Source organism: Nonomuraea sp. NPDC050383 (assembly GCF_044459125.1).
In the GTDB taxonomy this organism is placed as follows: Bacteria; Actinomycetota; Actinomycetes; order Streptosporangiales; family Streptosporangiaceae; genus Nonomuraea.
Window position 1 is genome coordinate 55,510 of the sequence record NZ_JBITIP010000008.1, and the last position, 56,058, is coordinate 111,567.

Genomic DNA, 56,058 nt, shown 5'->3' on the forward strand with positions numbered 1-56,058 from the left:
GGGCCGTGCGCGGCTCCGGACGGGCGGCCCGCGGAATGTCCGGACTGCTCAGGCTCGCCCAGAACGGCAACGTCCAGCTCTACGTGAGCGGCCTGCTCGCCGGACTGCTGCTGATCGCGGTGGGGGCGGTGGTGTTCACATGATGGGCTGGCTTCCGGTCACGCTGCTCGCGGTGCCGCTGCTCGGCGCGCTGCTTCTGGTGGCCGCCCCGGCCGCGCTCCGACCGGCGCTGCCGCTGTACGGGCAGGCGGTGTCGGGGCTCGCGCTGGCTCTGGCCGTGGTCATGGTGGCGGTGTTCGACTACGGGCGGTCGGCCACGCCGCAGTTCACCGTCGACCTGCCGTGGATCCCCGGGCTCGGCCTGCGTTTCCACCTCGGCGTCGACGGGATCTCGCTGCCGCTGGTCGCGCTGACCACACTGCTGACGTTTCTCTGCTTCGCGTACCTCGGCTGGGGCCGGGCGCGCGGCCCGGGGCGGCTCATGGCGGCGCGGCCGAGGGCGCTGGTGTTCACGCTGCTGGTGCTCGAAGTCGGCATGGTGGGCACGTTCCTCGCGCTGGACCTGCTGCTGTTCTTCGTGTTCTTCGAGATCGTGCTGATCCCCATGTACTTCCTGATCGCCGTCTGGGGCGGCAAGGGACGACGGGGCGCGGCGACCAAGTTCATCCTCTACACGCTGCTCGGCTCCGTGGTGATGCTGCTCGGCCTGCTGCTCGTCTGGGCGCAGACCGGCACGCTCGACATCGTCGCCCTCGCCCGGGCCCACGGCGCGGGCATGTCGAGGAGCGTGCAGATCCTCGCGTTCGTGGCGGTCGGGCTCGGTCTCGCGGTCAAGACGCCGATGTGGCCGCTGCACACCTGGCTTCCCGACGCGCACACCGAGGCGCCGACTGTCGGCTCGGTCCTGCTGGCCGGCGTGCTGCTCAAGATGGGCACGTACGGCTTCGCCCGCATCGCCGTCCCGGTCCTGCCGGAGGGTGCGGTGGCCGCGGCGCCGTGGCTGGGGGCGCTGGCCGTGGTCGGCATCGTGTACGGGGCCCTCGCCTGCCTGGCCCAACGCGACCTGAAACGCATGATCGCCTACTCCTCGGTGGGCCACATGGGGTTCGTGCTGCTGGGGTTCGCCACGCTCACGACCGTGGGCGTCAACGGGGCCCTGTTCGCCAACATCGCCCACGGGCTGATCACCGGGCTGTTGTTCTTCGTGGCCGGGGCCGTCAAGGACCGGTACGGCACGGCCGACATGCCGTCGCTGGGCGGTGGCATGCTCGCCACGCTGCCGCGCCTCGGGTCGGTCCTGACGTTCGCGGCGGTCGCGTCGCTGGGACTGCCGGGGCTGGCCGGGTTCTGGGGGGAGATGCTGGCGCTGCTGGGGGCCTTCCAGCCGGGTGCCGGGCTGCCCCGGGGGCTGTTCCTGACGTTCATGGTGATCGGCGGGCTGGGAGCGGTGCTGACGGCGGCGTACTTCCTGGTCATGCTGTCGCGCGTCACCCACGGCCTCCCACCCCGCCCCCGCCCCAGCCTCGCCGGAGCCGGAGCCGGAGCCGGAGCCGGAGCCGGAGCCGCAGCCGGAGTGGGAGTCGGGGGCGGGGCCGGCGACGGGCTCGCGGCTGGGGTGGACGCGGTGCCGGTCGGGGGGCCTCGGGGGGACATGGAGGAGGCGAGCGCGACTGCGGAGTGGCCGAGCCCTTCGGAGAGTCACGCGGAAGGACCCGACAGCGTGGCTACCCTCGGCGAGCCCGATCCCAGTGGCGAACCGCCGCGCGACATCCGGCGGTACGAGTGGGTCGCCTGGGTGCCACTGATCGTCCTGATTCTCCTGTTCGGCCTCTGGCCGGGGCTGCTGCTGTCCCTCACCACGCCTGCCGTGCAGACCCTGCTGGGAGCCCTGTCATGATCCAGCAGATCGACTACTTCGTGATCGCCCCACCGCTGGCGCTCGCGCTCGCGGCCGGGCTGGTCCTGCTCCTCGACGCGTTCCTCCCCTCCGGTCCGAGGATCAGGACGGCGCTGGGCCTGGTGACGATCGGCGGCGTCCTGGTGGCCCTCGGCTTCATCGTCGCCCAGGCCACTCGGGCGGGAGCGGGCGTACGGGCCGGAGGCGGTGGCCAAGGGGGAGGCGCAGGCGGAGGCCAGGGTGGCGGCAGCATGGCGACGTTCTGCGTGCCCGACGCTCTCGCGCCGGCCGCCGCCGGCCGTGGGTCCGCCGGGGGAACGGCGTCCGTCCCGGCCCTGTGCTCGTTCGTCGCCGACCGATTCACGTTGGTCTTCGCCGGGCTGGTCCTGGTCGCGGCCCTGGTCGTCGTGCTGATGTCCATGACCGAGCTGGCCGCCGGAGGCATCCCCGCCGGAGAGTGGTACTTCCTCCTGCTCTGCACCATCACCGGCGCCGTGACCCTCCCCGCCTCACGCGACCTGATCATGCTGGTGGTCGCGCTTGAGCTGGTGTCGCTCCCGGTGTTCGCGCTCACGGCACTGAAACGGTACGACGGCCGGGCCTCGGAGGCCGCGGTCAAGCTGTTCGTCGTCTCGGTCGTGTCCACGGCGGTCATGTTGTTCGGGGTGTCGCTGCTGTACGGCATCGGCGGCACGGTGTACCTGTCCCGGCTGGCCGAGGTCTTCAGCGGCGCCGTCCCCGCTCCGGGAGCGGTCGGCACGGGGGCCCTGGGGGCGGACGCGGTCACGTCCTCCGCGGCGGGCATGGTGACCGCCCAGGGGATGACGTCCCCCACGGCGGGCGTGATCACGGTGGGCGTCGTCCTGGTGCTGGCCGGGTTCGCGTTCAAGATCGCCGCGGTGCCGTTCCACTCGTGGGCGCCGGACGTCTACCAGGGCGCCCCCGTGCCGGTCGCCGCGCTGCTGTCCGTCATCTCGAAGGCCGCCGGGTTCGCGGGCCTCATCCTGCTGCTCGTCACCGCGCTGTCCGGCCAGGCCGCCACGTGGACGCCCATCGTCGCGATCATCGCCGCGCTCACCATGACCGTGGGCAACCTGCTGGCCCTGCGCCAACGCTCCGCCGTACGGCTGCTGGCCTGGTCCTCGGTCGCCCAGTCGGGATACATCCTCGCCCCGCTCGCGGTCGCCCACCACGCCGCCGAGCGCATGTCACCGGCCGGACCCACATCCGCGTCAGGCCCGGCACAGACCACGTCTCCCGGGGGGACGACGCTGACGGGCGTGCCAGGAGGCGAGGCGCTCCTGAGCGGCGCCGTCGGGGCGTCCCTGACCTATCTCATCATCTACGCCGCCATGAACCTCGGTGCGTTCGCCGTCGTCATGCTCGTCTCCCGAGCGGCCGCGGGCAACGAGCTGAACGACTATCGGGGGCTGGCCTACCGCAGCCCGGTGGCCGGCCTCGCGCTGGGGTTCAGCCTGATCTGCCTCGCCGGCCTGCCGCCCGGCCTGGCGGGGCTGTTCGCCAAGGTGGTGGTCTTCCGCGAGCTCGTGAACGGCGGGGCGGGGTGGCTGGCGGTGATCATGGCCGTCAACACGGTGCTCGGCCTGTACTACTACGTCTCGTGGACGGCCCAGATCTTCACCCCGGCCCCAGGGGCCGCCGTGGCACCGCAACTCACCGCAGCACCAAGACCCGGCGCATCGACGCTCACCTCCACATCTGAGCTCGCCCCCGCCTCCGGGGGCAGCTCGGCACCGGGGCCCGGCTCGGCACCGGGGCCCGCGCCCGGCTCGGCACCGGGGCCCGCGCCCGGCTCGGCACCACATCTCAGCCTCGGACGCGCGTTCCCGGCTGCCTGGGTGGCCGTGGGACTGGCGGTGGCGGTGGCGGTCGTGTTCTCGGTCGCTCCTCAGGTGGCCATGGACCTGGCGTTGCTCCCGCCCTTCAGCTGACTGGCGGTTCTTCGTCCCCTCGGCCGGCTGTTGCCCTGCTCGCGTGTCCGGGCTGACTGGTCGCTGTACGGCCGTCGGCCGACTGCGCCGTGTTCCGCCGCCTTCCGGTGTCACCGCGCCTGCTGAGGGCGGCGTGACATCTGGGGTTGGGTAGCGCTGCGCCCCCGAGTGTGCACACCGGGGAACGATGGACCCCGGCACAGTCGTTGGAGCAGGTGAACCCGCACCACGAAGGGAGGGACCCTTGCACCACAACGGCCTGCGTACCGCTGTCCTGCTCGGTGGGATGTCGGCGCTGATCCTCACCGCGGGTGCGTGGCTGGGCGGTGGCACCGGCCTGCGGATGGCGCTCATGCTGGCTGTGGCGACCAACGGTTTCGCCTACCTCTTCTCCGACCGCATCGCCCTGTCCGCCATGCGGGCGCGGCCGGTGAGCGAGGTGGAGCATCCCACCCTGTACCGCATCGTCCGTGAGCTCTCCACCGAGGCCCGCCAGCCGATGCCGCGCCTGTACGTGTCTCCAACGGTGCAGCCGAACGCGTTCGCCACCGGCCGGAGCCCGCGCCGCGCGGCGGTCTGTGTGACGTACGGGCTGACGCGGCTGCTGGACGAGCGGGAGCTGCGGGGTGTGATCGGGCATGAGCTGTCGCATGTCTACAACCGCGACATCCTGGTGTCGTCCGTGGCGGGGGCGCTGGCCACGATGATCACGTGGCTGAGTTACGTGGCCGTGTTCTTCGGCGGCTCGGACGACGACGAGGGGCCGGGGTTCGTGGGTGCGCTGCTGATGATGGTGCTGGGGCCGGTGGCGGCGGGCATGGTGCAGATGGCGATCTCCCGTACGCGGGAGTTCCAGGCGGACGAGGCGGGGGCCCGGCTCACGGGCGACCCGCTGGCCTTGGCCTCGGCCCTCCGCAAGATAGAGATGGGCGCCCGGCGCCTTCCTCTGCCCGAGAACAGCCGCCTCACCTCGGCCTCCCACATGATGATCGCCAATCCGTTCAGCGGCTCCGGCTTCGGGAGGCTGTTCTCCACCCACCCGCCCACGTCGGAGCGCGTCGCCCGGCTGGAGCGCATGGCGGGCTACCGGCGTTAGGGCCCACGCTGCCGCGCCTCACCGCCTCACCGCCTCACCGCCTCACCGCCTCACCGCCTCACCGCCTCAACAGGGACTCCGTGCTTCTCGGTGACGCCGTCAACTCCCGCCTGCGGCAGACATAATCATCCCTATGGGCCGATCTCCGCGCCTCAGCGAGGCTGAGCGCAAGCTGTGGAACGCCTTCCCCACCGGGGAGACCGTGGAGCTCGCCCAGGTCGTCACCGGCCACGGCACCGTGGCCGGGCAGAACGCCCCCAAGGACGGCGACACCTGGGGACCCGAGCGGACGGTCCGCGCCAGCGTGATCACGTCCCTGCTGCTCGGTGCCCGCGAGGCCGCCCCTGGCTCGGTGCCGGCCGTGCGCTTACGCGGGGCGAGGATCACCGGCTCCCTGTCCATCCTCGGCGGCCGCGTCGAGCACGAACTGGTGCTCAGCGGCTGCCACCTGGACGAACCCGTCCTCCTCACCGCCACTACCACCCGCTCCGTACGGCTGACGGACTGCACGCTGCCGGGCTTCAGCGGCGGCGGCATGCGCGTCGCCGGCCACCTGAGCCTGTCCGGCTCGAACATCACCGGGACCGTCCGCCTCGCCCGTGCCGTGTTCGAGAGCGGGCTGTGGCTGGGCGGCATCCGCCTGACCGCCGACGACGTGTGGGCTCTGTCCGCCGGGTCCATGGTCGTGGACAGCGGCGCCACCTTCCGCGGCGCCGACATCACCGGCGGTGTCCGCCTGGCGGGCAGCCGGATGAACGGCGACGTCAACTTCGAGGGCGCGACGGTCCGCAACCCCGGCGGCTACGCGATCAGGGCCGACGACATGGTGGTCGAGGGCACCGTGCACTGCACGAAAGGCTTCACGGCCCAGGGCTGCATCCGGGTGCGCGGGGCGCGGATCAGCGGCACGTTCTGCTTCGCCGGGGCCGTCCACAGCCCCGACACCCCGTACGCACTGCACGCCAGCCACATGGAGGTCCGCGAGTTCTATCTCGACCCCGCCGAGCCCGTGGACGGGGTCGTCACCCTCGCCCACTCGCGCGTCGGCACCCTCCAGGACGACCCCCACACCTGGCCCGAGAAGCTGCGGCTCAACGGCCTCACCTACGACCGGCTGCGCAGCGGCAAGGTGGAACGGCGCATCGACTGGGCCGGCCGCGACCCGGAGGGCTTCCGGCCTCAGCCGTACGAGCAGCTCGCCGCCTGGTACCTGCGCGACGGCAACGACGGGCTCGCCCGCCGCACCCAGCTCGCCAAGCTCCGCGCCCGGCGCCGCACCCAGGGCCCGGGACTGCGCGTGTGGGGCCGGCTGCTGGACGTCACGGTCGGCTACGGCTACCGCCCCTGGCTGGCCGGCGTGTGGTTCGCGCTGCTGCTCCTGGTCGGAACGGTCGCCTTCGGCCTCAACCCGCCCCGCCCCCTCAAACCGGACGAGGCCCCGGTCTTCGACTCCTTCGCCTACAGCTTCGACCTGCTGCTGCCGCTGCCGGCGTTCGGACAGAGGGAGATGTTCGACCCGGCGGGGTGGACGCAGGGGCTGGCGTACGGGCTGGTCGTCGCGGGCTGGATCCTGGCCACCGCCCTCATCGCGGGCGCTACGCGGGTGCTCCGCCCGCAGTGACGCGCCGCAGGATGCCCGGCAGGTCCGCGGGATGGACGATTTCGTCCGTGGCGTCCAACTCCTCGGCGCTCCACCACCGGTGCCCGACCGTGGTGGCCTTCTCGATCTCCTCCATGTTGTCGAACGACACCTCGGCCTGACCGTCGCCGCCCTGACCGTCGCCGCCCCGTCCTTTGCCGATCCGTACCGCGAAGAACGTCTCGTCCTGCGTGATGGCGTACTCGGCGAAGCTGAACTCGACCGTGCCGGCGCCGTACGGACCGGTGAACTCGTCCGCCTCGGCCCGGATGCCGACCTCCTCGTACAGCTCCCGCGCGGCGGCCTGCTGGAGCGTCTCCCCGCCCTCCACCGCGCCGCCGATCGTGAACCAGAACCGCTCGCCGGGTCGCGCGGGATCGAACCCGTACAACAGCAGAACCCGATCCTGATCATCGATGGGCAGGACGCGGGCGGTGAACCGCCGCAGGGGAATCATCGTCACGCCGCCCGAGCCTATTCGCAGGAGAAGACGAGGTCATGTCGAGGAACACGCAGACCGCCCGCTCTTCGTCTGCCGTCGCCTTCGGCCGCTTCTCGCTGCGGTGTGCCCCGGTTGCGCCCTGGGGCTGCTCGGCCGGGCTGGACACGTCCGGCTTCTGTTGTTGCTGCCATCACGGTGAGTGAGCAAAAGGCGAGGTGATGCACATCACACAGGATCCTCCTTGGCGCGACGCCACAGCTGGAAAGGGCTTCCGGCAATGGTGAAGCGGAGCCGTCTGATCGCCTGCTTCGTTCCAACCGGAAACCGGTACAGGGATGGGCCTCTCCAGGACATGGTGGTGATCTTGTCTGGCCGGAACGCACGGATATGGTGATCCACAACTTTCCGGATGCACAGGAGGTTCACCTTGTCGATCCCGCGACGGCCGTTGCTGGCCGTCACTGCCACCGTGGCGTACGTGGCGGCCACCGGCTTATCGCCGGCGGCCGCCACGGCGCCGGTGAGCGCTGTGATTCAGGCATCCGATGACGTGTTCATCAGCCAGGCTGCCCCAGAAACCGTGTACGGCAGCGCCGAGTGGATGTCGGTCTGCGTCAAGACATGCAACGACGCCACCAATGCCGAGCGCCGGGCGCTGATGAGCTTCAAGGTGTCCGGGGTCCCGGCCAACGCCCAGAACGTCACCATGACGCTGCAGGTGAGCGCCGCCCGGACGAGCGCTACCACCGTCTCCGCGCACAAGGTCAGCGGCACGTGGTCGGAGAGCGCCACGAACTGGAAGACGCGGCCCACGTTCGGGACGACGGCGCTGGCGACGCGTACCGGGTTCACCGCCGGTGCGGTGGCCGCCCTGGACGTGTCCAAGGCCTACACCGGCAACGGCGCCTACTCCTTCGGCCTGACCGCCTCCGCGGGCCCGGTCGCCGTGCTGCACTCCTCGCGCACCAGCGGCAAGGGGCCCAGCCTCAAGATCACCTACACGGTGGGCACGAGCACCGCGACCCCGACCCCGACCCCGACACCGAGCGGATCCGCCACTCCCACGCGGACACCGACCACGTCGCCGTCCACCACACCGACCGCGTCCCCGTCGCCGACCGCCGAGCCCACGGCCAGCGCCACCTGTCTGCCTTTCGACAAGCCTTCGGCCGCCGCGCTGCGCGAGTACGACAAGAAGGTCTTCGCCTTCTACTTCCCGCCCTATCCGCTGTCCGTCGACAACAAGGACCCGGCCAAGGACCAGTACGCCTCGTGGCTCGACCCAGCCGGCTCGAGCGGCATGTACGCCGCGCAGGGCGGCCACTCACGTGACCGGCCGCTACCGCGCCCGGTGCGCAGCGGCGACTGGCGGCAGGCCGACTTCGAGGTGGAGATCCGGCAGGCGATCGCGGCGGGGATCGACGGCTTCATCTACGAGCACCACACCTCCGCCTCCGACCAGCGTTTCAACCAGTTCCCCAAGCTGCTGGCCGCAGCCAAGGCAGTGGACCCGGGTTTCCAGATCATGCTGAGCCCCGACTTCCCGACCGCCAAGGGCGCCGCGCAGGACAAGGTGATCAGCGACATCCTCATGGCCAAGGGCCACCCCTCGCTGTACCACCTGTCGGACGGCACCATCCCGCTCGCGCCGTTCTACCCGGAGCGCCAGACGCCCGCCTGGTGGGACGAGCTGCGCACGAAGCTGTCCGCGCAGGGCATGAAGACGGTGCTGGTGCCGATCTTCCTGGACTGGTCCGGGTCGGGCAAGACCGAGTGGAACAACTCCGTCGCCGGCTACTCCTCCTGGGGTGTGCGCTGGCAGAGCTCCACCGACGGCTACCGCAAGGCCGGCTTGGAGGCCGCCAAGCGCGGTCGCTTCTACATGGCCCCGGCGGCGCTGGAGGACGTACGTCCGCGTGACAAGCGCTATTGGGAGCCCTCCAACAGCGGCACCCTGCGCCAGTCGTTCATCAAGGCGCAGGAGGGTGGCGCGGACATCATCTCTCTGCTCACCTGGAACGACTACGCGGAGTCGTGGCTGGCCCCGTCCGTCGAACGCGGCTACGCGCCGCTCGACGTGGTCGCCTACCACACGATGTGGTTCAAGACCGGCAAGTGGCCCACGATCAAGCGCGACGCGCTGTACTACTTCCACCGCAGCCACCGCACCGACGCGCCGTTCGACGCCGCCAAGCAGACGATCGGCCCCATCGCCATCCCCTACGGCGACAAGGCCGCCGACGAGGTCGAACTGCTCGCCTTCCTCAAGGAGCCCGGCACCCTGACGATCACGCAGGGCGGCGATGTGCAGACCAAGGAGGTCACCGCCGCCGGCATGGTGTCCTTCAAGGCGGCGCTGAAGCCCGGGACCACGCCGGTCTTCGAGCTCAAGCGGGACGGCAAGGTGATCCAGACCGTCAAGAGCCACACGCCCATCAAGCAGAGCGTCGTCTACCAGGATCTGATCAACCACGCGGGCGGCGGCCCGAACTGCCGGCGCCCCCTGTAACCACCACAGCCTTCCGGCCCTTGAGCCGGAAGGCTGTCCTATGCCGCAGCGCGGTGCGAGGCCCGTAGCGGGCCGGGTCGCCACGGCGCCGATCGCCTTGCCAGGATCGGGTCGATAACTTCGTGGCCGAGCGTGCCCTTCCTGCTCCCTCGACGTCTGGTCGAGCACGTGCTTTCGGTCACTGGGTCTTCAGCGGTGCCGCCGCCCACCGGGAAACAGGCCCGCATTGCGATCGCCGCCGGAGAGCCAGGCGAGTACAGTCTCGCCAGGCCATCGGCGTGGTTCGGCCGCGGAGCGAGCACGGCATCGGCTTCCTCAGGGAGGAAGCCGCTGATCACTGCAACCCGAAGTCAGGGTGCTCCCCGCGCCGCGGGGATGGTCGCGAACTGCGCCACATCCCAAGAGCTCTTTTCATCAGCAACGGCCTGACGGCTGTCTTCGACGAGTTGGCGGACCAAGATCGGGCCGCACGGAAGCGTGTGAAAGTACACGCATGGGACGAACGACCACCAGCGGCCCGGTCTTACGCTGGGCAGCGATGCTCCTGGCCGGCGCACTTCTCCTCGTGGGGCTCTTCTGGCTCAAGCCCGGCGAGGACGATCGGTTCGCTGACTCGGCTCCCCAGATGGAGGCCGTTGCCCGCACGTTGGGTAAGGACGAGGTGCTGGGGCGTCGGACAATCGGCGTCCTGACGTTCAATACGGTCTACCGGGACGGCGACGCGGTCGTCTTCTCCCTCAGTGGCAGCCACCGCGCGTACATATGGAGTCCCGACAGGAGGCCGGGGATACCTTGCGCACCCTCGTCGGCCCAGCCGTCGCGTCGCCAAACTGCTGATCACCACGAACATGCTGCTTTCCGGGCTGATCCACAAGGGCGCCTCCGTGAAGACCGTGCAGCTTGCCCTCGGCCACTCCTCACCGATGGTCACGCTGAACACGTACGTGGGGGAGTGGCCCGAGGCACAGGAGAGGACGCGTGCCCTGGTGGACAGCGCGCTCGGCCGTGTGCCCCGGATGTGCCCTCCGAGGTCCCCGTAGGGCTGAAACGCCAGTTCAGAGTCCCGAAGCAGGCCCTTGTTACCGGTAGTTGACGAACTGCAGCGCGATGTCGAGGTCCTTGCCCTTGAGCAGGGAGATGACGTCCTGCAGGTCATCCTTCTTCTTCGAGCTGACCCGCAACTCCTCGCCCTGGATCTGCGCCTTGATCCCCTTGGGCCCCTCGTCGCGGATCAACTTGGAGATCTTCTTCGCGTTCTCCTGGTCGATGCCCTCCTTGAGGCTGACCAGCATGCGGTACTCCTTGCCCGACAGCTTGGGCTCACCCGCGTCCAGGATCTTCAACGACAGACCCCGCTTGACCACCTTCTCCTTGAACACGTCGAGGGCGGCGTTCGCCCGCTCCTCGCTGTTGGCCTTGATCTCGATGTTGTCTTGCCCGGACCAGCTGATGCTCGCCCCTGTGCCCTTGAAGTCGAAGCGGTGCCCGATCTCCTTGACCGTCTGGTTCAGCGCGTTGTCGACCTCCTGGCGGTCGATCTTGCTGACGATGTCGAAAGACGAATCGGCCAAAACGCACATCCTCTCAGCTGCGTACGCATGTCTGCGGTATCCGGCCCCGGTCTCAGGGCTCGCCGACCACGCATCGCGCCCCCGTGAACACGGACCCAGCGCACGAGCCTAGCCAGCATCGGCCCGCAGTGCAGTCCACCAGGCCCGTACCCCTCCACCCTGCCACCACCCACAGCCCCCGCGACGGCGATCCCCGACGGTACAAACCGGTGTCACGTGCACCCCGGAAGTCCGCTATTCTTCTGTCTGTCGCCGCGAGAGCGGAAGACACGGCAGGTTGCCCGAGTGGCCAAAGGGAGCGGTCTGTAAAACCGTCGGCTCAGCCTACGCAAGTTCGAACCTTGCACCTGCCACACCAGCAGAAAGAGGCCCTTCACCAGCGGAAACGCGGTGGGGGGCCTCTCTCGTTGTGTCCGGCTGTCCATGGTCATCGACGGCGGGCTACGGCCATCCGCGGCTAAGTTTTGAGATCGCTGTGGCGTCTCAGGCCTTGGGATGTGTCAGAGCGCGAAACCATCCCCGCGTGCGCGGGGAGCACCGCAATGGCGACGACCGCCTGGGCTTCGTCCTGGGACCATCCCGCGTGCGCGGGGAGCACTCTTCCTGCCCGCACAGGGCCTCACGGAGCCCAAGGAGATCTTCGGGGATGCCGCGGAAGCGGATCTCGGTGGGCCAGGTGCCGGCTCGTGTGCCGGTGCCCGGAGAAGAAGGACCAGCAGGCCAACCGGAAGAAGCAGGGCTCGGCCGGTGGGCGGCCCGTTGCCTTCGATCCGTACCGCTATCGGCAGCGCAACACCGTCGAACGACGGGCACGCTCGCCGTCCCGAACCGGCCGGCCGACGCGGTGGCGTGCGTGATCGGCTGGTCGAGCCGTAGCGTCACCGAGCGCGTGCCCTTCCCTGCGGTCACGCGCAGTTTCAGGGTGTCCCCGCGGTAGGCGAGGACGTCGGCTCGCGGGCCCTCGGCGGCGATCGCCGGCGCCCGCCCTGTCCACAGCGTGCCGCGCGCGTACCCGGGGGGCAGCGCGGAGGTGTCATGGCCGGACACGTACCGCCTGGTCCACGGGGCGGGATCCGCGTCGGCGCTGACCCAGTGGGCGGTACGGGTGTCGGCGTCCATGACGTACGCCAGATGCGTGCGCCGCGGCCGGTCCGCGTCGAAACCGTCCCCCACGAGCCCGGCCGCGACCAGCCCCGCCGCGAGGAGAAGAGCCGTCAGGGGTGTCGCGAGGACGGCGCCCCGCTTCGGCCGGACGGCGGGATCGGGCAGGAACAGCTCCGCGATCGGCACGACGACCAACCCGAACAAGGCCAGCACCAGCGCACCCACCCCGCCGAGCGCCAGCCCCATCCCGTCGAAGACGTCCCCGGCCAGGGACGGCAGCAGCATCGCGGCCGTGACCGGCCCCAGCATCGCCACGACCGTCCGCGCCCAGGCAGGCGCGCGGAGCAGGACGGCAGCCAGCCACCCGAGCGCGCCCATCAGCGCCGGCAGGGCGAACAGAAAGGACGCCCCCGGAGCGACCTGGGCGCACAGCACGCCCAGCCCGGCGAGCCAGATCAGCGCCCCGACCGCCAGAGCCGCCGGACCCAGCCTGCGGCGCAGCACCAGGTACCAGCCGAGGACGGCCAGCGCGCACAGCACCGCGATCGCCGCCTGGTACGGCCGCGGCCGGTGCAGCAGCCCGCCCATCGCGTCGTAGGCGGGCCGCCAGGACACCAGCAGTTCCCACAGCCCTCGCGCCAACGCGGCCGACACCACCAACGGCACCACGGCCGAGACCGTCGCCGCGATCAACCGGGGCAGGCTCAGCCACCGCTGACGCGGGCCACCACCACCAGGCCCGCCACCGCGACGACGGCCAGCGCCGCCAGCGGCCGGACGAACCGACCCGGGTACGTGATCATGGTGTCGAGCGCACGGAAGTAGGTGACGTCGTGATCGGAGGTCAGCGTCCGCAGGTCCGTGTCTCCGAGGGTGCGGGCCAGCGCCAGCATGTTGCTGCCGTGGTGTTGCAGGCTCCCCGGGTCGAGGTTGGCGATGGAGTCGCCCGCGGTGTGATAGAGCGACGAACGCTGGATGTAGGCGAAGTTCATGCCGGTGAAGCCGGCCTTGGCCAGCGGCGTGAAGTCGGTGTTGTTCGGCAGCAGCCGATACAGCTCCACCATGGCCGAGTGGCCGCGTGGGGCCGGGACGGCGCCCGCGAAGGTCTCCACCAGGCGGGCGTTGTTCGCGGAGGTCTCGAACATCATCGAAGGGCCGCTGACCCCGCGGGCCTCCCAGTTCAGCAGCACGCCGCCGGCCTTGCCCAGGGGGTATTCGCGGACGAAGGCCTCGGCGCCGAGCACGCCGTCCTCCTCGCCGTCCGACATGAGCAGCACGATGTCGTTACGCGGGCCGGGACCGCCGCGCGACGCCCGGACGGTCGCCAGCATCGCGGCCACCGCCGTGCCGTCGTCGGAGGTGCCCGGCCCCATGGCCGCGGAGTCGTAGTGCGCGGCGATGAGCACGGTACCGGTCGGGTTCGTTCCCCGCAGGCGGGCTACGACGTTGTCGACCTGGCCGAACGTCGCCAGCCCCGCCGCGGAACGGGCACCGACCGAGCGCTGGATCTCGACCCGGAGCCCTGCCGCGCGCAGCTGCCCGGCCAGGTAGTCCCGGGCCTGGTCGCTGGCCGGGCTGCCGATGGGCCGTGGCACGGCGGCGAACTCCTTCAGGTGAGCCAGCGCGCGCCCGGCGCTGAACCGGTCGTCCGGGGCTGTGGCCGGCAGGGGTTGCATCGTGCTGTCCGCCATGGCCGTGAACATGATCACCGCGGCCAGGGCGAGCAGGGCTACTGAACCGGCCAGCAGTCGGCGTGGCGCATCGAACAACTTTCCGATCATGACCAGGCACGGTAGGCCGGGCCGCTACCCCGGCGGAATGAGGCGCCCGCCCGTCCGGGCCTGGGGATTTCCGCACCTCTGAGCGGCCGTGCGCCTCATTCCCGCCCCCTCCGGATCCATGTAAGGGTTATAGTTCCATTTATTCGGTTACCGGAACGAGGTGAAGCGTGCGGATCTCCATCACCGACTACGCGGTCGGGGCGACTCTGGCCGGCGATCTGGCCAACACCTCGCCGACTGTGCAGGGCGAGGCTCTGCCGACCCCGGACGCGTTGACGGAGTTCCTCGCGGGGCACGGGCTGCGGCTCGACGCCGTGGCGGACGGGCGCCTGCCGAGCGACGACGATGTCCGCGAGGTTCACCTGCTGCGTCGGGAGGCCCGTGGCGTCGTGGAGACCGAGACGGAGGACCAGGCCGTCGCGGGCGGCGCCGTACTGGCCGGGCGGGCGGGGCTCCGGCCGGTGCTGGAGCGCGATCCGAGCGGGCGGTGGCAGTGGTACGTACCGACCAGGCCGGGCGCGCCGCTGGCCGAGGAGCTGGCCACGCTCATCGGCATCGGGCTGCTCGGCGCCGTCCGGGCGCTCGGGCACGACCGGTTCCGCGCCTGCGCCGCCCCCGGCTGCCGCGGGGTGTTCGTCGACATCAGCCGCGGGGGGCGACGCATCTACTGCACGCCCGACGCGTGCGGCAACCGGATCAATGTCGCGAACCACCGCGAACGGCGGCGACTTGGCAGCGCCGCCGGCTGAAGGGCACCGCCCCACATTACGCAAGACACGAGGAGAACCCCCATGAACGACCCCATGGACAGTACGGCCGCCCGTCCGCTGGGCGGGCCGCTGCTCGTAGGTGCCTTCCGGCTCCCCGACGGCATCTGGATCCGCGGCCGTGGCCTACGCCATCCGCTGCCGGATGGGCCCAGGCCCGATTTCGGCCTTTACCTGGGCTCCGACGGGCTCCGCCGCCGCCACGAGGATGAGCTGCAGTGGCCGCACTCCTGGATCCAGTGGCCCGACTTCCGGCTGCCCCGCGACCGCGACGCGGCCGTGCGACAGATCCGCGCGCTGTACGAGCGAGCGCGGACGGGAGCCGCGGTGGAGGTCGCCTGCGGGGGCGGCGTCGGCCGCACCGGCACCGTCGTGGCCTGTCTGGCCATCCTGGCCGGTCTCGACCCGGCCGATGCCGTCGCCTGGACCCGCGAGCACCACCACCGCCGGGCCGTCGAAACCCCATGGCAGCGCCGCTGGGTGCTTCGCTTCCCACTGCCCCTCGGCTCGGACTCCCGCGACTAGATCGCTGATGTGAATTTGGGTCAGTTAGTTGTGCCAGATAGGGGCGTCGAGGGCGAGGATGCGTTGGCCGATGCGTGCCTAGAGGCCGTCTGGGTGGCGGGCGTTGTGGCGTTCGAGGCCGAGCTGGTTCTTCAGTGTCCAGATGATCGCCTCGATGCGCTGGCGCAGCCAGCCGGGAAATGGCAGGGCAGGTGCGGGCTCGTCTTCGCGGGTCGGCCGGATCAGGAGATGGCCCAGATCGGCGGCGGCCTTCTCGATGCCGGCTCCGGCGAATCCCTTGTCGCACACGATCGGGCATGGCCCGTCGGCTATCTGGTGGATGTGCAGCAGGTGCAGGGCCTGCTTGCGTTCATCGAGCTCTTTGGGGTGGGCCAGGCTGAAGCCGGTCACCGCGCCGTCGGCGGTGGTGATCAGCATCAGCTTGGCGCCCCAGTAGAAGGCGTGGTGGGACTTGTCCATGCCGTATCCGGCGATCTCACCCAGGTGTGATCTGTTGACCGTCACCCACGAGGCGCCGCAGCGGATCGGGGTGCCGTCCATCAGTCGTAACGGCTCGTGCCAGGTCGGGATCTGGCGGGCCAGCCACAGCGCCGCCGCCGACATGGCCGGCCCCAGATCCCGCGGTTGCCGGTTGTACTGCGACTGGGACGGCAGTCTGGGGAACAGGTGCCCGATCCGGCCGGCCGCCATCCGCATCCAGCGGCGTTCGTCATCACAGCGCAGCAGCACCTGCGCCACCGCCACGACCACCGCCTCGGCCGGGGTCAGCACCGGCGGCCGGCCCCGCCCTCGAGGTCGGCCCCGCGAAGTCATCATGTGATCGTCCAGATGCACATAGAGTGCGGTCAGAAGGGCGTCCAAGTCAGTCTTCACACACCGACCATGGACGCCCTTCGTCACGTCTGCAGCCGATCACCGAATTTCACATCAGCGATCTAGCCCCAACGCTCTGACCAGGGACTCAGTGCCTTACTGCCCCCTTCGCTCGTACTTGGTCTGCCCCCGACTCTCTGCCTGTCACGCCGTCCGTGACACCCCCGCCCCTGTCACACCTACGCGCCGCTCCACGATCGCCCGCGCATCCGTCCGCACGAAGACGATCTGATGTCGGAATTACGTCGCCCGCCGGCGGCCGCCGCGGTGCTCGACGCAAGTGCCGGCCGAGGTTGACACCGGTGGACTTCAGCACCGGACAGTCCCGGTGCCACGGGACCACGAGCGCCCCATGGTCCTGTGGACCGTGTCGCTCGCGCTGATCTGCGTGAACGCGTGCCTCGACCGGGCGGCCGTGATCGTAGGAGGACGTAAGGGCGCCTGTCGTGCAGCAATCCGCGGCGTGATGCGACCCCAGACCACGCAGACCCACACCGGCCCACAGCAGACCCCGTCCTTCCCCATCCCCGGCAGCGCCGAGCCCGGCCCGCTGCAGCGGCCCACCATGACCGTGCGCGAGGCGGCCGCCGTGCTCGGCATCGACCGCGGCGCCGCCTACGACGCGGTGCGCCGTGGCGAGCTGTCCGCGCTGCGCATCGGCCGCAAAATCCTCATCCCACCGCTCCGGTCCGCGTCATGCTCGGCCTGGCCCCTCTCGACGGCGGGCAGTGACATGAGCATCCACCTCATCGTCGAGGTCCTCGACCACGCCCCCGCCACACTGACCTACCGCGAGCTGTTCCTGCTGATCGTCTTCGCCGAGCAGGCGCGCGATGCGACCCGAGAATGCTGGCCCGGCGTGGAAGACGACCCCCGCTTCCTGCACCGCGCCCGGCTCAGCCGCTCCCAGCGCTACGCCGCCATCAACAGCCTGATCAGCAAGGGCGTGCTGAAGCGCGTCACCGGCGGCCGCAAGTACCGGCGCGCCACCTTCCGCAACCGGGAGATGGCCCCGCCCGACGCCTCGACCAGCGCCGCCGAGCACGCCGGCGACATCGACCAAGGCGAGCGGCCCGGCGACGGCCTCGACCAGGCCCCGGCCGAGCGCCGCCGCGACGTCCAGGCCCTGCTACGCCAGGCCGGGGGCGCCCTCACCGACCAGGCCGCCCACCCGCCGCACGTTCAGCGTCCCGAAAACCGGGACCCTGACCCTGACCAGGCGGCGGCTGCCCAGCGTCCCGCGAACCGGGACCCTGAGCCGCCACCTCAGCGTCCCGGTTCCCGGGCCTCAGCGTCCGGGAACGTCGGCCTCAGCGTCCCGGACGGCCGGGACCCCTATCCCTGAACCCGTCAACTCTCCTCATCACGGCGCCGGCCGGCCGACATCGTCCGCAGCGAGCTCGGCGTCGACGCCGGCGAAGCCGAGCTGATCGCGGCCGCCATTGAGCAAGCCGTGAAGCCGCACAACCTGGCCGGCTACATCACCACCCTGGCCCGCAGCGGCGACCTGGCCGACTGGCAGAGCCACGTCCGCGAACAGCCTCCTGCCGCCAGGCCGGGCAGGCCACCGACAACCGCCGCATCGCCCCGCTCTGCCCGCACGGCGAACCCGGCGGCGACCAGATCCACCCGCACTCCGGCCAGCCCTGATGCGCGTTGTGCCGCCGCGGCGTGCCACCCGACCCCCTCGACCTGGCCGCCACCGGCACCGCAGCGTCATGACCGCCCGCCTCATCTCCGGTCGGAAAACAGGAACCACCGCAGGTCGGCGACTTTCGCGAGGCATCACGTGCGCACGCGCGAGCACCAGGCCCTTGCCGAGGAGCCTGGACAGCCAGAGTTTTCGGACTTTCCGGGCAGGTCTACGCGCGCGCGTGAAGGCGTCCCGTGGGCTGCGTTGTCCACGGGACCACGGGAGGCCCGTGGTCCTGTGGAGCCCGGCGTGTGCGTGCACGGCTCGCGCGCCTGCACGCGTAAGGCGGGGCACGTGCACGGATGCACATGCACGTTGCGGGAGTTTCGGGAGCCCGGCCGCGCGTACGCGCGAGTGGGAGCCGCATGGCGGCAGCGCCGTGTGGGTTCACCGGCGGCGGGCCGGCTGATCTGGCACGGTGGCCAGCACCATCACCTTCGTAGACGAAAGCGACCGATCCCCCATGGCCGCGACACCCCGCCGCTTGCCGGCCGCGTGGCCGACCCCGCCGAGCTGCTGGCCCGCTTCGGCATGATGATGCAGTTCAGACGGAGCTCCTCGCCAGCCTGGTCTGGCGGACCGGAGTGAGTCGCTGCGTGCCTGTCTGAGAATTGCTGCGGTTTGCGCGCTGCAGGGAGCCTGGACCCGGTTCTCAGCGGAAGTCGGAGAGAATGACTTTCGTGCTTTCTCCCCGTGCGTCCGTGCTTCGCCGAATGAAGACTCTGGCACTTCTGGAGTTGGTCAACATTCCGCTGATCGCCGGGGTGCTGACCGGCATGCTGGGCATGCCCCTGACCCTAGCCAACTCGGCAGGGCTTGTGCTGGTCCTGCTCGTCTTGGCTGAGGGCGGCGTGTACTGGTGGTTGAAGTTCGCCCAGCTCTCTTCGCGAGCACCCATTCCGGCAGGGATGGCGGTGTATCGCATGATCTCGCCGATCAATGTCGGCCTGTTTGTGGCGGGGGCCGTCGTGGTGGGTGCCAGCCTGGTCATGGGCGGATCCGGCGCGCAGGTCTGGCCGGGGGCGGCGCTGTGGGTGTTCGCGCTGTTGGAGCACGTTAACTACTTCCATCTGCAGCTCATGCATGACACTCGCGCCGACCTGGGCCACTTGGTGAGGACTGGCCGTCTGCGCCGCTCACACCTGGCGCTCGATATGGCCCGCGTTTCCAGAGGGCCAGGGGTGGGAGCCTTCGATGATGAGGGGCATCCTAGCCCTCGGCTGGAGGCTTGAGTAGTGATGCCCTTAGGCCAAAAGACCCAGGGTTTCCGGCGCTTCCCAGGCCGTCAGCTGCCGCTCAGGGTCGGTTTCCTCCTGCGCGAACTGGTTGATCAGGTTGGCGAGGGCTTGCCCTTCCTGCGCGGGGAATCAAGTCGCCGGGAATGGTCCCCTGTCAAGGGTTCCTTGCGCGGTCATCGTGGGCTTGGGCCCACACGGCAGACTTCTTCGGCCCCGACCACAGCCTCACCGCTGACGTCGGCGGCCAGAGCATCGCCTTCCCCGACTTCACCGTCCTTCGTGACTCCACCCGCACCGTGACAACCGAGTGGGCCGACCCGCCGCTGATCTGTATCTGCCACATCAAGGCCGCCATCGCCGCCGACGGCCGGCCGATCAGCGCCGCGCAGGCGACCGTGATGCGCTTTCCCGTCTATCCCGCAGGCGGGCTGGCCGCAGCGATCGCCGTGATCTTGCTCATGTGGGGCGTCATCGCCTCGCGGTTCACCCTGCAGCGCAGGCAACCAAGCTGAATCGCCCCGGGGTTCGGTGGAGACTTGATCTCTTGAGAGGATCGAGTCCGTGCCAGGTAAGTCTCCCTATTCCGCCGAGCTGCGCCATCGAGCGGTGCGGATGGCCGCCGAGGTGCGGCCGGATTACCCGACCGAGTGGACCACGATCAACGCGGTCGGGACCAAGGGTGGAGGCCGTCAGACGTAGGAGACGGCGACCAGGGCGATGGTGGATCCGAGGAAGACCACCGTGTTGCGGATGTAGGTCTGGGCGCGCACCCAGCGGGGGAAGGCGTCCTCGGCGGCCTTGAGGAAGGGGGCGACCTCGACGCGGGCCAGTTCTGGGTCGCCCTTGCGGCGAAAAGCGGTCTCGACCGACTTGACCGCGGTGAGGTTGCTGTAGACGATCCCGGCGTTCATCACGAGGACCAGTGAGGAGAAGATCCAGGTCATCAGCGCGGCCAGGCCGGCGTCGGCGAGGTTCAGGCCGGCGGTGACGGCCATGACTGCGGCGACTGTGGCCGGTGCAGCGGTCTCGTGGCCTCCGGCGTCGAAGCGAAGTTTGTTCTCCTCCAGTACCTCCGGGCGGACGTTCTGGCGGCGCAGTTCGGCCACAGCGGCGGCCTTCGCGACGTGGCCGTAGCGGTGGCGGACGACCGGGATGCTGACGAAGGCGACGGCGACCAGCAGCTGCATGATGGCGGCGAGGGTGTTCACAGGGACTCCATTCGACTTGCACAGTGTTCAAGTGGCTGACGGGAAGAACGCTAACCCATGACTTGAACACTGTGCAAGTTCTTATTTGAACAGTGTGCAAATTGCCGTACGGTAAGGACATGCCACGCGACACCCTCACCCGGGAACAGATCGTCCACGCCGCCGTCGAGCTCCTGGACGCCGAGGGCCTCGAAGGTCTGAGCATGCGCACCTTGGGTCGGCGACTCGACTCCGCCGCGACCGCCGTGTACTGGCACGTCAAGAACAAGGACAACCTCGTCCTGCTTGCCGCCGACCACGTGTGGGGCGAACTCGCCCTGCCCGATCCGGACTCCACCGACTGGCGCACCGCCGCCGCCACGATGGCCACCGACCTGTACGGCATGTTCACCCGGCATCCCTGGCTGGTGCAGGCGTTCACCGCACACGTCCTCTATGGCGAGGGCAAGTCCCGCCACGACGACCACACCCTCACCGTCTATGAGGCCGCCGGGTTCACCTGTGACCAGGCCGACCAGGCCGCGGCCGCCGTCTTCACCTACGTCCTTGGCAACGCGGCCGGCGCCGCCGCGACCGTCTCACTCACCCGCAGGCTCACCGCTGACGGCACCACCGCCCAACAGCAACTCCAGGACGCCATGGCCCAGGCCCAGGAGATCGCCATGCGCTACCCGCGCCTACGCACCCGCCTGGAAACCCCGGCGGCGACCGACTACGCCGCCTCCCCCGACCATGCCTTCGAGTTCGGCCTCCAAGCCCTTCTCAATGGCCTGGAGCAGCAACTCTCCAACCTTGATCCAGCTCCGCCAGGCCATCGGCGGTAGGGCGGGTTTCCCAAATCCACCGCCTCCGCCGTCCCCGGCACGCACGACGGCCAGTCCGAGTGCTTCACCTACGACGGACTGCTCCGCCTCAAGACCGCCTACACCACCACCGCCAGTTCGTGCACCGGGTCCGGTGACGGCAAGGGCGTCGACCCGTACGACCAGGCATACGGCTACGACAGGGTCGGCAACATCACCACGCTGACCGACAACGGCCAGACCGCCACCTACGGTTACACCACTCCCGGCGCGACCGCGGTGCGGCCCAACGCCGTCACCTCCATCGCCCGTCCCGGCGGCACTGACACCTATGCCTACGACAACGCGGGGCAACTCGCCGCTCGCACGGTCGGCGGCAAGCAGGCCACCTTCGACTTCGACCCCCTCGGCCAGCTCACCCAGGCGACCGTGGACGGCAGGCAGACCAGCATGGTCTACGACGCCGAAGGGCAACGCCTGATCCGCCGCGACCCCGACGGCAGCACCACCCTCTACCTCGGCCGCCCTGGAACTCCGCCTCGCCGGCGGCCAGGCCACGGCCAAGCGCTACTACACCGCCTCAGACGGCACTCTCATCGCCCTGCGCGAGACCAGTGGCCTCACCTGGCTGCTCGCCGGCCAGCACGACAGCACCCAACTCGCCATCAACGACGCCACCGGCGCCGTCAGCCGCGAACGCTACACCCCGTTCGGCAGGCGCCGCGGCGGCGACGACCTGCCCTTCACCGACCGAGGCTTCCTCGGCAAGATCGAAGAAGCCTCCACCGAGCTCACCTACTTAGGCGCCCGGTACTACGACCCGCCATCGCCAAGCTCATCTCCACCGACCCCGAACTCGACCTGCGTACCCCCGAATGGGCCAACGCCTACAGCTACGCGGCCAACAACCCCATCGACCTGTCCGACCCGGACGGCCGCCGCGTCGACACCGGCAACGCCAAATCCGACAAGACGTTCTCCAAGACTCACAAGCCCAGCGGCGCGAAGAAGCAGAAGTACGAGATCAAACTCAAAAAGAAGCACGAGAAAGCCGTTGCCGTCCAGGCCCGGAAGGACGCCGAGAAGCGCAGACAGGACGCCAATAGAAGACGTTATCGCGAAGACGCCGTCCGGAAGCAAGCGGACATGGATTACTTGCAGGCAATATCGGGACTTAGAGCCGGTGATGACCAAGCTATAGTTGGCATCAATGTTCCGATCCGTAACATTCGATCGCTAAAAATTCGAGTTCCCAGTGGGAATATCAAGCCATTCGTGTCTAAGGTTGAGCTCCCTGTAATAGCTTCGTTTCCGGCACCAAAGTCCTCATGGCTGACGGCTCCTACAGACCAATTGAAGACGTTAAGGCCGGCGACAAGGTTATGGCCGCAGACCCCAAGTCGGGGAAGGGCGGAAGCAAGACGGTCATCACGCCGATTACAAGCACGGGTGCAAAAAATCTCGTCCAAATTAGCGTTGACCACGCCGGTAACAAGGATCACAAACAGGGCATGGTCGTCGCAACCGCTACCCATCCGTTCTGGGTGCCGGCGCTACGCGACTGGATAGACGCATAAAGCCTTCAGCCGGGTATGTGGCTGCAGACGTCTTCCGGCACATACGCTCAGATCAGCGCTATCGCGAAGAGGACGGCCGCCGACCAGCGCGTCCATAACCTGACTGTGGCTGACCTGCACACGTACTATGTGCTAGCGGGCGAGACGTCAGTTCTTGTACATAACACGCCGCCTGGAACCTGCTCCATAACCACGCCGGCGGAGGCTCCCGTGATCAACAGCAAAACAGTGTATACGGCCAACAACCGCTCGTTCCGTGTGGACATCGAGAATCAAAACCCAGGACAGCCGGGTGCAGGTATTCACCTGCAGTTTATGGGACGTAGTGCAGACGCGAAGAAGTACTACTTCGATCCTGCAGATAAACAGTGGCGGACGGAGGCCGGCGACATTCTTCCGTCGCAGATAGCCAAAAAAGTTCCGCAAAGCGCGATCAGGAAGGCGTGCCAGTATTTCGGAATGGAGGCACCTTGAGAACGAACGCCGTGATGCTGCCGTTGTGGCAAGCCACTGAGGGAGGGGGCCTTGAAGTTCTGCCAGATGAACTGCGGGATCTGGTCGACTTTGGGTGGCGAATCGGGCCAGCCGGTGCCCTGGTGCTCGTCGGCTGCTACGGCGATGGATCCGGATGGCGTGGCGACTGGCAGGCGGAGGATATTGCCCGGCATGAGCTTGAAGTGAATGATGTGGGAATCCCCTGCGACGACTTGCCGAAGGCGCGCGATCAGTTTCTTCACGGTGCCGTTGCGCGCTCGCGTGCGTTCGCGGACGCTGCGTTCAGAGCTGCCCACGGCTTGACGGCATCTGACCTACTCGTGGCGGTTGTCTCGGTTGGTGTTGATGACGACTATCTCATGCACGGAGCCACCGTTAAGTTTGCCACCAGACGCGGCAGATTTCCAAGTACCTACGCGGATCTGGAGCGGTTCCAGTATGAAGCCATAGCCATACTCGATGCATGTGAGGGACATGAGTAAGGGTGGAAGCTTTCCCAATATCTACGGTCCACTGAATGTGCGCAGAGGACTCCATCTCCCATAGATGCCTAGCTTCATAAACCTTAGGCCAGGATGCCTGAATTGCCCGAATTCTTAAACGGGTAGCTCGGCCTGCACATGTCCGAGATGGATTTTCGTGGGATTTCGACCGAGGACTTAAGATTGCCTTCACGGCGCAATAAGTCGTCCATTGAGATTTGTCTGGAATTCAATTTACAAAGATTTCGCATAAGTGCCTGAGGCTCGGTCGAGGTTCAGATCTTATCGATTGATTATGAGACGGATTCTAGCCCCCGTGAGGAAAGTAGAAAAATTGCTCAGGGAGCGATTTAGCTGCGTTGGTCCGGTGTCAGCGCCGACAAGGTCCGGGCGACGGCGGTGCAGGGTGTAAGTGTTCTCGCGGAGCTGGTGGCGCGTCGTATGTGCGTTGTCGCGCGCTGCTCGGTACCAAGCGATGCGCTGTTGTCGCAAGTAAGCGCCATGACTGCTTAATTTGAGACAGGGTCCTGTGAAACCGTCGGCTCAGCCTACGCAAGTTCGAACCTTGCACCTGCCACCAGCAGTAAGTGCAGCTCAGAGGCCCTTCGGGGCCTCTTCTGCGTTTCAGGGGTGTGCGGCCGGATGCCGCCGTGAGCGGGCTGTTGTCGCTGGTCCACCAATATGCGTTCAATGATCTTGACCGCGTTCTTGCAGGTCGGCGGCCCGATTCGGCCAATACGCGGCCAAGAGAAAGAGCCCTGGTGGTGGGCCGGGGCTCTGGGGGCGGTGGGTGCTTGGTCACGCGGTGAGGGTTCTGGGAGAGGTCGGCGACATCGCCCGCTTCCGCAGCTCCGCTGCCTTCGCCCGCCACAACGGCACTACCCCGATTCCCGTCTGGAGCGGAAACGACGACCGCCACCGGCTCAACCGGGGCGGCAACCGGCAACTCAACACCACCTTGCACCGCATCGCCATCACCCAAGCTCGCTGCCACTAAGGCGCCCGCGCGCTGCTCAAACGACGTCAGGAAGCCACTCGGGACACCGCCAAGGGCAGCTTCCGCGTTCTGAAACGGCACCTGTCAGACGTGATCTTCCGCGCCCTCACCGCCGACGACCACGCCCACGACGACGTGACATAGACAGGTCCTGAGTAGCTTGGCGCCCGTGGAGGAAGAACATCCGGGCAAACAGCGGGTGCAGTGGCCCGATAAACGCAAGGACGTGCTCGAGGCACTACGAGCCTTAGGTGACCGCGACTACCAGGACCAACACTGGCGGTCCGGGAAGGGATGGCCGGACCTCACCGCTGCCGTGCACTGGCTCATCGACGACACCTTCATCGACCAACGCGGCGCACGAGCACTGATCCCGCACCTTTTCCTCGATCAACGAGAAGCCGACCTCGTGCAGACGGTCGTTGATGCCCTCTTGCACGTCCTTGATGACTTTGGCCCTGCCGCTCCAGACAACGCCTACCTCGACCATCCTGGATGGATCAACATCCTGCATGCGGCCGGCGCTGCTCACGCAGCTTTATCGTCCGACTGACAGCACATGTGACGACGGCTCCAAGACGCCCAGAGCCACGATAGATACCAACCCAGCCAACCCCCTTGCACATAGGAGCGTCAGGTGGAAGGTGTGTGCGTCCGCACGGGAATGTGGCCGCGGATGTTGTCGCAGCAGACGGTAAATCCGCTGTGGCGCGGGCACTCGACCTCGTCGGACGTTGGGCAAAAGTAGATGTCCGGGCAGCCGCAGTCGGAGAAGTGTGGCAGCGGGGCGGGGAGTTGCGGCGTAGTCACACGCTCCAGGCTGCATGATCAGGAAGGCTGCTGTAGTCCCGGCCCTTACTGATCATCGAAGTTCAGCAGAGCAGCTGCCCGGATATCGACCTGGCCGCCCCTGATCCTCGACAATCACGCCGTGCGTCTCTTATTGAAGTCTGCCTTGGCAGGGTCCGTGGTGGCGTTCTTACTGCTGCTCCTCCTCCACTGGCCGACCCGTGATTCGGATTCCGAGCTCAATCTGGCGATGGCGTTCGCGCTGGCGCCGTTCCCTCTCAGCATGGTGGCCGCGCTGCTGGCCCGCCTGCCTGCCTGGCCGGTCGTTGGGCTGGTGGCGCCCTTCGCCATGCTGGCGGTCGTCTTCATCCAGCCGGATTATGACTCCTGGGTGTCTGATGGGAATCTCTCGCTCTACCTCTCCATAGCGGTCCCTGCGGCGACCGGCTTCGTGCTCACGGCCTTGCTCTGTGCTCTTCTCTTCGGGAAGACCGCAGGCTCGCCGGCAGTAGACGCAGCGAAGGGGGACACCGTCGTCTGACGGTCTGTCTCAGCGGTCTTCGTGCAATATGCGTGCAATGATCATGGACTTTGCGGCGGTGAAACATCGTCATGCCGCAGGTAGAGTGCGGTCTCTTGTCCGGAACGGTCACGAGCTGTAAATCAGCCTACGCAAGTTCGAACCTTGCACCTGCCACACCAGCAGAAAGAGGCCCTTCACCAGCGGAAACGCGGCGAGGGGCCTCTCTCGTTGTGTCCGGCTGTCCATGGTCATCGACGGCGGGCTACGGCCATCCGCGGCTAATACGCGGCCAAGTTTTCAGGGTGCTGTGGCGTCCCGGATGTTTCGTGCCGGCAGGGGTTCTCTGAAGTGGAGGCCGGTTGGGATGGAGGGGCGGTGCCGCATCGGGGACCAGCCCCGCGTGCGCGAGGAGCGTAGACGTGCAACAGGCGAGCGGGCGTCACTGCTGCGGCACGGCGATTTCGCCGGAGCCGTCACCTGGTACCGAGCCAGCCAGAGCGCCCGCTGGTATCGCAAGCGAGAAGACCCCAACGGCTCGACGTACATCAGCGCCCGCAATGAGCCGCTAGACGAGCGTGCGAACGCCAAGGCGGCGTTGTTCAGGCTGCGGTTACTCAACAACCCGCACGCCGAGCTGAGTCGGCTCGCGTCGGAGGCGCTGGAGGCCACCACGGCCATCTGCCGCGCCTCAGATGAGGCCGCGCGAGCCGAGCAGGCAGAGCGCTCACAGCTGCGCTCCTGGCCTTTGTCGAGACTGCCTCGGGCCAGATCCGCGCCCGGAGTACGAGGCACCGACTATCCAAGTCGTTATCCCCTCCACCCTGACCATCCTGTGCCCCGCAGTGAGGGGTGGCCACCTGTCAGCGGCGCATTCCAGACGGATTCCGGCTGCCCATGAAGCGCGCTGGAGCAGGCTGCGACCCCACGTAGATCTGACTCCCAGCAGCGCGCCGCACACATCGTCCGCCGCTGTTCCTGGATCAGCACCTCATGCAGCGGCGTGTCGTGAGGCAACGAAAGGCTGATCAGCTGCGATGTTGCTGCTGACAGGCATTCGGCCCTTCGACGGTGCAAGAGCGCAGTGATGGTGGATCTCGGATTCGTCGGCCCCAGCCGCCCCCGCTCAGGACTACCGATTCCTCAAGGTGACCGATGGCGACACCCCGGCGATCGAGATGTCGATCCGGATGGTGTCCATCGACACCCCGGAAAGCGAGTACGGCGGCAGCCCGCCCACCGCCCAGGCCACCCTGGAGCGGGCCAAGGTCCGGCTGCAGGACGGCACCTACGACGCCCTCCTCCAAGACCTGCGCGATTACCTCATCGCCCGCATCACGCCCGACGCCGCCCAGCGGCACCTGACCGCCGGCAAGCTGGCCGCCGAAGCCCACAAAACCATGGTCACCACCCGGCCAGCGCGACCGGACGGTTCACAACGCAAGATGGCCGTCATCGCCATCGGCGAGCTGGTGGAGAAGAATGGCCGGCTGCTCGCTTACATCGCCCCCTGGTTCTCCGACACGCCGTCTGATCCGCTCCCAGCCCCGCGAGCACCCGGACCCCAGGACCGATCAGCGAGGGCAATCCCTGGAACCATTTGTATGGCGGCCCAGCCAAATGATGGGTTCGTTGGATCTTCCGCGATTGCTACCGGGACCCAGTAGCTCGGCAGGGTGGTGACGAGCCTCTGCTTGAACCGGCCGGAACCTGCCCGGGCGCGCCGCGAGAGCTACGTGGGCCCCTTGGATGAACCGGGTGCTCGCCGTGGTCCCGGGCGGGCGAGCCGTGGGTCCCGACGACGCCGCCAGGGCATCGGGCCCGGCGACCCGTGGCAGGTCGCCGGGCCGGTAACCGGTGGTCAGCTCGGGATTGCGCTGCCCTCGCAACCTCTGCCGATCTGGCCCGTCTCGAAGTACCGCACCACGTCGGCGGCGCACTTGGGCACCCGGGTGGTCGACACGTGCACGTCGTCGGCGACCGTGTAGACGATGCCGCCGATGGCGCGCCGTGTCTGCAGCGTCCAGTCGTAGACGGACATGAACTCGTGCAGGTGTCCCGCCAGCACCAGTGACCCGCTGCTCGGCTTCAACGTGGCCTGCTGCACCGGCAGCGGCCAGCCGGGACACATGGCAGGCAGTCCCCAGGACCGGCCGGTCGCCGGGTGGCGCTTCACGACCTGCTGGTAGGCACGCCAGGCGGTGTCGAAACCGGCCCGGCTGCTGTCCTCGTTGCACGCGACGGCCAAGTTCATGGTCCTGTTCAGTGTTTCGGGCGCGCCGGGCACGGGCGTTCCCATCATCGGTGCGCCGAGCAGCTCCTTGACGGTGGGCGGGGCGGTGGTGCCCGTCGCCGTCCGTAGTTCGGCCAGCGCCTTGCCCGCGCGCACCCACTCGGTCGAGTTGCGCCTGGCCAGGTCGGCGACGGCCGAGCCGTCGATGGGCCGTTGCAGGTCGGCGTAGGTTTTGGGGCTCTTGTCGTACGCGCGGACCAGCTTCGCCACCTCCTCGCGCACCTTCCGCACGGTGGCACCGAGACCGTAGGTCCCGTCGCGGCGGGCCAGCCAGGCGGCCATGCGCCCGAAGTTGCGCTCGGCCGCCTCCGCGCTTTCCTTGGCGTGCTCGTCAATACGGGTCCACGGCGGCGCCACGCTGTCCAGGAAGGCCCGTCCGGTGTGCCCGGGGAACAGGCTGCGGTACACCATGCCCAGATAGGTGCCCCAGGAGAAGCCGAGCAGGTTGAGTTCGCTCTCACCCAGCGCGGTCCGTACCAGGTCCAGGTCCTTGGCCACGTTCTCGGTGGTGAGCTGTCCGAGGAAGGCGGGGTCAGAGCGTCCGCACTTCTGGTTGGCGGCGACCTGGGCGTCGTATATCTTCCTGGCCGCCTCCTTGGTCAGCGTGCCGGGCTCCTGCGGGCCTCCTGGCGAGAAGGTGCAGGCGACCTTGGAGCTGTTGCCGACCCCACGCGGGTCGAAGCCGATGATGTCGTATCGCTCGTTGAGCCCCGCCATCTCCTCGTTCCTGAGCGCGGCCCGCAGGACCGGGTCCAGGTATCCGCTGTTGCCCGGCCCGCCCGGCAGGACGGCAATGGCGCCGAGCCGGCGGGCCTCGTCCGTGGCGGCCAGCCGGGTCACCGCGATGTCGATCTTCCGCCCGCTGGGGTCACGATGGTTCAGCGGGACGCTGACCGTGCCGCACTCCAGGCGCTTCATCAAGGAGCGGAACGCCGCAATCTTGTCCTCCGCCACGCCCAGGCTCCGGACCACCTCATCGGAGTAGGCCGGGCAGGATTTCCACTGCACGGAAGACACGCCGGAGCTCGAGCTGGGGTTCGCGGTGGCGCTCGGGCTCGCGGCGACGGTAGTGGTGGCGCCCGCTGCGGAAGGATGCGCCGCCAGCGCCAGCGCCAGGGCCAGTGCCGTCAGTGAATTTCGGTACGTCATGCGGATCAGTGGTAGAGCAGCGGTTGTTAGCAGCTCGTAAAGAGCCCACCAGAGCTTGACGGGCTCGATCGGGCCCTCACGCGGCGACGCAGTCGGGCGCGAAGCTCGGCTTGTTCAGGCGCTACGAATCTGCGTTGGTGGTTCAGGCTGAAGATGGGCGTAGTCCAGGCAACCCAAGGTGAACTCGCCGGGTGAGACGTTGGGTGTGGGCTCGCTTGTCGCGCAGGAAAGACATGGTGAGGTCGATTCCTTCGATTTCGCCGTGCCATCTTTCGGCCTCAGCCCGTTGACGCCGGGATATCAGGTCTTCCTGGATTTCGTCGAGTCTGGCCGGCATTTTCGGAGAGCCCTGAAGAACGGGGCAGCGAATGCAGGCATGCTCGTGGGCGCAGGGAGTGGCGTATGGGCGAGCGCAGGTCCCCAGTTCGGCCTTTCGCTTGTCGAAGTGTTCCTCGAATTCGGTCCACTCTCGATCGGTCGGGGGCCGATACTCGTCTCGCGCGCGCACAGCCCCGCGCCGCTCGAGGTATGCCTGGTAGTGGCGTGAGAGATCTTCATCGAAGATGGCGACGTAGCCACGAGTGGCCTGTGTGGACAGGTGGCCGAGTACGGCTGCGCCGATGTGGATGGGCGGTCCGTTGTTGATCAGATCGGTTGCGAAGATTCTGCGGAGATCGTGAGGTGTGAAGGCGAGACCTGCGAATTCTGGTCGTGTCTCGGCGGCGGATCGGCATATGCGGTCGAGGACGCGCCATATGGTTTGTGAGTTCATTGCTCTCTGCGAGGCGCCGATCTTTCGCTGGAACAGGAACGGCATTGGTTCGCTCAACACGCGTTCGTGCTGATCATACCGTTGCGCCAAAGAGCTCGACCTGGATCCAGCCGATCACCGGGTGAAAAGAGTGACGGTGCGAAATGGCCCCACCCTGGCAGGTCAGCGTTGGAGTGATCGTGCGATCTGTGGTCTCGGGGCCTGCTGCCCCCCGAACCCCTGCCCCGCGAGGACACCGTCCGCCCGCCGGGCGCGATGGTCATCTTCGCTCTCCAGCTCGTGACTGTTCGCTACCTCGGGTGCTAACTGGCTGATCCGCTGGAGCTCACCCGCCTCGGCGCGACGGGGCCGGCGGGTCACGGCCGCTGCTCGGCATGTCCCGTGCAGCCGTGCACGATGACCTGAACCACGTCCCGTACGACGTCCCTGGTGACGCTCCCCGGCGGCGCGCTGACCAGGGTGAACAGCGCGCCCGCGTAGAGGGTGATCATGGCGGGGATCCGCTCGCGCGGGATGGCCAGGCCGAGCTGGTCGTGGTGGCCGGCCGTGACCTGGATCGACGTGTCCTGCAAGCCCGCCAGCGCGGCTGCGAGCGCCGGTCGGCGGGCGCCCTCCAGTTGCAGTTCGAAGATCGCCAGATAGCGGCGGCGCAGGGTGGTCGCCGCGGTGAGCAGCGATTCCGTCAGCATGTCGGCCAGTGTCGCGGGCCGCTCGACGGCCCGGTCGGTGTCGGCGTGGTGCAGCTCGAGGATGCGCTCGGCAGCGGCCACCAGGAGCGCTTCGCGGCTGCGGAAGTAGTTGGAGGCCGTACCCGGCGGCAGGTCCGCCGCCTTCTCCACCGCGCGGTGGGTCAGCCCGTGCGCGCCTGACGACGCCAGCAGGTCGATGGCGGCGTCGGCGAGGGCTTGGCGGCGGGCCGGATTCGTGGGCGGCATGTGACCATGTTACCAATATCCGTACTAGTACGTACGTAGTGAATGAGCGGGAGGTCTCATGAGGATCGCGGTGGTCGGAGCCGGGCTCGGAGGGGTGGCGGCCGCGGTGGGGTTGCATCGCCAGGGCCACGAGGTGACGCTCTTCGAACGGGGCGCCGAGCTCCGGGAGAAGGGCACGGGGATCGTGGTCATGCCCAACGGGCTTCGCGCGCTGGACGACCTGGGGCTGGCCGAGGACGTTCGCAGGCGCGTCATGCACGCGACCAGCGGGGGGCTACGGGACCGGCATGGAAGGCCGCTCCTGATCGCCGACCTGGCCCAGGTGGAGCAGGGGATCGGGACGCCCGCCATGATCGACCGAGCGGAGCTGCACAGAGCCCTGCGCGCCCCGCTGCCGCCCGACCTCGTGCGAACCGCGACCCCGGTCGAGCGCCTGCAGCCCGACCCCAGCGGAGTGACGGTGATCAGCGACGGCGCGCCCGTCGCGAGAGCGGACGCCGTGATCGCGGCCGACGGCAGCGGCAGCCGACTGCGTGCGCAGCTCTTCCCCGGCCACCCCGGGTTGCGGCGGACCGGCCGGATGGACCTGCGCGGCATGCTGCCCCGCCCTCCCGGCCTGGCGCCGGACCTGCTCCTCAGCCAGTTGGTCGACCGCCGCAACGGGGCGATGTTCGGACTGTTCCCCGTCGGTGAGGACCGGTTGTACTGGTTCACCGACTCCCTCCTGCACGGCCCGCCGCCCGGCGCGGAGGAGGCGCGCCGGGAGATGCTGTCCCTGATGGCCGACTGGCATCCCCTCGTCACGGCACTGATCGGGGCCACGCCGCCCGAGGACATCTACGTCGACCCGATCGCCCGCCTGGCCGAGCCCCTGCCCTCGTTCGCGGTCGACAGGATCGCGCTGCTCGGCGACGCCGCGCACGCCATGTCACCCGACCTCGGCCAGGGCTCCAGCCAGGCCTTCGAGGACGCTGCCGTACTGACCCGCCACCTGAGCGGCGCCGAGCCGGCGGACGCCGTCGAGCGGCTCCTGCGCTACGACGCCGAGCGCAGGCCCCGCGCCAACCGCATGATGCTGGGGGCGGCCAGGCAGTCGCGGCTGACGTCCCGGACCGGGATCTCCGCGTGGCTGCGCGACCTGTCGCTGCGGGCCGTGCCGTCCCGGCTGGCCACTCGGCAGATCGCCACCCTCTGGCACGTCTGAGGGTGCGCCTGCGGCAAGGCCATCGGCGGTGCCGCCGTCACCGACGAGAACATGCTCTCCATGGCTCTCCACCTGCGCGGCCAGAACCTCAGCCTGCGCGACATCGCCGTCCGGCTCGTCATGTCAGCGATCGCCCGATGGAGCCGGGCAATGATCATAGAATTGAGCCACCCTGCGCTTGGGGCTGCGCGGGCGGGGAGCGCGGCAGGGTCTCCAAAGGCGCTCGGAACCCCGTCCGGAGTCAATGTCATGAAACAGCCGGCACAGAGCCGGGTTCGGTACATGATCGGGATCATCAGGCCCGGGAACCGCTACGGCGTGATCGCGTCGGCGGCCCGGGCCACCGGCTTCAGCAGTCGCCATCCCAGGGGCGCCAGGGCCAGCCACATGCACAGGACCGCGAACGGCATGAGGGCCTGGCGGCCGGGCCCGTCCAGCACTTCGTAGCTGATGAACAGGGCCAGGGTGGTCAGGACGAGTATCAGGGTCGTAGCGCTGATTCGCTTCAGGACGGCCAGTTGAATGATCAGGGCCAGGAGCCCGAGGTAGACAAGCTGGGTGCCGAATCCGTACAGGATGGGCTCGGCTGCCGGGATGCTTCGGATCTGCTGGTCCAGGGCCTTCAGCTGCGTGTGATTGTCGGTGGCGGACAGGACGTACAGGTCGACGAGCATCTCGGCGATCGAGGCGGTGACGCTGATCAGTGCCACCGCCAGGCTCACCCTGGCGAGGATCTGCGCGGCACCGCGGCTTCGGACCCGGCGAAACAGCTCGACGCAGGCGATGGCCAGCAGCACGAAACCGATGAGCCACACCGAATGCGCGATCGTCGCCCATGGCTCGACTCCTTCGTTGCCGCCTGACCTCATCAAGGTCCAGCCGCCGAGTTGCGCCACCGGCGCCAGGATGAGTGCCCACCCGGCGAGGGTCGCCCAGGTCGTCGCCGCGGTCCGGGTCGGGTCGGATGTGCCGCGGCGCAACAGTTCCCGTCCTGTCCGCAGGAAGGCCAGCCACAGGATCAGCGCCGATCCGGCCTGCGCCAGCCGCAACGGGATCTCCACCAGCAGCTCGGCGCCGTTGACCAGTACCGCCGCAGTCACCATGATCGCGAACAGTACGGTGGCCCTGCCCTGCGCCGCGAGGTGTATCGCCTGCACGACCAGCGCCAGGAACAGCAGCACCGGCCCGATGTCGTAGATGGCCGCCTGAACCCCGGGCAGGTCGTGGATCTGGCCGCTCAAGGCCTGCATGTCGGCGCGGTTGTCGGTGGAGAAGCCCACCACCAGATCGATCACCATCTGGATGAGCAGGCAGCCCGCGCCGATGACACCGACGATCAGCGAGCCGGTGGCCAGCATCCGCCCTCCCGAGGTGGTGTCCTTGGCACGTCTGTACAGCTCGACGCAGACGATCGCGTACATGACGTTGTTGAGGACCCAGGCGATGTGGGCCAGGGTCCAGCCGGGTTCCTGGCCACCGGCACCGCCCAGACGCATCAGAGCCCAGCCGGCCACGACCAGCAGTGGTGCGGTGACGAAGGACACCCCGGCGACTCGTTTCCCGTTCATGGACGCCGACCCTAGTCTTACAGAATTTTTTCTGCAAGTTTTTCTCTGCATATTTCTTTCTGCATAGCTGTCTCGGTACGGCTAGGCTGGTCACATGTCAAGGGAACCGGTCATGCACACCCCGGCGGCGATGAAGGCGCTCGCCAGCCCACTGCGGCGAGAGATCCTCAGACACCTCGCCCATCACGGCCCGGCCACCTCCACCACGCTGGCCAAAGCCATGGGCCAGAACACCGGGACCACCAGCTACCACCTGCGCATGCTGTCCGACACCGGTTTCGTCACCGAGCTGCGCGAGCGTGCCAAGGGGCGGGAACGCTGGTGGGACGTCGTCAAAGCCGACCGGCGGATGCCCGCCCGCGAAGAACTGACCGGCGCCGAACAAGACCTCGCCGAGCGGCTGGGCGACTCCCAGCTCGCCGAGGACCTACGGCTGCTGTCAGCCTTCGCCCACGACCGCGACGAGGACGGCGACTGGCAGCAGGGCTCTCGCGCCAGCACCTTCATGACCAAGGCACGGCTCAAGGAATTCCACGAGGAGTACCTGAAACTGGTGCACCGCTTCGGTGCCGACCACGACAACGCACCCGCCGACGCCCGGATGATCCTGCTGCGCTGGATCGGTTTCCCCGACCCCCGCGGCTCCTGATCCCCTCCACCCCGACGTCTTCCTTCGGAGGAGATACCGGGTCCAGATCCGCTTCCGAGATCACGAACGTGACCTACTGGTGGCCGCTTCTGACCGTCCCTCGGCCGGACCGGCGCACATCCAGATCATCCCGCGCCCTGACCGGCGAAGACGCCCCACAAAGCGTGCGCGATGAGCAGGCCCTGGCCGACGTAGGTGGCCGTGATGGACAGCAGCAGCAGGACCAGTCCGGCCGGCCGTCACCGGACCTGGGGCGACAAGGCAGGCAGCCGGGGGATCACTGCTCCTCCTTGAGCCGTTCGAAGACGAGCTGGGTGCGGTGGACGGCGCGCACTCCGTACACCTGGCAGATCAGGTCGGGGGTGAGGACCTGTTCCGGCGGTCCGCCGGCCATGATGCGGCCGGCGTTCATGACGTAGAGGCGGTCGCAGAAGGCGGCGGCCTGGTTGAGGTCGTGCAGGACGGCCAGCGTCGCGATGCCCAGCTCGCGGACCAGGTGCAGGATCTCCAGCTGGTGGCGGATGTCGAGGTGGGAGGTGGGCTCGTCCAGCAGGAGCAGGTGGGTCTGCTGGGCGAGGGCGCGGGCGAGCAGGACGCGTTGTTTCTCGCCGCCGGACAGGGTGGCGAAGACGCGTTCGGCGGCACCGGCCATGCCGACGCGGTCCAGCGCCCGCGCGGCCAGCTCCTCGTCCACAAGAGCGTCGGCCTTGTACGGGGTGCGCCCCATGAAGACGATCTCGGCCACCGTGAAGTCGAGGTCGGCCGGGGTCTCCTGGGCGACGACGGCGGTGCGCCGGGCGGCCTGGCGGGCGGGCAGCCGGTGCACGTCGTCGCCGTCCACGGTGATGAGCCCGGCGGCGGGGCGCAGCGCCCGGTAGATGGTGCGGAGCAGGGTGGACTTGCCGCAGCCGTTCGGCCCGACGAGTCCCACGAACTCGCCGTCGCCCACCAGCAGGTCCGCCTCGTGGACGATCGGGTGGCCGTCGAGCGCGACGGACACGCCGCGCAGGTCGAGCTTCACGTGACGCTCACCGCCCGGTCCACGGAGCGGCGGCGCAGCAGCCACAGGAAGAACGGCACGCCGAACAGCGCGGTGACGATGCTGAGCGCCAGCTCCTGCGGCGCGTTGACCGTGCGGGCGGCGACGTCCACGAGCTGGAGGAACACCGCTCCGAGCAGGGCGGTGACGGGCAGCACCCGGCGGTGGTCGGCGCCGACGAGCAGCCGGGCGGCGTGCGGCACGATCAGGCCGACGAACGCGATCGCGCCGCTGGTGGCCACCAGCACGCCTACCAGCAGCGAGGTCAGCACGAACAGGGTCAGGCGGAAGCGGTTGACGTTCACGCCGAGCGAGACGGCCGTCTCCTCCCCGGCGGCGAGCGCGTTCAGCGGGCGGTGCTGCAGCAGCAGGTACGTCACCCCGGCGGCGAGGACGACGGCGGGCAGCGGCAGCATGTGCCAGCGGGCGCCGCCGAGGCTGCCCATCAGCCAGAACAGCACCTGCTGGGCGGCCCGTCCGCTCTGGGCCAGTTGCAGGACGTAGCTGTAGGCGGCCTGGAACAGGTAGGCCAGCGCCACCCCGGCCAGCACGAGCCGGGACGGGGTGATCCGTCCGGAGCGCTGCGCCAGCACGTACACCAGCCCCAGCGCCAGCAGGGAGCCGGCGAAGGCGGCGGCCGACAGCGGCAGCCCGCCGAGCGCGGAGGCGCCGAGGATCAACACGAGCACCGCGCCGAACGAGGCACCGGAGGAGACGCCGAGCAGGAACGGGTCCGCCAGCGGGTTGCGCACCAGTGCCTGCAGCACCGCTCCGACCACCGCCAGCCCGGCCCCGACGAGGAGCGCCAGCAGCGCGCGGGGCAGCCGGAACTCCCAGACGATCTGCTCCTGCACCGGGGTCCAGGTGCGCGGCACCAGGCCGGGGACGAGGCGGTCGGCGACGATGCCCCAGGCCTGGGGCAGGGCGACGTGCACCGCGCCGATGCTCACCGCCAGCCAGGTCGAGGCGACGACGGCCACGATGAGCACGGCGACGAGCACGAGGAACCGGCTCGCGCGGCGGTTCCTGGGCACGAGCGCGGTCTGTGCCGGGTTCTGCTGGGTTGTGCTGGTCACTGGGTGAAGGCGTTCGGATGCAGGAAACGGGCGATCTCGGTGACGGCCAGGATGTTGCGGTAGCCGGGGTGCTGGGCGGACACGGGGAGCGCGAGGAAGCGGTTGTCCTTGGCTGCCGGGCTGTTCCTGGCGATGGCGAAAGCCTCGGCGGCCTTGGCCGGCGAGCTCGGCGTCTTCTCGCCGCGCAGGGTGGCGTAGTCGCTGACCAGGACCGCGTCGGGCTGGGCGGCGCTGATCTTCTCGGCGCTGACCTCGGTGTAGTCGCCCTTGACGTCGGCCAGCACGTTCACCCCTCCGGCCAGGGTGATCATCTGGTGGGTCAGCCCGGCGCCGCCGTAGGCGTTGACCGGGCCCTTGCCGCCGTCGGTGGCCAGCACCTTGACCGGGGTCCGGCCGGCGACGCGCTTCCTGACGTCGGCGAGCTCGCCCTGCAGTTCGCTGATCAGCTTGTCGGCGCGGTCGGGGACGCCGAAGATCGCGCCGAGGTCGCGCAGGTCGGCGAAGGTCTTGTCGATGGTGAACTCGAGCACCTGCTCGGGGCTGCACCAGCCGCCGAGGATGTAGACCGGGGTGCCGGCCGCGTTCAGCTCGTCCACGGTGGCGTAACCGCCGGCCGAGTCGAAGCCGGCCATCGCGTTGTCCAGGACGAAGTCCGCGCCCTGGGCGAGCATGACCTCCTTCTGCGGCAGCATGATCGTGTCGGAGACCTCCGGGATCTTGTCGTACAGCTCCTTCTGCCCCGGCAGGAACGCGCTCTCGGAGAAGTTCGTGCGCCCGGCGATCCGGTCGCCCAGGCCGAGGGCGAGCAGGGTCTCCAGGGCGGGCTGGTAGCCGGTCACCACCTTGGCGGGCGGCTTGTCGAAGGTGAGCTTGCGCCCGCAGTTCTCGATCGTGACCGGGAAGCCGGCCTGCGGCTGCTGCTCGGCCTGTCGAACGGCGGGCGCCTGCGAGCAGGCGGTCAAGGTCAGGGCCATCGTCAGGATCAGGAGTCGTCTCATGCCGACACCACCGCCTCCAGCAGTTCACGGTCGCGGGTGATGAGGGCCGGGGTGCCGACCCGTTTGCAGGTCTATTGCTGTTGCGAATAATTCGCAAGAAGCACCGTAAGTGGCGGAAGGGCGCCGGTCAATGTGTGTCCACCTTGCGAAACCGTCGCCGGCTCAACGGACCCGGGTCAGGGCGTCCATCCTGAGCCATGCCATGCGGACGGCCAGCGCGGCGAGCGCGGTCAGGGGGAGGAGCATGGCCACGGCTCCGGCCAGCCGCTGGTCGCCCAGGACGTCCGGCACGCCGGGCGGGGCGGCGAGTTCGAACCATTCGCCCGCGAGCTGCGGGCCGAGGATCAGGTACGCGCCCAGGGCGACGTGAACCGCGGTCACCACGGCGAGGAGCCGGACGCGGGCCGTCCAGGAAACCGGATGAGGCAGCGGGTCCACGCCGTCCAGCACCCGGAACACCAGCAGGCCCGCACCGAGGAAGAGGAACTCTGTGAGCACGTGCGGGGCGTAGCCGGACAGGGACCAAGGCAGCCATGGAGTGGCATAGAGCAGGAGGAACGCGACCGGGTAGGCGATCACCAGAACTCGGGGGCCGGGCAGCCGCCAGGAGCCCGGTGACGCGGTGGTGGCCTGGGCCGCGAGCGTGAGCGGGGCACCCAGGCAGAGCAGCAGGGGCGAGACCACGGTGATCGCGGCGTGCTGGAGCGCGTGGACCGACAGCATTGCCCGCGCGTACCCGCCCACGCCGCCGAGGAGCACGAACGCGGTCAACGCCAGGCCGGCGGAGAAGGCGAGCGTCCGGGAGGCCGGCCAGCCGGGCACCCTGCGCACGCCCACCCAGTAACCGGCCGCCGGCAGGGCGAGGAGCAGCAGGATCGCCGGATCCAGGCGGACCTCGGTGACCAGCGCCGACGGGCTGAAGGGGGCGAGGGCGTACTCCAGGACGAGGTGCTCGTGGCCGCCGCCGCTGCCGGGCGGCGGTGGTGTACGGGACAGGCCGACGGCCAGCCCGATCGCGGCCGCCATCACCGTCACCTCGCCCGTCGCCAGCCGGACGAAGGTCTGTCGCACGCCGCGGTCCGCGACCTCCGCGACCGTGTGGCGGCGGTGGTTCCAGCCGAACAGCCCGAGGAGCACCAGGGCGGCCGTCTTGGCCAGCAGCAGCTGCCCGTACCCGGTCAGCCAGAGGTCGGACGGCGTGCCGAGCCGCACCCACGCGCTCGCCACGCCCGAGACCGTCACCGCCGCGAAGCAGCACAGGGCGACCGTGCTGAACCGGGGCAGCACCACCGGCAGGTCGGGGGAGCGGCGGAAGTGGACGAGCACGGCGCCGAGGCCGCCCACCCAGACCGACACCGGCACCAGGTGGGCCATCAGGGCCGAGATCGCGATGTCGTGGTCGCCGGCCGAGGCCGCGTGGCCCACGTACGCGGGCGGTAACAGCCCGAACGCGGCGACCGCCAGGCGGGCCCACACCGGAGCGCCGGCGGACACGGCCACCACCAGCGCCACGCCCAGCACCAGCAGCAGGGCCTGGGTCTGCGGGATGGACAGGCCGAATTCCAGCATGTCGGGCGAGGTCAGCAGGTTGACGACGGGCAGCGGGATGAGGTCCGACAGGGTCGCCAGGTAGCTGAGCGCGGCCGTGAATGCCCAGCCGAGCGCCCACCACCCGGCGGCGCGCACGCACCTCCCGGCCTCGGGGGAGCCGGCGGGGGCGAGGGTGGCCGCGGTGAGCGTTCCGACGCAGGCCAGCGCGCACACGTCGTAGCAGAGACGGACCAGCGGCAGACCCCAGACGGTGACCGGCCCGGCGGTGGGCAGCCCGGGGATCTCCGGCTCGATCGCGCCGCCGTACCGCAGGACGACGACGAGCACCACCACGCCGGCGGCGACCGCCGTCCCGGCGTACATGCGCTCCGACACCTTCATGGCGGCTCCGCCAGGCTAGGGCGCCCGCCGCCGCGAACGCCGCGATGGGGGGCAGGAGGTGCGACTCCCGAATGGTGCCACATAGGCACAAGTGCGGCCATGCATGTGCTGAGGTACGCGCTCGACCGGCCGCCGGTTCAGACACTGCCCCTTTTCTGCGCATCCGGGAACGCGGTGGTGCGCTCTGGCAACGTGGCGGCGTGTGCGCCGGCCGTCCGATGATCCGCGCGCTGCGTGCGGCGGCGTTCACCCCTCGCCTGCCACCACCCTCGCCGCAGAGAGCATGTGGCGTACGTCGCCTGACGGGACGAGACGAATGTCGAGGGGGCGGCGCCCGCCTGGCCCCGCGGACCAAGCTCGGGCCGGGCGGGCGTCGCCGGCATGGGGGTGCGTTACGCGCCGCGGGCGGCGTCGTAGCGGGCGATGACGTCGTTCCAGTTGATCAGGCCCCAGAGCTTCTCGACGTAGTCCGGGCGCACGTTGCGGTACTGCAGGTAGTACGCGTGCTCCCAGGCGTCGAACACGAGCAGCGGGGTGGTGTTCATGCCGACGTTGCCGTGGTGGTCGTAGACCTGCTCGACGACCAGGCGGCGACCCAGGGGCTCCCAGGCGAGGACGCCCCAGCCGGAGCCCTGCACGGTGGCGGTGGCGGTCGTGAGCTGCTTCTGGAAGGCCTCGAAGGAGCCGAAGTGCTCGGTGATGGCGTCGCCCAGCTCGCCGTCGGGGCGGTCCCCGCCGTCGGGCGACAGGTTCTGCCAGAAGATCGTGTGCAGAACGTGCCCGGACAGGTTGAAGGCGTACGTCTTCTCCAGCCCGACCAGGCCACCGAACTCGCCCTTGCCGCGCGCCTCGGCCAGCCGCTCAAGCGTGTCGTTGGCGCCCTTGACGTACGCGGCGTGGTGCTTGGCGTGGTGCAGCTCAAGGATCTCGCCGGTGATCGCGGGCTCAAGCGCCGCGTAGTCGTAGGGCATGTCCGGAAGGGTGTACTCACCCATGATGTCTCTCCTCCAAAGACGCCTACTTGCAAATAGCTCGCAACAACCATAGCTGTGCAATTAGCTTGCGTCTTGATCGGCATGCCGACAGCGCCGGCACCAGCCGGTGCAGACGCAGGCCGAGGTGGGCCGTGGCCTCGTCGAGGTTGACGTTTCGTGCCGGACGCGTCCGCACGGCGAAGGCGAAGGGCATGGACAGTCAGGGGGCGTCGGCGGGCCAATGGCGGCGGCTGTCTCGGGATGCTCGGCACCGAGGTGGTCACGGCCGCCCGATCCCAGGACGCCCGTACGCCATAATGTTGCTCCTGCATATCTGTCGCAGTTGGGTGGGGACGAGGACGGGATCGCCAGTGGTCGATCAGAGCGACGCTGGGCCTGCCCCGGTTGCTGTGGAGACGTTCATGCTCCGGGCAGGGGTCGACGGGCGCTGGTTCTACCGGCGGCTCGCGGCAGTGCCCGGCCCGGGAGAGAGCCCTGACGAGGTCGCACGCCGGATCAGCGGTACATCGGCGGACGATCCGGCCACTGTCGTGCACTCGACGAGCTGGCGTCACCGGCCTGAGGGGCAGGTGGTGCTGACCTATGCCGTGTGTCCCGACCCGGCGCCCCACCTGCCCGCCGAAGAACTGCCGACCTTGGACATCGCGCGGGGCAAGGCTCCGGCGACGCCTACGCCGGAGCAGATCGACGTCGTCAACGTGGCCGGCCACGCCATCCGCCACCTGGCGTTCCTGATGGCCACGGACGACGTGGTACGCCGCGCTCTGTCGCGCCACCCCTCCATCGCCTCTGCCATGGAGGGGCTGGCGTGGGAACTGGCGCCCGCCCTGCAACTGGCCGGGAACGCCGCCCGCCAGCGAGTCCTGCCCTGCGCTCCCACCTCGATCTCACTGGGGGCGCCGCGCTGAACCGGGCGACTCCGTGCCGCGTATCACCGTCTACAGGCGTCGGCTTGATCCGGCGGCGGGTAGGGCGCGGCAGTGGTGTGAAAGGATCTGCCCACTATGGGTCCGTTCTCGGCGGTGAGGTGGGTGCGCGCGGCGAGCTTCGCCGCCACATGCGCCGCCTTGGCCACGCTCGGGCACCTGGCCGGTGGGGGCTTCTTCGACCCCGCGGCGGCGATGGGCGGCTTCCTGCTCATGCTGCTGCCCGCGCTGGCCGTGACCGGGCGCGAGCGCACTCTGGCCTCCATCCTGCCCGCGACGGCCGCGTCGCAGGTCGTCCTGCACATTCTGCTCGCCCAGAGCACCGGCCGGCGGCAGGCGCAACATTGCGCGGACATGGCCGGGATGGCCCACGTGTCGCACGCTGGTTCGCTGAGCTTCGGGATGCTGCTCGTGCACGCGGCGAGTGTGGTCCTCACGTCTGTCTGGCTGCGGTGGCTGGAGGAGGGCCTGTGCGCCCTGGCACGCCAGCTCGCCGGCTGGGTGCTGCGCCCCCTCGTGGTCCTGTTCCTCATGGCGGCCGGTTGGGTCTCCGCCGGGCCGCGGGTGGTCACTCATGCGTTCGGGGACGAGAACGCGCGCATCCGGGTGTACCTCAGGCATGTCCTCGTGCTCCGTGGACCGCCTGGAGGGCCGGCCACGCCCGCAGTGGCTTTGTGACCTGGTGATCCTTCGACGGCAGCTTGTGTCCTTGAGCGTGCCGTAGGGCGCCGCACGCGCGGTCCGCCATGCCTGGACGTCAGCGTGCCCGGAAGCAGACCGCTGCCCGGGGACGTGGTCCCGGCCGTGATCCTCCTGTCGCCATCTGTGGGTTCCCCGGCCCTGAGCCGGGCGCCGCCGCGCCGGTCGCCGGCATGGACGGCGGTGGCATGCGTCTGCCCAGACTCGATCCACGGAGAGCCCGAAACCCATGAACTTGTGTCGTTCCTCCATCGCCGCCGTGGCCGCGCTCGTGGCCCTCACCGCCGCCGGTTGCGGCGCCCCCGAGGTGTCCTCCGCCGCGCCGGCGGAGACCGTCACCGCTTCCGGCGGCCGGACCACCTACCCCCTGAGCTTCGACAACTGCGGCACGCGGGTCACCTTCGCCAAGCCGCCCCAGCGCGTGCTGATCCTCAACGGCACCAGCGTGGGCGAGGTGGAGAGCTTCATCCTGCTCGGCCTGGAGAAGAACATCCTGGCCAACGCCCAGAGCTACGGCGTCTCCGACGACCCGTCCATGATCGAAAGAATCAGGGCCCTGCCGACCGGCGGCCTGACCATGAACAAGAACTTCGACGTCCCCGCCGAGCAGGTGCTCAAGCTCAAGCCCGACCTCGTGGTGTCCACCTGGTCCGGCGGGTTCGACGCCAAGCAGGGCTTCGCCACCCGAGAGCAGCTCGCGGCCGCCGGCATCACGTCACTGGTCAATCCGGTCAACTGCGCGATGGGCAAGCCCGAAGCGACGGAGGAGGAGAAGCGCGCCTACAGCAACCAGTCGATCAACTCCTCGCTGGAGTTCATCGTCCTGCTCGGCCGGGTGTTCGACGTCCAGCCGCGCGCGTTCGACCTGATCGGCAAGCTGCGCGCCCGCGTGCAGGCCGTACGGGACCGGGTGGCGGGCCGGCCCGCCAAGAAGGTCCTCATCGCCTATCCCGGCATGTCCATGATGAACGCCAACGGGCTGCCCGCCGTGATGACCGGCGGCATCTACGACGACGTGATCAAGGCCGCGGGAGGCGTCAACGCCTTCGCCGGCCAGACCGCCGACGCCACCCGCACCCTCAACAAGGAGCAGCTCGCCACCGCGCAGGTGGACGTGCTGGTGGTCGGCCTGTTCACGCCGCAGGAGAAGGGGGAGGAGGAGGCGGCCAAGCTGATGGCCGCCTACCCGCACTGGGCCGCGTCCAAGACCAGGACCTACACACTGGTCTCCGACGGCGTCTACCTCGGCCCGCTCAACGCCTTGGCGGTGGAGAAGATCTCCAAGGTGGTTCACCCCGGTGACTGACACCCTTACCTCCGCGCCGGAGACCAGAGCCCTGCCGTCCCGGCGCCCGCACCTCATCTCCGGGCCCGCGACCGGGCTGCTGCTGACCGGCCTGATGGCCGGGCTCGTCGCGGCGCTGGTCGTCGGCATCTCCGTCGGCTCGGTCAACCTTCCCCTCGGCCAGGTCTGGGGAGTGGTCCGGGACCACCTGACCGGGCGGGGCGCGCAGGCCGACCCGCTGCTCAGCCAGGTCGTCTGGGACATCCGCACCCCACGGGCGCTGCTGGCCGCGCTCTCCGGAGCCGGGCTGTCGGTGGCCGGGGTCGCCCTGCAGGCCCTGGTGCGAAACCCGCTCGCGGACCCCTACGTCCTCGGTGTGTCCTCGGCGGCGTCCCTCGGAGCCGTGCTGGTCCCGGTCGTCGGCAGCACGGCCATGGCCGGCGCCTTCGGTGTCACCGGCGCCTCGTTCGCCGCCGCGATGCTGTCGGCGCTGCTGGTCTACCTGCTGGCCCAGCGCTCGGGACGGCTGCTGGACTCGTGGCTGGTGCTGACCGGGGTCGCCGTCGGCTACCTGTGCACGGCGGCCACCACGTTCGTGCAGCTCCAGCTCAACCCGACGGAGCTGCAGGGCATGATGTTCTGGCTCATGGGGAGTGTCGCCGGCGCCTCCTGGGGCGACCTGGGCGTGCCCGCCCTGCTCATCGTCGCCTGCATGGCGTGGCTGTCGCTGCAGGCCCGCGCGCTCAACGCCCTGCTGGCCGGCGAGGAGGCCGCCGTCGCCATCGGGGTGCCGGTGGCCGTCCTGCGCATCGGGCTGCTGGTGGCCGGGTCGCTGCTGACGGCCACCGTGGTCAGCGTCGTCGGGGGGATCGGCTTCATCGGGCTGATGATCCCGCACATGGTCAGGTTCCTCGTCGGCGCCGACCACCGCCGGGTGCTGCCGGTGTCGCTGCTGACGGGGGCGCTGTTCCTGGTGCTGGTGGACCTGGCGGCGCGGATCGCCGACCGGCCCAACGAGCTGCCGGTGGGGATCTTCACCACCGGGCTCGGTGTGCCGTTCTTCCTGTGGCTGTTGCGCCGCCGGGCGCGTGGAGGCACCGATGCGGCTTGACCTCGAGGGCGTCAGCGCCAACATCGACGCCCGTCCCATCGTCGACAGCGTCGACCTGACGGCCGGGCCGGGCGAGTTCGTCGCGCTGGTCGGGCCGAACGGCAGCGGCAAGTCCACGCTGTTGCGGACGGTCTACCGGTCGCTGCGGCCGTCCAGCGGCGTGGTCCGGCTCGACGGGGAGGACCTGTGGCGTATGCGGCCCCGCCAGGCCGCGCTCCACCGCGCCGTGCTGCCGCAGCACAGCCAGATCGCCGAGGGACTGTCTGTCGCAGAGGTGGTCGCCACCGGCCGCCACAGCCGCAAAGGGCCGCTCGAACGGGACAACGACACCGACCGGGCCATTGTCGTCACCGCGCTGCGACGAGTCGGCATGGACGGCGCGGCCGATCGCCTGATGACCACCCTGTCGGGCGGCGAGCGGCAACGCGTCCTGCTCGCCCGCGCGCTGGCGCAGGAGGCCCCACTCCTGGTGCTCGACGAACCCACCAACCACCTGGACGTGGGATCGCAGCTCCTCCTGCTGGACCTCATCCGCTCCCTCGGCCTGACCCTGCTGGCCGCGCTGCACGACCTCGACCAGGCCGCCGCCTACGCCGACCGGGTCGTCGTCCTGCGCGACGGCAGGGTCGCCGGGCACGGGCCGCCCCTGGAGGTGCTGACCCCCGCATTCATCGAGGAGGTCTTCGGCGTCCGCGCCCACGTCGGCCCCCACCCGATCACCGGGCGCCCGCACATCGCCGTGGCGTCGCCGAGCGTCAGCGACCAAGAGAGGTGAGCTTGCACATGCGCGACAGGCTTGCCGGTCTCTGACGAACCGCACGGCCCCGGCCCGGAATTCCGGATCATCGGGCTTGGATATCGATGATCTGGTACAGCCGTCCGGGGTCGAGCCCGCCCATGGAATCAGTAGCGTCTGTCCAGGGATTCGTCACGGGCGGGGGCAGCCTGAGGGCACATGGCCCTGGAAATCATCGGCAAGCGATGACAACGAACGAAAGCGTCATCGCACATCACCCGCAGGACAGGGCGATTTCGTGCGGGTAGGGACCACGCGAGATCAGAACCAGGCCTCACCTCGTCCGAGCTGGGGGCGAGGGGCAGGCGCTCGACCCGGCCCGTGTCATGGGCCGAAAGAGCTGGACTTGGTCCCGTACACTCTTCGCACATGCGATTAAGGTTGATCTTTACCCTTTTCGCCCTCTACGCCATAGCCGCTGCACCCACCTTCTTCCCAGGAGATGGGCGAGTGATCGTGCAGCCTGCGGCGAACGACGCGGTTGAGGTCTACTTCACGCCGGTCGACCTCGTACTGCTCAGGTCCTACGAGGGCATCGAGCCGTTCAGTCGCGCTTTGGAGATCGCTCAGCAGCGGGCCGAGACCTACCCGCACGATCTTGCCCCGCCGTACATCCTGCATGAGCCGTACCGGCTCGTCGCACCATACGTCACCGCGCGCGGACGCGAACTGGCGACGCCGCCGATCTCCGGGGAGTACTGGTCGAGCGGGAAGAACGTCCGCTTCAGGACCGTGCCTCAGCTGAGACCGGTGGAGAACAGCCAGGCGGAGCTGAAGACGTTGATGGAGAAGGACAGCGGGCCGTTGGAGGAGACGGAGTCTTCTCTGAGCATGGGCATCGAGCCGGAACTCAACCGGACGGTTCTCAGAGTGAACGCGTTCGACCAGGATATGCGCCACAGATTGGCCAGGCAGTATGGCGGACTGATCGCTGTCCGGTGGGAGCCCTTCGCCCATCGAGCGACGCTCGCTCAAGAAGCCTCAAGCAGTGGATCACGCAATGGCCCATCTTCGCCCGGGTGATTCGTCCACCGGTCATTTTCCCTCAGGTGGGTGACAGGCTGGGTGACAAAGATCCTGGCCGAGGTGCGGTTCGTCCTGGTCGAGCGGCAGGGCACATCCAGCCTGTACCGGATCAACGAGGCGTGCGTGAGCTGCTTCCCCACGGCTGCCGACGTGGTGATGGGCAACCCGGCGCCCGCCGCGCCGGCCTGTGCGTGAAGGAGATCCTCATGGCGAAGGATGAGATCGTCGACCGCTACTCCAGCCTGGCCCGGGCGGCGCTGAGCGGCGAGACGGTGCTGGATCTCGGCTCGGGCGGCGGCATCGACGTGCTGCTGTCGGCCCGTCGCGTCGGCCCGCACGGCAAGGCGTACGGGCTGGATGCCAGTGTCGACATGCTGGAGCTCGCCCGGCGTCACGCGGAGCAAGCGGGCGCGACCAACGTGGAGTTTCTGCACGGCACCATCGAGGACGTCCCGCTGTCCGATCGGTCGGTCGACGTGGTCGTGTCCAACTGCGTGATCAACCTTTCCGACGACAAGGCGGCGGTGCTCGCCGAGGCGTTCCGGGTGTTGCGGCCGGGCGGCCGGTTCGGGGTCAGCGACGTCGTCACCGCCGACGAGGCGGCCGCCGACTCCGGGCGGCGGGAGGCGGTCGAGGGGCGCATCGGCTGCTCGGCCGGCACGCTGTCCGTTGCCGGCTACCAGGAACTGCTCGGCCGTGCCGGGTTCGTCGGCATACGGATCACGTTGACCGCCGATCATGGCGAGGGCGTGCACTCGGCGATCATCCAGGCGGCCAAGCCGGCCATCGGGCCCGGGATGGAGATCCGGCCGATGCGCGACAGCGATGCCGAACAGGTGCTGGCCATCTACCAGGCGGGGCTGGACAGCGGGCATGCCAGCTTCGAGACGGTCGCACCGAGTTGGGAGGGCTTCGTCACGGGCAGGCTGCCACACCTGCGGTACGTCGCCGCCGATACCGAGACCGGTGAGGTGGTCGGCTGGGTGGCCGCCTCCACAGTGTCCCCGCGTCCCGTCTATGCCGGGGTGGTCGAGCACAGCGTCTACGTCCATCCCGGCTGCCAGGCGCAGGGCATCGGCCGCGCCCTGCTGACCGCGTTCATCGCCGCCGGCGAGGACGCCGGAGTCTGGACGATCCAGTCCGGGATCTTCCCGGAGAACGCGGCCAGCCTTGCCCTGCACCAAGCGCTGGGCTTCCGCGCGGTCGGCACCCGTGAGCGTGTCGGCTGTCATCGGGGTACCTGGCGCGATGTGCTGCTGGTGGAACGGCGCAGTACGGTCATCGCCTGCTGAAGCCCCGGCCGGCCTGGCCGGCCGGCGTCAATGATGCCCTGCCTCAGGACGTCGAGGCCCGCCTTCTCCGACACCTTCGCCGGCATCGCCCCGGCCTCGCTGCCCGGGTTCATCCTCGCGCAGCTGATCGGTGGCGTTGTGGGTCTGGTGCTGGTGCGTGGCCTGTTCGGCCGGCATGCGACAGGGTCGAATGCCGCGTCCGCAGCAGACCTCGCGATCCCGAAGCCTGAAGACCAGAACAACCGGAAGGAACCCGCTCATGAGTGACAGGCCCAGCGTGCTGTTCGTCTGCGTCCACAACGCCGGACGCTCCCAGATGGCCGCCGGCTGGCTCACCCATCTGGCCGGCGACCGTATCGAGGTCCGCTCCGCCGGGTCCGCGCCCGCCGATCAGATCAACCCCGTGGCCGTCGAGGCCATGCGTGAGGTCGGCATCGACATCACCACCGCCCGGCCCGAGATCCTCACCACCGAGGCCGTCCAGACCGCCGACGTGGTCATCACCATGGGCTGCGGCGACGCCTGCCCGATCTTCCCCGGCAAGCGCTACGAAGACTGGGAACTCGACGACCCGGCAGGCCAGGGCATCGAAGCCGTCCGCCCGATCCGGGATGGGATCCGCGCCCGCGTCGAGAAGCTCATCACCGAGCTGACCGGTTGAGCAGAGCCTTCGGGCTCCGGGCCGCTCACTGACGGTTGCCCAGGCCCGCGATGATCTCCGCGACGGTGTCTCTCGCGGTACGGGCGGCGCCGATGAGCGTGGCGGAGGCCGGGCCGGTCCAGTCGCCGTAGCCGAGCAGGTGCAGGCGGGGCTCGCCGACGGCGCGGGTGCCGTGGGTGGCGATGAGGCCGCCGCGTCGCCGGAGCCGTAGCGGGGTCAGGTGGCCGAGGGCGGGACGGAAGCCGGTGCACCAGATGATGACGTCGCAGGCCAGGCCCGTGCCGTCCGGCCAGGAGACGCCTTCAGGAGTGATCCGGTCGAACATGGGCTCGGCCTTGAGCACGCCGCGGTCGCGGGCCTCCCGGACCGGTGGGACGGCGACGATGTCGCCCAGGTCGCCGATGCCGCCTCCGCCCCGCATGCGGCGGGTGGCCAGTGCGAACAGCGCCCGGCCGTCGACGTCGTCGGGCAGCAGACGGGGCGGGCGCAGGGCGGCCCAGGTGGTGTCGGCGACGGTGGAGACCTCGGCCAGGATCTGCGCGGCGGAGTTGGCGCCGCCGACGATCACCACGCGCCGGCCGCGGAACGGCTCCGGGCCGCGGTAGCCGGCCGTGTGGAGCTGCTCGCCCTGGAAGTCGCGGATGCCGGGACAGTGCGGAACATACGGTCGCCACCAGGTGCCGGTGGCGCTGATGACGATCCGGGCCTGCCAGGTGCCGGCGTCGGTCTCGACTGTCAGGCGCTCGTCGCCGCGTCGTACCGCGTGGGCCTTCACCGGCCGCAGCACGGGCAGGTCGTAGCGGCGCTCGTAGTCGGTCAGGTACGCGACGGTGTCGGCCGCGCCCGGGTATCCGCCGCCGGGCGGGGAGGGCATCATGCGGCCGGGCAGGGAGCTGTACTGGGCGGGGGAGAACAGCCGCAGCGACGGCCAGGCGTGCCGCCACGCGCCGCCGGGGCGGTCCTGGGCGTCGAGGATGGCGAAGTCGGCGCCGGCTCGGCGCAGATAGTAGCCGGCGGCCAGTCCGGCCTGGCCGCCGCCGATGACCAGGACGTCGACCGGACGCGTCACGCGGAGACGGACTCGGCCAGCGGGGCGAACAGGGCTCCGAGCCTGTTCACCGCCTCAGGGATGATCCGGTAGTACACCCAGGTGCCGCGCCGCTCGCCGCTGATCAGCCCTGCGGTGCGCAGCACTTTCAGGTGGTGGGAGATGGTGGGCGCGGTGAGGTCGAAGGCGTCGGTCAGGTCGCACACGCACGCCTCGCCGCCCGCGTGGGAGCCGATCATCGACAGCAGGCGCAGCCGTACGGGGTCGGCGACCGCCTTGAGCATGACCGCCAGATCGGCCGCGTCGCTCTCCGACAGCGGTTCACGCGCTATGGGGGCGCAGCACTGGATCGTGACCGCGGTCATCCAACCCTCCCTGATTCGAAGTTCATCGAAATTCTAGGCGATGGTAGGCAAACGGCGCGAACGCGGAGATCGTGCACACCGGACTCCGCGGCGGCCTGGCTGCGTGGGGGAGGGCATGCTCACGAGGATGCGTCGGGTCTGGTCAGCCGCAGCAGCCGCCGCCCTCGGCAGCGGACACGCCGGCCAGCGGCAACGGTGCGAGCAGCAGGCCGCCGCTGATCCCGGTGGCCAGGCCGACCCGCTGCTCCTGCGCTTCGGCCAGGTTCGAGGAGCACACGCCGGTCTCGGGCAGCTCGAGTCGGACGTCGCGGGCCGCCTCCCAGTCGCCGGCGAGCGCGGCCACGACCGAGCGCACCTGCTCGTAGCCGGTGGCCATGAGGAACGTCGGCGCGCGGCCGTAGCTCTTGACGCCCACGGCGTAGTAGCCGGGCTCGGGGTGGGCGAGCTCGTCGGCGCCGTGGGCGGGCACGGTGCCGCACGAGTGGGCGTTGGGGTCGATCAGCGGGGCGAGGGCGCGGGTGGAGCCGAGGATCGGGTCCAGGTCCAGGCGCAGCTCGGAGGCGATGGAGTGGTCGGGGCGGTAGCCGGTGGCGCTGACGATGGCATCGACGGTCACGGTCTGCTCGGCTCCGGACGGATCGCGGCTGATCACGGTGACCTGGCGGCCGTCTGTGGTGACGGTGTGGGTGAAGAAGCCGGTCAGCAGGGTGATGCGGCCGGACTCGACGTGCGCGCGCAGGCGGGTGCCGAGTGCGCCGCGGGCGGGGAGCGCGTCGGCCGCGCCGCCGCCGTAGGTGCGGGCGGCGCCGCCGGCCCGGATGGCCCAGGTGATCGGCGTGTCCTCCAGTTGGGCGAGGGCCAGCAGCGTGGTGGCCGCCGAGTGGCCCGCGCCCACGACCAGGGTGTGCTTGCCCGCGTAACGCTCGCGGTCGGCGCCCAGCACGTCCGGCAGGGCGTGGTCGACGAACACCGTGTCCTCGCCGTGGGCGGGTATGCCACTGGCGCCGAGCACGTTGGGTGTGCGGTAGGTGCCGGAGGCGTCGATGACCGCACGGGCACGCAGCTCCTCACCTCCGTCCAGGCGGACCAGGAAGGGGACGCCTTCGCGGCCGTCGGTGCGCACCCTGTCGTGGCCGAGCCGGCTGATGGCGGTCACCTTGGCGCCGGTGCGTACGCGGTCGCCCAGGCGTTCGGCCAGCGGGGCGAGGTAGGCGTCGATCAGCTCGGCGCCGGTGGGCAGCCAGTCGGGATCGGGAGCCGTCCAGCCGGCGGCTTCCAGCAGCCGGCGGGCAGCGGCGTCGATGTCGAACTTCCACGGGCTGAACACGCGCACGTGGCCCCACTGTGCGACCGAGGCGCCCACCTGCTCGCCCGCCTCCAGTACGACGAACTCCATGCCGCGCTCGGCCAGGTGCGCGGCAGCGGCCAGCCCGACCGGGCCGGCCCCGATCACCACGACCGGAAGGTCGCCGAGCTCCGGGGCAAGGCCGTGTGGCTGGGGCGTGGTTCGCACCCGCGGTCCGGACTGCTCGACGGGAGCGGCCGCAGGGCCGCAACATCCACCACTCATGATCTTTCCTTTTACGCCGGGGTGTTGTCGGGGTTCAGCGGGCCATCAAGGCGGCGATGCGAGCGCGCTCGATCGCAGCGCCGGCTCGGCGGGTGCGGTCACACATGCGGCCGGTTGCCTCGTGGAGAGAGACGGGCCGGGGAAGTCGGCGGCGGGACAGGAAGCGCATCGTCACACCCTTGCTTTGATATCGATCTAAGTAGCCTGGAGTGTGCCCTCTGATTAGAGAAATGTCAAATTAGACTCTGATCTAATCAGAGAGGTGCATCCATGCCCAGTGCGGCGGAGGCCAAAGCTGCCTGCCGGCTCGGCCTGTCGCTCCCCGGGATGGAGTCCCGGATCCGAACTGACCGGCCGGACCGGGGATCAGCCGCAGGCTCCCGGGGAGCAGTCGGCGGGCGGGCAGCATGCCTGCGAGGAGACCTGCAGGTCGCTCAACGCCCGTCCGATGGGAGCCGGACGGCCGATGGCGTTCTCCGCGATGCGCGGTGAAGGCGTTACCGGGCGGGCCTGCGGGTGACGAACACGTACTCGCGGCTGTCCTCGGTGAACGGCTCGCCGGCGAACCCCCCGTACAGCGCCTCCACCTCCAGCCCCGCCACGTCGATCAGCCCGAGCCACTCGTTCTTCGTCGCCCACCAGGACGAGCTCGTCGCCCCGTCGTCCAGCACGAGGTCGATCCGATTGTCGCCCACGGCGAAGCGAGTCGTGTGCGGCACCGGCTCCGACTGCCGCGTCCCGTCGAAGCGGGCGGCGATGTGGTGGTCGAAGGCGAGGGCGTTCCAGGCGAAGCGGCCCCCCGGGCGCAGCGCCGCGGCCACCCGCTCGAAGACGCGGCGGCGGTCGGCCCAGGTGGGCAGGTGCTGCAGCGACCGGAACGGGCAGTAGACCAGCGCCGCCGGCTCCTCCAGGGTGAGCTCGCGCATGTCGCCCTCGCGCAGGTCGAGCCGGACGCCCTGCTCGGCGGCGTGCGTGCGGGCCTGTTCGAGCATCGCGGGTGAGAGGTCGACGCCGATGACCCGCCGCCCGGTCGCCCGCGCGACGGGAACGGCGACCCGCCCGTTCCCGATCGCCAGCTCGACGAGCGGCCCGTCCGCCTCTCTGGCAGGGCGACGTAGAAGGCGGTGTCGGCCGCCATGTGGCCCGACCATTCCGCATATCGACGCGCGAACGCCTCGTCCCAGGTAGATGTCACGCCCTTTTTCCTCCGAACAGTTGCACTTTTCGACACCATGGGAGAATTTGACTATGCCTATCGACCCCCACCTTCTCGCACTCTTCAGCGTCACCACGATCATCGCGATGATCACACCGGGGCCGGACATGCTGTTCGTGCTGGGATGCGGGATGCGCGGCGGCCCGCGGGTCGGCCTGCTCGCCACCGCGGGCGTGGCCACCAGCGAGGCCATCCACGTCGCCGTGGCGGCCGCGGGCCTGGCGGCGCTGTTCGAGGCGGTGCCGGTCGCGTTCACCGTGGTGCGCATCGTCGGCGCCGCATACCTGATCTACCTGGGCGTCCAGGCCATCCGCAAGCGCGACGACAGCCCCATGGACGTGGCGGTGGGCGGCGGCAGCATCACGGGGCGGCGGGCGTACCTGAGCGGGCTGATGACCAACCTGCTGAACCCGAAGATGGTGACCTTCACCATCGCCTTCCTCCCGCAGTTCATCAGCCCGGGCCTGGGCCAGGTGTGGCTGCAGTTCGCGATTCTCGGGGTCATTCTCATCGCGCTGGAGTTCCTCGTGGACGGCGCGGTCGGCGTCCTCGCGGGCCGCATCGGCGGCTGGCTTCGCCACCGCCGCGCCGCCCGCCGCCGCATCGACGTCGCCACGGGCGGCATCTTCGTCGGGCTGGGCGTGACGCTGGCGCTGGAGCGGTGATGGCGGCGCGCGGAAAATGAGTGGCGGCGGGGCCGCCGGTGGTAGTGCACTGGAGCGACCGTTTCCCGAGGGAGTCTGCTCACAGTGATCGCCGTCTCGGCCGCCTCCGGCGCGCTCGGCCGCCTCGTCATCGACCGTCTACGCGCGCGGGCGGAGGTGGTGGCGGTGGTCCGCGATCCCGTACGGGCCCCGGCGGGCGTCCCGGTACGGCGCGGCGACTACGACGACCCGGCGAGCCTGCGCGCGGCCTTCGAGGGGGTCGAGCGCCTGCTGCTGATCTCCTCCCCGGAGCTCGACACCCCCCGCAGGATCGCCCAGCACCTGGCCGCCGTGACCGCCGCCGCGGACGCCGGCGTCGGCGCCATCGCCTTCACCAGTTTCCTGGGCGCCGACACCGCAGCCACCGGCCTCACCGAGGCCTATCACGCGACGGAGCAGGCCATCCTCGCCACCGGCCTGCCGTACACGTTCCTGCGCCACCCCTTCTACAGCGACGCGTTCCTACCGCGGATCACCGGCGGAGAGCTCATGAGCAGCACCGCCGGCCGCGGTCTGAACACCGCGTTCCGCTCCGACCTGGCCGAGGCCGCCGCGAACGTGCTGGAGAGCCGGGCCCACCTCGGCCGCGCCTACGACTTCACCGGTCCGCTGTGGAGCCACCCCGAGGTGGCCGAGGCCCTGGGCGTCGCCTACCGCGAGGTGCCGGACACCGGCCCCGGCCCGATGAGCTGGATCAACGGCCGGATCCGGGCGGGGGAGCTGGAGCGGCAGACCCCCGATCTGGAGGCCGTGCTCGGCAGGCCCGCCGAGACGGTCGTCTCCCGCCTTCTCGCGAAGTCCGTACATGATGCCTGACCTGTGTCACGTCGGCGGTGAAGTCGCCGGCCGAGGCCCACGTGCATCCGCGAACGGGGCCGTGTGACGGTGTGCGCGTACTCTTGATCGGGTCGCCGAGCGCGCGACCGCAGAAGGGATCGCGGGCATGCGTCGTTACTCACGTGTCGTGGTCAAGCTCAGCGGCGAGGCACTCTCGGGAGAGGCCGGCTGGGGCACCGACCCGGCGAGCCTGGCCCAGCTCGCCGACGAGATCCTCTCGGTCCACGACCTCGGCGTGCAGATCGCCGTGGTGATCGGCGGCGGCAACTACTTCCGCGGGCGCATGGCCGAGGGCTGGGGCATCGGCAGGGCCGAGGCCGACAACATCGGCATGCTCGGCACCGTCATGAACGCGTTGATGCTGCGCGGCGTGCTGACCGCCCGCTCGGAGACGGACGTCCGGGTCATGACGGCCGTGCCCATGCAGAGCGTGGCCGAGCCGTTCATCCGGCTGCGCGCCGACCGGCACCTGCGTCGCGACCTGATCGTGCTGCTCGCCGGCGGCATCGGCCAGCCGTACGTCACCACCGACTATCCCGCCGTGCAGCGGGCCCTCGAACTCGACGCCGACGCCCTGCTGGTGGCCAAGCGAGGCGTGGACGGCGTCTACGACAGCGACCCGAACCTCAACCCGGACGCCGAACGCTTCACCACCCTCACCTACCGGGAGGCGCTGGCGGCCGGGGTACGGGTCATGGACGAGAGCGCCTTCGTGCTCGCCAACGAGCAGGGCCTGCGCATGCACGTCTTCGACGTCGCCGCCCGGGGCGTCATGCGGGCGATCTGCGAGGGCGAGGACATCGGCACCCGCATCACCACCGACGACCCGGCGCCGCCCGCCTAGTACCGGGTGACTGCCATGTGCATCCGCCAGGCCCTGGGCGTCCTTCCGGAGACGAACCAGGCAGGAAATTCCGCACGCTGAGGATGTCGAGAATGCTCTCCCGGCTCCGTCCCAGGGGCATCAGCGGCCACCACGGGCCGCCGCGGACGGAGGAGAGCCACCATGATCCCGTACGAGATCGCCGAGATCCTGAGCCGGCCGATCAGCCAGGAGCTGCTCGCCCGCGACCTGACCCGCCTCGCCTACATCGCCAAGGACGGCACCCCCCGCAACGTCCCGATCGCGTTCACCTGGAACGGCTCGGAGATCGTCATGTGCACGACGAAGAACGCCCCGAAGCTCCCGGCTCTGCGCGCGAACCCGGCGGTCGCCCTGACCATCGACACCGAGGCGCACCCACCCAAGATCCTGCTCATCCGCGGCCGGGCCGAGCTGGACGTCGTCGACGGCATCCCGGACGAGTACCTCCAGATGAACGGCAGCTACCAGATGACGCCCGAGCAGCGGGTCGAGTGGGAGGCGGAGGTGCGCTCGCTCTACGACGGCATGGTGCGGATCGTGGTCACGCCGACGTGGGCCAAGCTGATCGACTTCGAGACGACCCTGCCGAGCGCGGTCGAGGAGCTCGTCCGGGCGCGCGAAGAACGCCGGAGCGCCTGAGCGGGACCCGCGCACACAGCCGCCGGAAAAAGATTCACGGCGGGATGTCGAGAACCCGCGCGCGACTCCGTCCCCGCAGTGAACACCGGCCACAATGGCCGTACCGCACAGAGGAGAACACGATGGCCAAGTACCTGTTCCTCAAGCACTACCGGGGCGCGCCGGCAGCGGTCAACGACGTGCCGATGGACCAGTGGACGCCGGAGGAGGTCACGGCCCACGTGCAGTACATGGGGGACTTCGCCGCCCGGCTCGAGAGCACCGGCGAGTTCGTCGACAGCCAGGCGCTCTCCCCGGAGGGCACGTTCGTCCGCTACGACGGCGAGGGACGTCCGCCGGTCACCGACGGCCCGTTCGCGGAGACCAAGGACCTGATCGCCGGCTGGATGATGATCGACGTCGAGAGCTACGAGCGGGCGCTCGAACTGGCCGCCGAGCTGTCCGCGGCCC

General features: G+C 69.4%; 55 protein-coding genes, 1 tRNA gene and 3 pseudogenes (2 of these 59 cut by a window edge). 39 read left to right on the forward strand and 20 right to left on the reverse strand.

The genetic code is table 11. From position 1 onward, the window contains the following. The 5 genes from ACIBG4_RS20845 to ACIBG4_RS20865 form a co-directional block, all read left to right on the forward strand. Positions 1-143 carry the final stretch of an NADH-quinone oxidoreductase subunit L gene (locus ACIBG4_RS20845; RefSeq protein ID WP_397203179.1) on the forward strand. 1,777 nt of this gene lie to the left of the window's left edge, so only the last 143 of its 1,920 coding nucleotides appear in the window; the start codon falls outside the window, past its left edge; its stop codon occupies positions 141-143. Next, positions 143-1,897, forward strand: a complete 1,755-nt coding sequence (locus ACIBG4_RS20850) for a NuoM family protein (RefSeq protein WP_397203453.1) — start codon at positions 143-145, stop codon at positions 1,895-1,897. Before ACIBG4_RS20845 ends, ACIBG4_RS20850 begins: the two co-directional genes overlap by 1 nt. Then, the gene (locus ACIBG4_RS20855) at positions 1,894-3,849 is read left to right on the forward strand and encodes a proton-conducting transporter membrane subunit (RefSeq protein WP_397203180.1); all 1,956 of its coding nucleotides are present in this window, start codon (positions 1,894-1,896) and stop codon (positions 3,847-3,849) included. Before ACIBG4_RS20850 ends, ACIBG4_RS20855 begins: the two co-directional genes overlap by 4 nt. Before the next feature lie 244 nt (positions 3,850-4,093). Beyond that, entirely contained in the window at positions 4,094-4,945 is an 852-nt protein-coding gene (htpX, locus tag ACIBG4_RS20860) for a zinc metalloprotease HtpX (protein ID WP_310707137.1), read from the forward strand. 133 nt (positions 4,946-5,078) lie between these two features. Continuing rightward, positions 5,079-6,566 (forward strand): hypothetical protein, encoded by a 1,488-nt coding sequence (locus tag ACIBG4_RS20865; RefSeq protein ID WP_397203181.1) that lies wholly within the window; start codon positions 5,079-5,081, stop codon positions 6,564-6,566. On the opposite strand, the gene ACIBG4_RS20870 is transcribed toward ACIBG4_RS20865, so the two are convergent. After that, positions 6,541-7,041, reverse strand: a complete 501-nt coding sequence (locus ACIBG4_RS20870) for an NUDIX hydrolase (protein WP_397203454.1) — start codon at positions 7,039-7,041, stop codon at positions 6,541-6,543. The genes ACIBG4_RS20865 and ACIBG4_RS20870 overlap by 26 nt on opposite strands. Before the next feature lie 412 nt (positions 7,042-7,453). On the opposite strand from ACIBG4_RS20870, the gene ACIBG4_RS20875 reads away from it, so the two are divergent. After that, positions 7,454-9,535, forward strand: a complete 2,082-nt coding sequence (locus ACIBG4_RS20875; RefSeq protein WP_397203182.1) for an endo-1,3-alpha-glucanase family glycosylhydrolase — start codon at positions 7,454-7,456, stop codon at positions 9,533-9,535. A 1,079-nt stretch (positions 9,536-10,614) separates the two neighbouring features. On the opposite strand, the gene ACIBG4_RS20880 is transcribed toward ACIBG4_RS20875, so the two are convergent. Then, on the reverse strand, positions 10,615-11,106 hold the full coding sequence (locus ACIBG4_RS20880) for a YajQ family cyclic di-GMP-binding protein (protein ID WP_397203183.1): 492 nt from the start codon (positions 11,104-11,106) through the stop codon (positions 10,615-10,617). Between the two features lie 271 nt (positions 11,107-11,377). Between ACIBG4_RS20880 and ACIBG4_RS20885 the strand changes: the two genes are divergently transcribed. Continuing rightward, a tRNA-Tyr gene (locus ACIBG4_RS20885) sits at positions 11,378-11,459 on the forward strand. Positions 11,460-11,589: 130 nt separating this feature from the next. On the opposite strand, the gene ACIBG4_RS20890 is transcribed toward ACIBG4_RS20885, so the two are convergent. Next, positions 11,590-12,903 (reverse strand): hypothetical protein, encoded by a 1,314-nt coding sequence (locus tag ACIBG4_RS20890; protein ID WP_397203184.1) that lies wholly within the window; start codon positions 12,901-12,903, stop codon positions 11,590-11,592. 11 nt (positions 12,904-12,914) lie between these two features. Then, positions 12,915-13,991, reverse strand: a complete 1,077-nt coding sequence (locus tag ACIBG4_RS20895; protein WP_397203185.1) for a M28 family peptidase — start codon at positions 13,989-13,991, stop codon at positions 12,915-12,917. Between the two features lie 167 nt (positions 13,992-14,158). Here ACIBG4_RS20895 and ACIBG4_RS20900 point away from each other — a divergent pair, with 167 nt between their 5' ends. Beyond that, positions 14,159-14,740 carry a CGNR zinc finger domain-containing protein gene (locus ACIBG4_RS20900; protein WP_397203186.1) on the forward strand — a complete coding sequence of 194 codons (582 nt, stop codon included), beginning with the start codon at positions 14,159-14,161 and terminating at the stop codon, positions 14,738-14,740. Positions 14,741-14,782: 42 nt separating this feature from the next. Continuing rightward, a complete protein-coding gene (locus ACIBG4_RS20905; protein ID WP_397203187.1) occupies positions 14,783-15,283 on the forward strand; it encodes a protein-tyrosine phosphatase family protein in 501 nt (166 codons plus the stop codon). A 78-nt stretch (positions 15,284-15,361) separates the two neighbouring features. Here ACIBG4_RS20905 and ACIBG4_RS20910 read toward each other — a convergent pair whose 3' ends face one another. Continuing rightward, a complete protein-coding gene (locus ACIBG4_RS20910; protein WP_397203188.1) occupies positions 15,362-16,099 on the reverse strand; it encodes a transposase in 738 nt (245 codons plus the stop codon). Positions 16,100-16,622: 523 nt separating this feature from the next. Between ACIBG4_RS20910 and ACIBG4_RS20915 the strand changes: the two genes are divergently transcribed. Then, positions 16,623-17,501 (forward strand): helix-turn-helix domain-containing protein, encoded by an 879-nt coding sequence (locus ACIBG4_RS20915; protein WP_397203455.1) that lies wholly within the window; start codon positions 16,623-16,625, stop codon positions 17,499-17,501. 18 nt (positions 17,502-17,519) lie between these two features. Here ACIBG4_RS20915 and ACIBG4_RS20920 read toward each other — a convergent pair whose 3' ends face one another. Then, positions 17,520-17,684 carry a hypothetical protein gene (locus ACIBG4_RS20920; RefSeq protein WP_397203190.1) on the reverse strand — a complete coding sequence of 55 codons (165 nt, stop codon included), beginning with the start codon at positions 17,682-17,684 and terminating at the stop codon, positions 17,520-17,522. Positions 17,685-18,562: 878 nt separating this feature from the next. On the opposite strand from ACIBG4_RS20920, the gene ACIBG4_RS20925 reads away from it, so the two are divergent. Together ACIBG4_RS20925 and ACIBG4_RS20930 are read left to right on the forward strand one after the other, a co-directional pair. Beyond that, positions 18,563-19,081, forward strand: coding sequence for a hypothetical protein (locus ACIBG4_RS20925; RefSeq protein WP_397203191.1), 519 nt, complete (start codon positions 18,563-18,565; stop codon positions 19,079-19,081). Between the two features lie 302 nt (positions 19,082-19,383). Further along, entirely contained in the window at positions 19,384-19,599 is a 216-nt protein-coding gene (locus ACIBG4_RS20930) for a hypothetical protein (protein ID WP_397203192.1), read from the forward strand. A gap of 177 nt (positions 19,600-19,776) precedes the next feature. On the opposite strand, the gene ACIBG4_RS20935 is transcribed toward ACIBG4_RS20930, so the two are convergent. After that, a complete protein-coding gene (locus ACIBG4_RS20935) occupies positions 19,777-20,295 on the reverse strand; it encodes a hypothetical protein (protein WP_397203193.1) in 519 nt (172 codons plus the stop codon). Between the two features lie 119 nt (positions 20,296-20,414). Here ACIBG4_RS20935 and ACIBG4_RS20940 point away from each other — a divergent pair, with 119 nt between their 5' ends. The 10 genes and pseudogenes from ACIBG4_RS20940 (at position 20,415) to ACIBG4_RS20985 (ending at position 27,625) form a co-directional block, all read left to right on the forward strand. Beyond that, positions 20,415-21,119, forward strand: coding sequence for a TetR/AcrR family transcriptional regulator (locus ACIBG4_RS20940; RefSeq protein WP_397203194.1), 705 nt, complete (start codon positions 20,415-20,417; stop codon positions 21,117-21,119). Positions 21,120-21,377: 258 nt separating this feature from the next. After that, positions 21,378-21,602: pseudogene (locus tag ACIBG4_RS20945) on the forward strand (hypothetical protein); the annotation flags it as partial. 812 nt (positions 21,603-22,414) lie between these two features. Further along, positions 22,415-22,675: pseudogene (locus ACIBG4_RS20950) on the forward strand (polymorphic toxin-type HINT domain-containing protein); the annotation flags it as partial. Between the two features lie 15 nt (positions 22,676-22,690). Next, a pseudogene (locus tag ACIBG4_RS20955) lies at positions 22,691-22,840 on the forward strand (hypothetical protein); the annotation flags it as partial. Between the two features lie 45 nt (positions 22,841-22,885). Next, the gene (locus ACIBG4_RS20960) at positions 22,886-23,149 is read left to right on the forward strand and encodes a hypothetical protein (protein ID WP_397203463.1); all 264 of its coding nucleotides are present in this window, start codon (positions 22,886-22,888) and stop codon (positions 23,147-23,149) included. Beyond that, positions 23,146-23,652 carry a hypothetical protein gene (locus ACIBG4_RS20965; RefSeq protein WP_397203195.1) on the forward strand — a complete coding sequence of 169 codons (507 nt, stop codon included), beginning with the start codon at positions 23,146-23,148 and terminating at the stop codon, positions 23,650-23,652. Before ACIBG4_RS20960 ends, ACIBG4_RS20965 begins: the two co-directional genes overlap by 4 nt. 805 nt (positions 23,653-24,457) lie before the next feature. Next, a complete protein-coding gene (locus tag ACIBG4_RS20970; protein WP_397203196.1) occupies positions 24,458-24,649 on the forward strand; it encodes a transposase in 192 nt (63 codons plus the stop codon). 169 nt (positions 24,650-24,818) lie between these two features. After that, positions 24,819-25,202, forward strand: coding sequence for a hypothetical protein (locus ACIBG4_RS20975; RefSeq protein ID WP_355437127.1), 384 nt, complete (start codon positions 24,819-24,821; stop codon positions 25,200-25,202). A 378-nt stretch (positions 25,203-25,580) separates the two neighbouring features. Next, a complete protein-coding gene (locus tag ACIBG4_RS20980; protein ID WP_397203197.1) occupies positions 25,581-25,979 on the forward strand; it encodes a hypothetical protein in 399 nt (132 codons plus the stop codon). Between the two features lie 1,127 nt (positions 25,980-27,106). Further along, positions 27,107-27,625, forward strand: coding sequence for a hypothetical protein (locus ACIBG4_RS20985; RefSeq protein WP_397203198.1), 519 nt, complete (start codon positions 27,107-27,109; stop codon positions 27,623-27,625). Between the two features lie 194 nt (positions 27,626-27,819). Here the strand turns inward: ACIBG4_RS20985 and ACIBG4_RS20990 are convergent, their stop codons facing one another. From ACIBG4_RS20990 to ACIBG4_RS21000, 3 genes are all read right to left on the reverse strand, one after another. Then, positions 27,820-29,400 carry an alpha/beta fold hydrolase gene (locus tag ACIBG4_RS20990; protein ID WP_397203199.1) on the reverse strand — a complete coding sequence of 527 codons (1,581 nt, stop codon included), beginning with the start codon at positions 29,398-29,400 and terminating at the stop codon, positions 27,820-27,822. Between the two features lie 142 nt (positions 29,401-29,542). After that, positions 29,543-30,217: a tyrosine-type recombinase/integrase gene (locus ACIBG4_RS20995; RefSeq protein WP_397203200.1), complete on the reverse strand. Its 675-nt coding sequence runs from the start codon at positions 30,215-30,217 to the stop codon at positions 29,543-29,545. Positions 30,218-30,528: 311 nt separating this feature from the next. Beyond that, positions 30,529-31,107 (reverse strand): TetR family transcriptional regulator, encoded by a 579-nt coding sequence (locus ACIBG4_RS21000; protein WP_355437785.1) that lies wholly within the window; start codon positions 31,105-31,107, stop codon positions 30,529-30,531. Positions 31,108-31,165: 58 nt separating this feature from the next. Here ACIBG4_RS21000 and ACIBG4_RS21005 point away from each other — a divergent pair, with 58 nt between their 5' ends. Continuing rightward, positions 31,166-32,311: an FAD-dependent oxidoreductase gene (locus ACIBG4_RS21005; RefSeq protein ID WP_397203201.1), complete on the forward strand. Its 1,146-nt coding sequence runs from the start codon at positions 31,166-31,168 to the stop codon at positions 32,309-32,311. Between the two features lie 311 nt (positions 32,312-32,622). Here the strand turns inward: ACIBG4_RS21005 and ACIBG4_RS21010 are convergent, their stop codons facing one another. Then, positions 32,623-33,855: a hypothetical protein gene (locus ACIBG4_RS21010; protein WP_397203202.1), complete on the reverse strand. Its 1,233-nt coding sequence runs from the start codon at positions 33,853-33,855 to the stop codon at positions 32,623-32,625. A gap of 118 nt (positions 33,856-33,973) precedes the next feature. Here ACIBG4_RS21010 and ACIBG4_RS21015 point away from each other — a divergent pair, with 118 nt between their 5' ends. Continuing rightward, the gene (locus ACIBG4_RS21015) at positions 33,974-34,528 is read left to right on the forward strand and encodes an ArsR/SmtB family transcription factor (protein ID WP_397203203.1); all 555 of its coding nucleotides are present in this window, start codon (positions 33,974-33,976) and stop codon (positions 34,526-34,528) included. A gap of 277 nt (positions 34,529-34,805) precedes the next feature. Here the strand turns inward: ACIBG4_RS21015 and ACIBG4_RS21020 are convergent, their stop codons facing one another. The 5 genes from ACIBG4_RS21020 to ACIBG4_RS21040 form a co-directional block, all read right to left on the reverse strand. Next, on the reverse strand, positions 34,806-35,549 hold the full coding sequence (locus ACIBG4_RS21020) for an ABC transporter ATP-binding protein (protein WP_397203204.1): 744 nt from the start codon (positions 35,547-35,549) through the stop codon (positions 34,806-34,808). Beyond that, the gene (locus ACIBG4_RS21025) at positions 35,546-36,643 is read right to left on the reverse strand and encodes a FecCD family ABC transporter permease (protein ID WP_397203205.1); all 1,098 of its coding nucleotides are present in this window, start codon (positions 36,641-36,643) and stop codon (positions 35,546-35,548) included. The genes ACIBG4_RS21020 and ACIBG4_RS21025 overlap by 4 nt, the downstream gene beginning before the upstream one ends. Next, positions 36,640-37,641: an ABC transporter substrate-binding protein gene (locus tag ACIBG4_RS21030; RefSeq protein WP_397203206.1), complete on the reverse strand. Its 1,002-nt coding sequence runs from the start codon at positions 37,639-37,641 to the stop codon at positions 36,640-36,642. The genes ACIBG4_RS21025 and ACIBG4_RS21030 overlap by 4 nt, the downstream gene beginning before the upstream one ends. A 162-nt stretch (positions 37,642-37,803) precedes the next feature. Beyond that, entirely contained in the window at positions 37,804-39,573 is a 1,770-nt protein-coding gene (locus ACIBG4_RS21035) for a cytochrome c oxidase assembly protein (protein ID WP_397203207.1), read from the reverse strand. 392 nt (positions 39,574-39,965) lie between these two features. Further along, a complete protein-coding gene (locus tag ACIBG4_RS21040) occupies positions 39,966-40,568 on the reverse strand; it encodes a superoxide dismutase (protein ID WP_397203209.1) in 603 nt (200 codons plus the stop codon). A 401-nt stretch (positions 40,569-40,969) separates the two neighbouring features. Between ACIBG4_RS21040 and ACIBG4_RS21045 the strand changes: the two genes are divergently transcribed. The 10 genes from ACIBG4_RS21045 (at position 40,970) to ACIBG4_RS21090 (ending at position 48,364) form a co-directional block, all read left to right on the forward strand. Then, positions 40,970-41,476, forward strand: a complete 507-nt coding sequence (locus ACIBG4_RS21045; RefSeq protein WP_397203210.1) for a hypothetical protein — start codon at positions 40,970-40,972, stop codon at positions 41,474-41,476. A gap of 96 nt (positions 41,477-41,572) precedes the next feature. Beyond that, on the forward strand, positions 41,573-42,172 hold the full coding sequence (locus tag ACIBG4_RS21050) for a hypothetical protein (RefSeq protein WP_397203211.1): 600 nt from the start codon (positions 41,573-41,575) through the stop codon (positions 42,170-42,172). Between the two features lie 250 nt (positions 42,173-42,422). Next, positions 42,423-43,499 (forward strand): ABC transporter substrate-binding protein, encoded by a 1,077-nt coding sequence (locus tag ACIBG4_RS21055; RefSeq protein ID WP_397203212.1) that lies wholly within the window; start codon positions 42,423-42,425, stop codon positions 43,497-43,499. Continuing rightward, positions 43,492-44,589, forward strand: a complete 1,098-nt coding sequence (locus ACIBG4_RS21060; protein ID WP_397203213.1) for a FecCD family ABC transporter permease — start codon at positions 43,492-43,494, stop codon at positions 44,587-44,589. Before ACIBG4_RS21055 ends, ACIBG4_RS21060 begins: the two co-directional genes overlap by 8 nt. Further along, positions 44,579-45,364, forward strand: a complete 786-nt coding sequence (locus tag ACIBG4_RS21065; protein WP_397203214.1) for an ABC transporter ATP-binding protein — start codon at positions 44,579-44,581, stop codon at positions 45,362-45,364. Before ACIBG4_RS21060 ends, ACIBG4_RS21065 begins: the two co-directional genes overlap by 11 nt. A 471-nt stretch (positions 45,365-45,835) precedes the next feature. Next, positions 45,836-46,408, forward strand: coding sequence for a hypothetical protein (locus ACIBG4_RS21070; protein WP_397203215.1), 573 nt, complete (start codon positions 45,836-45,838; stop codon positions 46,406-46,408). A 42-nt stretch (positions 46,409-46,450) separates the two neighbouring features. Continuing rightward, complete coding sequence (locus ACIBG4_RS21075) at positions 46,451-46,606, forward strand: hypothetical protein (RefSeq protein WP_397203216.1); 156 nt, start codon at positions 46,451-46,453, stop codon at positions 46,604-46,606. Next, positions 46,603-47,703: a GNAT family N-acetyltransferase gene (locus ACIBG4_RS21080; protein WP_397203217.1), complete on the forward strand. Its 1,101-nt coding sequence runs from the start codon at positions 46,603-46,605 to the stop codon at positions 47,701-47,703. The genes ACIBG4_RS21075 and ACIBG4_RS21080 overlap by 4 nt, the downstream gene beginning before the upstream one ends. A gap of 30 nt (positions 47,704-47,733) precedes the next feature. Beyond that, positions 47,734-47,970, forward strand: a complete 237-nt coding sequence (locus tag ACIBG4_RS21085; protein ID WP_397203218.1) for a hypothetical protein — start codon at positions 47,734-47,736, stop codon at positions 47,968-47,970. Beyond that, entirely contained in the window at positions 47,963-48,364 is a 402-nt protein-coding gene (locus ACIBG4_RS21090) for an arsenate reductase ArsC (RefSeq protein ID WP_397203219.1), read from the forward strand. The genes ACIBG4_RS21085 and ACIBG4_RS21090 overlap by 8 nt, the downstream gene beginning before the upstream one ends. 25 nt (positions 48,365-48,389) lie before the next feature. Here ACIBG4_RS21090 and ACIBG4_RS21095 read toward each other — a convergent pair whose 3' ends face one another. From ACIBG4_RS21095 to ACIBG4_RS21110, 4 genes are all read right to left on the reverse strand, one after another. Beyond that, positions 48,390-49,433: an ArsO family NAD(P)H-dependent flavin-containing monooxygenase gene (locus tag ACIBG4_RS21095; protein ID WP_397203220.1), complete on the reverse strand. Its 1,044-nt coding sequence runs from the start codon at positions 49,431-49,433 to the stop codon at positions 48,390-48,392. After that, a complete protein-coding gene (locus tag ACIBG4_RS21100; RefSeq protein WP_310707102.1) occupies positions 49,430-49,777 on the reverse strand; it encodes a metalloregulator ArsR/SmtB family transcription factor in 348 nt (115 codons plus the stop codon). The genes ACIBG4_RS21095 and ACIBG4_RS21100 overlap by 4 nt, the downstream gene beginning before the upstream one ends. Positions 49,778-49,919: 142 nt before the next feature. Then, the gene (locus tag ACIBG4_RS21105) at positions 49,920-51,347 is read right to left on the reverse strand and encodes an FAD-dependent oxidoreductase (RefSeq protein ID WP_397203221.1); all 1,428 of its coding nucleotides are present in this window, start codon (positions 51,345-51,347) and stop codon (positions 49,920-49,922) included. Positions 51,348-51,844: 497 nt separating this feature from the next. Next, positions 51,845-52,498 carry a class I SAM-dependent methyltransferase gene (locus ACIBG4_RS21110; protein ID WP_397203222.1) on the reverse strand — a complete coding sequence of 218 codons (654 nt, stop codon included), beginning with the start codon at positions 52,496-52,498 and terminating at the stop codon, positions 51,845-51,847. Positions 52,499-52,595: 97 nt separating this feature from the next. On the opposite strand from ACIBG4_RS21110, the gene ACIBG4_RS21115 reads away from it, so the two are divergent. The 5 genes from ACIBG4_RS21115 to ACIBG4_RS21135 all read left to right on the forward strand — a co-directional run. Continuing rightward, a complete protein-coding gene (locus ACIBG4_RS21115) occupies positions 52,596-53,228 on the forward strand; it encodes a LysE family translocator (RefSeq protein ID WP_397203223.1) in 633 nt (210 codons plus the stop codon). Between the two features lie 84 nt (positions 53,229-53,312). Then, entirely contained in the window at positions 53,313-54,083 is a 771-nt protein-coding gene (locus ACIBG4_RS21120) for an NAD(P)H-binding protein (RefSeq protein ID WP_397203224.1), read from the forward strand. A gap of 127 nt (positions 54,084-54,210) precedes the next feature. Further along, entirely contained in the window at positions 54,211-54,948 is a 738-nt protein-coding gene (pyrH, locus tag ACIBG4_RS21125) for a UMP kinase (RefSeq protein ID WP_397203225.1), read from the forward strand. Between the two features lie 162 nt (positions 54,949-55,110). Beyond that, the gene (locus ACIBG4_RS21130) at positions 55,111-55,608 is read left to right on the forward strand and encodes a pyridoxamine 5'-phosphate oxidase family protein (protein ID WP_397203226.1); all 498 of its coding nucleotides are present in this window, start codon (positions 55,111-55,113) and stop codon (positions 55,606-55,608) included. A 122-nt stretch (positions 55,609-55,730) separates the two neighbouring features. Continuing rightward, positions 55,731-56,058, forward strand: partial view of a YciI family protein gene (locus ACIBG4_RS21135; RefSeq protein WP_397203227.1) — the 5' portion only. The gene runs 80 nt beyond the window's last position; 328 of the gene's 408 nt are visible here — the first part of the coding sequence; it begins with the start codon at positions 55,731-55,733; its stop codon lies beyond the right edge, outside the window.

Excerpts from the sequence above, each read along its gene's own strand:
- ACIBG4_RS20850 (WP_397203453.1), top strand. The coding sequence starts at position 143 with ATGGGCTGGCTTCCGGTCACGCTGCTCGCGGTGCCGCTGCTCGGCGCG.
- ACIBG4_RS20855 (WP_397203180.1), top strand. The coding sequence starts at position 1,894 with ATGATCCAGCAGATCGACTACTTCGTGATCGCCCCACCGCTGGCGCTC.
- ACIBG4_RS20865 (WP_397203181.1), top strand. The coding sequence starts at position 5,079 with ATGGGCCGATCTCCGCGCCTCAGCGAGGCTGAGCGCAAGCTGTGGAAC.
- ACIBG4_RS20870 (WP_397203454.1), bottom strand. The coding sequence starts at position 7,041 with ATGATTCCCCTGCGGCGGTTCACCGCCCGCGTCCTGCCCATCGATGAT.
- ACIBG4_RS20895 (WP_397203185.1), bottom strand. The coding sequence starts at position 13,991 with ATGATCGGAAAGTTGTTCGATGCGCCACGCCGACTGCTGGCCGGTTCA.
- ACIBG4_RS20905 (WP_397203187.1), top strand. The coding sequence starts at position 14,783 with ATGAACGACCCCATGGACAGTACGGCCGCCCGTCCGCTGGGCGGGCCG.
- ACIBG4_RS20910 (WP_397203188.1), bottom strand. The coding sequence starts at position 16,099 with ATGATGACTTCGCGGGGCCGACCTCGAGGGCGGGGCCGGCCGCCGGTG.
- ACIBG4_RS20915 (WP_397203455.1), top strand. The coding sequence starts at position 16,623 with ATGCGACCCCAGACCACGCAGACCCACACCGGCCCACAGCAGACCCCG.
- ACIBG4_RS20925 (WP_397203191.1), top strand. The coding sequence starts at position 18,563 with ATGAAGACTCTGGCACTTCTGGAGTTGGTCAACATTCCGCTGATCGCC.
- ACIBG4_RS20940 (WP_397203194.1), top strand. The coding sequence starts at position 20,415 with ATGCCACGCGACACCCTCACCCGGGAACAGATCGTCCACGCCGCCGTC.
- ACIBG4_RS20990 (WP_397203199.1), bottom strand. The coding sequence starts at position 29,400 with ATGACGTACCGAAATTCACTGACGGCACTGGCCCTGGCGCTGGCGCTG.
- ACIBG4_RS20995 (WP_397203200.1), bottom strand. The coding sequence starts at position 30,217 with ATGCCGTTCCTGTTCCAGCGAAAGATCGGCGCCTCGCAGAGAGCAATG.
- ACIBG4_RS21000 (WP_355437785.1), bottom strand. The coding sequence starts at position 31,107 with ATGCCGCCCACGAATCCGGCCCGCCGCCAAGCCCTCGCCGACGCCGCC.
- ACIBG4_RS21005 (WP_397203201.1), top strand. The coding sequence starts at position 31,166 with ATGAGGATCGCGGTGGTCGGAGCCGGGCTCGGAGGGGTGGCGGCCGCG.
- ACIBG4_RS21015 (WP_397203203.1), top strand. The coding sequence starts at position 33,974 with ATGTCAAGGGAACCGGTCATGCACACCCCGGCGGCGATGAAGGCGCTC.
- ACIBG4_RS21030 (WP_397203206.1), bottom strand. The coding sequence starts at position 37,641 with ATGAGACGACTCCTGATCCTGACGATGGCCCTGACCTTGACCGCCTGC.
- ACIBG4_RS21035 (WP_397203207.1), bottom strand. The coding sequence starts at position 39,573 with ATGAAGGTGTCGGAGCGCATGTACGCCGGGACGGCGGTCGCCGCCGGC.
- ACIBG4_RS21040 (WP_397203209.1), bottom strand. The coding sequence starts at position 40,568 with ATGGGTGAGTACACCCTTCCGGACATGCCCTACGACTACGCGGCGCTT.
- ACIBG4_RS21045 (WP_397203210.1), top strand. The coding sequence starts at position 40,970 with ATGCTCCGGGCAGGGGTCGACGGGCGCTGGTTCTACCGGCGGCTCGCG.
- ACIBG4_RS21050 (WP_397203211.1), top strand. The coding sequence starts at position 41,573 with ATGGGTCCGTTCTCGGCGGTGAGGTGGGTGCGCGCGGCGAGCTTCGCC.
- ACIBG4_RS21055 (WP_397203212.1), top strand. The coding sequence starts at position 42,423 with ATGAACTTGTGTCGTTCCTCCATCGCCGCCGTGGCCGCGCTCGTGGCC.
- ACIBG4_RS21065 (WP_397203214.1), top strand. The coding sequence starts at position 44,579 with ATGCGGCTTGACCTCGAGGGCGTCAGCGCCAACATCGACGCCCGTCCC.
- ACIBG4_RS21085 (WP_397203218.1), top strand. The coding sequence starts at position 47,734 with ATGATGCCCTGCCTCAGGACGTCGAGGCCCGCCTTCTCCGACACCTTC.
- ACIBG4_RS21090 (WP_397203219.1), top strand. The coding sequence starts at position 47,963 with ATGAGTGACAGGCCCAGCGTGCTGTTCGTCTGCGTCCACAACGCCGGA.
- ACIBG4_RS21100 (WP_310707102.1), bottom strand. The coding sequence starts at position 49,777 with ATGACCGCGGTCACGATCCAGTGCTGCGCCCCCATAGCGCGTGAACCG.
- ACIBG4_RS21105 (WP_397203221.1), bottom strand. The coding sequence starts at position 51,347 with ATGAGTGGTGGATGTTGCGGCCCTGCGGCCGCTCCCGTCGAGCAGTCC.
- ACIBG4_RS21110 (WP_397203222.1), bottom strand. The coding sequence starts at position 52,498 with ATGGTCGGGCCACATGGCGGCCGACACCGCCTTCTACGTCGCCCTGCC.
- ACIBG4_RS21115 (WP_397203223.1), top strand. The coding sequence starts at position 52,596 with ATGCCTATCGACCCCCACCTTCTCGCACTCTTCAGCGTCACCACGATC.
- pyrH (WP_397203225.1), top strand. The coding sequence starts at position 54,211 with ATGCGTCGTTACTCACGTGTCGTGGTCAAGCTCAGCGGCGAGGCACTC.
- ACIBG4_RS21130 (WP_397203226.1), top strand. The coding sequence starts at position 55,111 with ATGATCCCGTACGAGATCGCCGAGATCCTGAGCCGGCCGATCAGCCAG.